Annotated in this window: 54 protein-coding genes (1 of these 54 cut by a window edge); 9 read left to right on the forward strand and 45 right to left on the reverse strand. The window is 42.5% G+C overall.

Features of this window, described 5'->3' with window-relative positions; translation table 11 throughout:
* Window positions 1-312: 312 nt before the first annotated feature.
* The 8 genes from BU202_RS02570 to BU202_RS02605 form a co-directional block, all read right to left on the reverse strand.
* Window positions 313-1266, reverse strand: a complete 954-nt coding sequence (locus tag BU202_RS02570; RefSeq protein ID WP_075104242.1) for an ABC transporter permease — start codon at window positions 1264-1266, stop codon at window positions 313-315.
* Window position 1267: 1 nt separating this feature from the next.
* Window positions 1268-2329, reverse strand: coding sequence for an ABC transporter permease (locus BU202_RS02575; protein ID WP_075104243.1), 1062 nt, complete (start codon window positions 2327-2329; stop codon window positions 1268-1270).
* The gene (locus tag BU202_RS02580) at window positions 2322-3857 is read right to left on the reverse strand and encodes an ABC transporter ATP-binding protein (protein WP_075104244.1); all 1536 of its coding nucleotides are present in this window, start codon (window positions 3855-3857) and stop codon (window positions 2322-2324) included. Before BU202_RS02580 ends, BU202_RS02575 begins: the two co-directional genes overlap by 8 nt.
* A gap of 152 nt (window positions 3858-4009) precedes the next feature.
* Window positions 4010-5077 carry a BMP family lipoprotein gene (locus tag BU202_RS02585; protein ID WP_075104245.1) on the reverse strand — a complete coding sequence of 356 codons (1068 nt, stop codon included), beginning with the start codon at window positions 5075-5077 and terminating at the stop codon, window positions 4010-4012.
* 80 nt (window positions 5078-5157) lie between these two features.
* A complete protein-coding gene (locus tag BU202_RS02590) occupies window positions 5158-5547 on the reverse strand; it encodes a cytidine deaminase (protein WP_075104246.1) in 390 nt (129 codons plus the stop codon).
* Window positions 5534-6196 carry a deoxyribose-phosphate aldolase gene (deoC, locus tag BU202_RS02595; RefSeq protein ID WP_075104247.1) on the reverse strand — a complete coding sequence of 221 codons (663 nt, stop codon included), beginning with the start codon at window positions 6194-6196 and terminating at the stop codon, window positions 5534-5536. The genes BU202_RS02590 and deoC overlap by 14 nt, the downstream gene beginning before the upstream one ends.
* Before the next feature lie 15 nt (window positions 6197-6211).
* Complete coding sequence (locus BU202_RS02600) at window positions 6212-7489, reverse strand: pyrimidine-nucleoside phosphorylase (protein ID WP_075104248.1); 1278 nt, start codon at window positions 7487-7489, stop codon at window positions 6212-6214.
* Window positions 7486-8076, reverse strand: coding sequence for a class I SAM-dependent methyltransferase (locus BU202_RS02605; RefSeq protein WP_075104249.1), 591 nt, complete (start codon window positions 8074-8076; stop codon window positions 7486-7488). The genes BU202_RS02600 and BU202_RS02605 overlap by 4 nt, the downstream gene beginning before the upstream one ends.
* Before the next feature lie 96 nt (window positions 8077-8172).
* On the opposite strand from BU202_RS02605, the gene coaA reads away from it, so the two are divergent.
* From coaA to BU202_RS02620, 3 genes are read left to right on the forward strand one after another with little or no spacing between them, the layout of a single operon-like run.
* Window positions 8173-9093, forward strand: coding sequence for a type I pantothenate kinase (coaA, locus tag BU202_RS02610; RefSeq protein WP_075104250.1), 921 nt, complete (start codon window positions 8173-8175; stop codon window positions 9091-9093).
* Between the two features lie 57 nt (window positions 9094-9150).
* A complete protein-coding gene (rpsT, locus tag BU202_RS02615) occupies window positions 9151-9399 on the forward strand; it encodes a 30S ribosomal protein S20 (RefSeq protein WP_012027069.1) in 249 nt (82 codons plus the stop codon).
* Window positions 9400-9453: 54 nt separating this feature from the next.
* Entirely contained in the window at window positions 9454-9969 is a 516-nt protein-coding gene (locus BU202_RS02620) for a DNA topology modulation protein (RefSeq protein ID WP_075104251.1), read from the forward strand.
* Between the two features lie 298 nt (window positions 9970-10267).
* On the opposite strand, the gene BU202_RS02625 is transcribed toward BU202_RS02620, so the two are convergent.
* The 20 genes from BU202_RS02625 to BU202_RS02720 form a co-directional block, all read right to left on the reverse strand.
* A complete protein-coding gene (locus BU202_RS02625) occupies window positions 10268-12034 on the reverse strand; it encodes a flavocytochrome c (RefSeq protein WP_075104252.1) in 1767 nt (588 codons plus the stop codon).
* 214 nt (window positions 12035-12248) lie between these two features.
* Complete coding sequence (locus tag BU202_RS02630) at window positions 12249-13649, reverse strand: sensor histidine kinase (protein WP_075104253.1); 1401 nt, start codon at window positions 13647-13649, stop codon at window positions 12249-12251.
* Window positions 13639-14313, reverse strand: coding sequence for a response regulator transcription factor (locus BU202_RS02635; RefSeq protein WP_075104254.1), 675 nt, complete (start codon window positions 14311-14313; stop codon window positions 13639-13641). Before BU202_RS02635 ends, BU202_RS02630 begins: the two co-directional genes overlap by 11 nt.
* Window positions 14314-14444: 131 nt before the next feature.
* Window positions 14445-15101, reverse strand: a complete 657-nt coding sequence (gene phoU / locus BU202_RS02640) for a phosphate signaling complex protein PhoU (RefSeq protein WP_075104255.1) — start codon at window positions 15099-15101, stop codon at window positions 14445-14447.
* A gap of 18 nt (window positions 15102-15119) precedes the next feature.
* Window positions 15120-15878 (reverse strand): phosphate ABC transporter ATP-binding protein PstB, encoded by a 759-nt coding sequence (gene pstB, locus BU202_RS02645; protein WP_075104256.1) that lies wholly within the window; start codon window positions 15876-15878, stop codon window positions 15120-15122.
* A gap of 12 nt (window positions 15879-15890) precedes the next feature.
* Entirely contained in the window at window positions 15891-16694 is an 804-nt protein-coding gene (pstB, locus tag BU202_RS02650; protein ID WP_075104257.1) for a phosphate ABC transporter ATP-binding protein PstB, read from the reverse strand.
* A 15-nt stretch (window positions 16695-16709) separates the two neighbouring features.
* On the reverse strand, window positions 16710-17597 hold the full coding sequence (gene pstA, locus BU202_RS02655; RefSeq protein ID WP_075104258.1) for a phosphate ABC transporter permease PstA: 888 nt from the start codon (window positions 17595-17597) through the stop codon (window positions 16710-16712).
* Window positions 17587-18504 carry a phosphate ABC transporter permease subunit PstC gene (gene pstC, locus BU202_RS02660; protein WP_075104259.1) on the reverse strand — a complete coding sequence of 306 codons (918 nt, stop codon included), beginning with the start codon at window positions 18502-18504 and terminating at the stop codon, window positions 17587-17589. Before pstC ends, pstA begins: the two co-directional genes overlap by 11 nt.
* A 1-nt stretch (window position 18505) precedes the next feature.
* Window positions 18506-19375 (reverse strand): phosphate ABC transporter substrate-binding protein PstS family protein, encoded by an 870-nt coding sequence (locus BU202_RS02665; protein WP_075104260.1) that lies wholly within the window; start codon window positions 19373-19375, stop codon window positions 18506-18508.
* A gap of 122 nt (window positions 19376-19497) precedes the next feature.
* A complete protein-coding gene (locus BU202_RS02670; RefSeq protein WP_075104261.1) occupies window positions 19498-20805 on the reverse strand; it encodes an RsmF rRNA methyltransferase first C-terminal domain-containing protein in 1308 nt (435 codons plus the stop codon).
* Entirely contained in the window at window positions 20805-21563 is a 759-nt protein-coding gene (locus BU202_RS02675; protein WP_075104262.1) for an inositol monophosphatase family protein, read from the reverse strand. Before BU202_RS02675 ends, BU202_RS02670 begins: the two co-directional genes overlap by 1 nt.
* A complete protein-coding gene (locus BU202_RS02680; protein ID WP_075104263.1) occupies window positions 21553-21831 on the reverse strand; it encodes a UPF0223 family protein in 279 nt (92 codons plus the stop codon). The genes BU202_RS02675 and BU202_RS02680 overlap by 11 nt, the downstream gene beginning before the upstream one ends.
* A 2-nt stretch (window positions 21832-21833) precedes the next feature.
* A complete protein-coding gene (locus BU202_RS02685; protein WP_075104264.1) occupies window positions 21834-22241 on the reverse strand; it encodes a Spx/MgsR family RNA polymerase-binding regulatory protein in 408 nt (135 codons plus the stop codon).
* Between the two features lie 85 nt (window positions 22242-22326).
* Entirely contained in the window at window positions 22327-23061 is a 735-nt protein-coding gene (locus BU202_RS02690; protein ID WP_075104265.1) for a potassium channel family protein, read from the reverse strand.
* Window positions 23054-23977 (reverse strand): bifunctional riboflavin kinase/FAD synthetase, encoded by a 924-nt coding sequence (locus BU202_RS02695; RefSeq protein ID WP_075104391.1) that lies wholly within the window; start codon window positions 23975-23977, stop codon window positions 23054-23056. The genes BU202_RS02690 and BU202_RS02695 overlap by 8 nt, the downstream gene beginning before the upstream one ends.
* A 35-nt stretch (window positions 23978-24012) precedes the next feature.
* Window positions 24013-24894, reverse strand: a complete 882-nt coding sequence (gene truB, locus BU202_RS02700; RefSeq protein WP_075104266.1) for a tRNA pseudouridine(55) synthase TruB — start codon at window positions 24892-24894, stop codon at window positions 24013-24015.
* Between the two features lie 45 nt (window positions 24895-24939).
* The gene (locus BU202_RS02705; protein WP_075104267.1) at window positions 24940-25665 is read right to left on the reverse strand and encodes an AAA family ATPase; all 726 of its coding nucleotides are present in this window, start codon (window positions 25663-25665) and stop codon (window positions 24940-24942) included.
* Between the two features lie 67 nt (window positions 25666-25732).
* Entirely contained in the window at window positions 25733-26509 is a 777-nt protein-coding gene (locus BU202_RS02710; RefSeq protein WP_083605745.1) for a nucleotidyltransferase domain-containing protein, read from the reverse strand.
* On the reverse strand, window positions 26506-26940 hold the full coding sequence (locus BU202_RS02715) for a GNAT family N-acetyltransferase (RefSeq protein WP_075104269.1): 435 nt from the start codon (window positions 26938-26940) through the stop codon (window positions 26506-26508). The genes BU202_RS02710 and BU202_RS02715 overlap by 4 nt, the downstream gene beginning before the upstream one ends.
* Window positions 26937-28193 carry a DUF2130 domain-containing protein gene (locus BU202_RS02720; RefSeq protein WP_075104270.1) on the reverse strand — a complete coding sequence of 419 codons (1257 nt, stop codon included), beginning with the start codon at window positions 28191-28193 and terminating at the stop codon, window positions 26937-26939. The genes BU202_RS02715 and BU202_RS02720 overlap by 4 nt, the downstream gene beginning before the upstream one ends.
* 241 nt (window positions 28194-28434) lie before the next feature.
* On the opposite strand from BU202_RS02720, the gene BU202_RS02725 reads away from it, so the two are divergent.
* From BU202_RS02725 to cydC, 6 genes are all read left to right on the forward strand, one after another.
* Complete coding sequence (locus tag BU202_RS02725; RefSeq protein ID WP_075104271.1) at window positions 28435-29337, forward strand: prenyltransferase; 903 nt, start codon at window positions 28435-28437, stop codon at window positions 29335-29337.
* A gap of 17 nt (window positions 29338-29354) precedes the next feature.
* Window positions 29355-30563 carry an NAD(P)/FAD-dependent oxidoreductase gene (locus BU202_RS02730; RefSeq protein ID WP_075104272.1) on the forward strand — a complete coding sequence of 403 codons (1209 nt, stop codon included), beginning with the start codon at window positions 29355-29357 and terminating at the stop codon, window positions 30561-30563.
* Between the two features lie 84 nt (window positions 30564-30647).
* Window positions 30648-32075 carry a cytochrome ubiquinol oxidase subunit I gene (locus BU202_RS02735; protein ID WP_075104273.1) on the forward strand — a complete coding sequence of 476 codons (1428 nt, stop codon included), beginning with the start codon at window positions 30648-30650 and terminating at the stop codon, window positions 32073-32075.
* Window positions 32076-33104, forward strand: coding sequence for a cytochrome d ubiquinol oxidase subunit II (gene cydB / locus BU202_RS02740; RefSeq protein WP_075104274.1), 1029 nt, complete (start codon window positions 32076-32078; stop codon window positions 33102-33104).
* Complete coding sequence (gene cydD / locus BU202_RS02745; RefSeq protein WP_075104275.1) at window positions 33094-34812, forward strand: thiol reductant ABC exporter subunit CydD; 1719 nt, start codon at window positions 33094-33096, stop codon at window positions 34810-34812. The genes cydB and cydD overlap by 11 nt, the downstream gene beginning before the upstream one ends.
* Complete coding sequence (gene cydC / locus BU202_RS02750; protein ID WP_075104276.1) at window positions 34805-36553, forward strand: thiol reductant ABC exporter subunit CydC; 1749 nt, start codon at window positions 34805-34807, stop codon at window positions 36551-36553. The genes cydD and cydC overlap by 8 nt, the downstream gene beginning before the upstream one ends.
* A gap of 126 nt (window positions 36554-36679) precedes the next feature.
* Here the strand turns inward: cydC and BU202_RS02755 are convergent, their stop codons facing one another.
* The 17 genes from BU202_RS02755 to esaA all read right to left on the reverse strand — a co-directional run.
* Window positions 36680-37873: a MalY/PatB family protein gene (locus BU202_RS02755; RefSeq protein ID WP_075104277.1), complete on the reverse strand. Its 1194-nt coding sequence runs from the start codon at window positions 37871-37873 to the stop codon at window positions 36680-36682.
* Window position 37874: 1 nt separating this feature from the next.
* Window positions 37875-38930, reverse strand: a complete 1056-nt coding sequence (locus BU202_RS02760; RefSeq protein ID WP_244149009.1) for a M24 family metallopeptidase — start codon at window positions 38928-38930, stop codon at window positions 37875-37877.
* A gap of 13 nt (window positions 38931-38943) precedes the next feature.
* Window positions 38944-40269 (reverse strand): PTS sugar transporter subunit IIC, encoded by a 1326-nt coding sequence (locus BU202_RS02765; protein WP_075104279.1) that lies wholly within the window; start codon window positions 40267-40269, stop codon window positions 38944-38946.
* A 22-nt stretch (window positions 40270-40291) separates the two neighbouring features.
* Window positions 40292-40624 (reverse strand): PTS sugar transporter subunit IIB, encoded by a 333-nt coding sequence (locus tag BU202_RS02770; protein WP_075104280.1) that lies wholly within the window; start codon window positions 40622-40624, stop codon window positions 40292-40294.
* 14 nt (window positions 40625-40638) lie between these two features.
* The gene (locus BU202_RS02775; RefSeq protein WP_075104281.1) at window positions 40639-40941 is read right to left on the reverse strand and encodes a PTS lactose/cellobiose transporter subunit IIA; all 303 of its coding nucleotides are present in this window, start codon (window positions 40939-40941) and stop codon (window positions 40639-40641) included.
* Window positions 40942-40945: 4 nt separating this feature from the next.
* Entirely contained in the window at window positions 40946-41989 is a 1044-nt protein-coding gene (ypdE, locus tag BU202_RS02780) for an aminopeptidase (protein ID WP_075104282.1), read from the reverse strand.
* A 1-nt stretch (window position 41990) separates the two neighbouring features.
* On the reverse strand, window positions 41991-43820 hold the full coding sequence (locus tag BU202_RS02785) for a BglG family transcription antiterminator (RefSeq protein ID WP_075104283.1): 1830 nt from the start codon (window positions 43818-43820) through the stop codon (window positions 41991-41993).
* 752 nt (window positions 43821-44572) lie between these two features.
* Window positions 44573-44872, reverse strand: coding sequence for an Imm53 family immunity protein (locus BU202_RS02790; protein ID WP_075104284.1), 300 nt, complete (start codon window positions 44870-44872; stop codon window positions 44573-44575).
* A gap of 258 nt (window positions 44873-45130) precedes the next feature.
* Entirely contained in the window at window positions 45131-46111 is a 981-nt protein-coding gene (locus BU202_RS02795) for a polyprenyl synthetase family protein (protein WP_075104285.1), read from the reverse strand.
* Window positions 46112-46320: 209 nt separating this feature from the next.
* Window positions 46321-47463: an ATP-grasp domain-containing protein gene (locus BU202_RS02800; RefSeq protein ID WP_208604242.1), complete on the reverse strand. Its 1143-nt coding sequence runs from the start codon at window positions 47461-47463 to the stop codon at window positions 46321-46323.
* Window positions 47464-47564: 101 nt separating this feature from the next.
* Entirely contained in the window at window positions 47565-47903 is a 339-nt protein-coding gene (locus BU202_RS02805; protein WP_075104286.1) for a type II toxin-antitoxin system RelE/ParE family toxin, read from the reverse strand.
* Complete coding sequence (locus tag BU202_RS02810) at window positions 47896-48189, reverse strand: antitoxin (RefSeq protein ID WP_075104287.1); 294 nt, start codon at window positions 48187-48189, stop codon at window positions 47896-47898. Before BU202_RS02810 ends, BU202_RS02805 begins: the two co-directional genes overlap by 8 nt.
* A 206-nt stretch (window positions 48190-48395) precedes the next feature.
* Window positions 48396-52766: a type VII secretion protein EssC gene (gene essC / locus BU202_RS02815; protein WP_075104288.1), complete on the reverse strand. Its 4371-nt coding sequence runs from the start codon at window positions 52764-52766 to the stop codon at window positions 48396-48398.
* 11 nt (window positions 52767-52777) lie between these two features.
* Window positions 52778-53986 (reverse strand): type VII secretion protein EssB, encoded by a 1209-nt coding sequence (essB, locus tag BU202_RS02820; protein ID WP_075104289.1) that lies wholly within the window; start codon window positions 53984-53986, stop codon window positions 52778-52780.
* 18 nt (window positions 53987-54004) lie between these two features.
* Window positions 54005-54169, reverse strand: a complete 165-nt coding sequence (locus BU202_RS02825) for a hypothetical protein (protein WP_244149011.1) — start codon at window positions 54167-54169, stop codon at window positions 54005-54007.
* A gap of 81 nt (window positions 54170-54250) precedes the next feature.
* Window positions 54251-54712, reverse strand: a complete 462-nt coding sequence (locus BU202_RS02830; protein WP_075104291.1) for a hypothetical protein — start codon at window positions 54710-54712, stop codon at window positions 54251-54253.
* Between the two features lie 9 nt (window positions 54713-54721).
* Window positions 54722-57671 carry the 3' portion of a type VII secretion protein EsaA gene (esaA, locus tag BU202_RS02835; protein WP_075104292.1) on the reverse strand. The gene runs 128 nt beyond the window's last position, so the window shows 2950 of its 3078 coding nt (coding positions 129-3078); the start codon falls outside the window, past its right edge — the gene reads right to left on this strand; the stop codon is at window positions 54722-54724.

Below are 57671 nucleotides of genomic sequence, written 5' to 3' on the forward strand. Positions count from 1 at the left end.
GAAGTGACTGTCAATACCCGAGCCTAAAAACTAGAGAGCGAGGACAGTCAGGGAAGTGACTGTCAATACCCGAGCCTAAAAACTAGAGAGCGAGGACAGTCAGGGGAGTGACTGTCAATACCCGAGCCTAAAAACTAGAGAGCGAGGACTACAAAATCGATTTCTTCGAAATCACGATTTTTGTCCCACTCCCTATTTCCAACCTGTAACAGTCTCCCAGACTGTTACAGCAAGGTGAGTTAACGACGTCAGACTCTGATTTTTGACGAGTATAAAATATGGAGTTGAGCACAAGGCTCAACTCCATTTTGATTATTTAGATTTGATATAGTTGACACCATCCGCTTTTGGTGCGACTGCTTTTCCGAAGAAGGCTGCTAAGGCAATAACTGGCAACAAGTAAGGGGCAATTTGGAGATAGACATTCGGTACGTGCGAAAGACCTGGAAGCTGTCCACCAATAACGGCCAAACTTTGTGACAAGCCAAAGAATAGACTGGCAAGCATTGCACCGATTGGATTCCATTTACCAAAGATAACGGCTGCTAAGGCGATAAAGCCAGAACCGACAATGGTCGTTGCTGAAAAGTTAATATTAACTGTTTGGGCACTAACCGCACCCCCAACTCCTCCGAGGAAGCCTGCGATGAGGACACCTGCGTAGCGCATGGCATAGACGTTGATTCCCAAAGTATCAGCTGCTTGTGGGTGTTCACCAACTGAACGCAAGCGCAAGCCGAATTTTGTTTTATAAAGAATAAACCAAGATAGGAAGGCCATTGCAATGGCTACATAGCCCATAAGACTGGTATTTTTAAAGAATAAATCACCGATAACTGGAATTTTTTCAAGCATTGGGAAAGAGAATTTTCCGAATGACTGCGGAATACTATCTGTCTGGCCTTTATTGTACATCACTTTGACCAAAAAGACTGAAAATGCAGGCGCCAAAAGGTTTAAAACAGTTCCTGAAACCACATGGTCGGCACGGAAATTGATGGTCGCTGCTGCGTGAATAATCGAGAAGAGCAATCCTGCAATCCCACCGACTAAAACAGCCAAAAGTGGCGTTACTTTTCCAAAGGTACTTGCAAACTCAAGGTTGAAAACGACACCTGCAAAGGCACCGATGACCATGATTCCTTCAAGTCCCACGTTGACGATTCCTGCGCGCTCTGAAAATACTCCTCCAAGACTGGTAAAAATCAGCGGAGCAGAGTAAATCAACATTTGCGAAATTAGCAGTGTTAATATTGTCAGATTCATATTAGTTAGCTCCTTTCGCTTTGTTTTTACGTTTCAGTAATTGTTCAAAGATAAATTTGACACCGACAAAGAAGATGATAGATGCTGTTACAACGTTGATTAATTCTGGTGGAATCTGTGCTTTGACCATACCTGGTGCTCCGATTGATAGCATACCAAACAAGAAGGCTGCAAATGGAATACCAAGTGGCGAATTAGACGCTAGCAAGGCAACAGACATCCCGTTAAATCCAATATCCAAATTTCCACCTTGGGTATAGACATTTTGGAAGGTACCAAGACCTTGCACTGCTCCACCAAGACCTGCCAAGGCACCTGAAATAATCATGGAAAGAATAATCGTTTGCTTAGCAGACATTCCAGCATAATCAGATGCTGTTGGGTTAAGACCAACGGAACGAATTTCAAATCCAAGCGTTGTCTTGGTCAATAAGAACCAGATGACAATCACTGCAATAATAGCAAAGAAGATTCCGATATTCATCCGCGAATTATCCGTTAAAGCTCGTAACCACTCTGTCTGGTAAGAAGCATTGGCAGAGATGTTGATACTTGAGTCCTTGTTTTTCATCAAATCTGCTGCAAAGACATTACGGATGATATAGTTACTAGAATAGAGCAAGATATAGTTCATCATAATGGTCACGATAACCTCACTCGTTCCGAGATAGGCCCGTAAAATCCCTGGAATCGCGCCTGCAATCCCTCCAGCAATCATGGCAATCACAATCGTTGCAAGAATGAGAACTGGCCGTGGTAAATCTGGATTTTCCAAGGCGAACCAGCCAGCAGCTACCCAGCCTACAAGGGCTTGACCTGATAGACCAACGTTGAAAAATCCGGCACGGCTCGCTACCGCAAAGCCTAGTGCTGTAAAGATGAGCGGAGCCATGGCACGGAAGATTTCACCGATTGATTTCACCGAACCAAAGGCAGAGTAAAATAATTCTTCATATCCCCAGATCGGATCATAGCCAAAAATCAGCATGATGACCGCTCCTAGTAGCAAGCCAGATACGACTGCTAGTAAGGGGAGGGTGATATTTTGTAACTTCTTAGGCATTTGCTTCCTCCTTTTCCAGTTTTCCACCAGCCATTAAGAATCCTAGTTCTTGTTTATTGGTCTTGGCAGGATCAACAATACCATGAATCACACCATCGTGAATAACTGCGATACGGTCGGACACGTCTAAAATCTCGTCCAATTCAAAGCTGACAACCAGTACCGCTTTTCCTTTATCACGCTCTGCAATGAGACGTTTACGGATATATTCAATCGCTCCGACATCAAGACCGCGGGTCGGTTGACTGACAATCAAGAGGTCAGGATTGCGGTCGATTTCACGAGCAATGATAGCTTTTTGCTGGTTTCCTCCTGAAAGCGCCTTGGCAGGCACGAGCTCACTCGCACCACGAACATCAAATTCTGCCATCAGTTCACGAGCTTTTTTGTTAATCGTATCGTAGTTCAAAATGCCATTTTTAGAAATGGGTTCTTTGTAATAAGTCTGTAAGGCAATATTTTCAGCAACTGTCATCTGCAAGACCAAGCCGTCACGGTGACGGTCCTCTGGCACATGGCTGACGTTCATCTCTGTAATCTTACGGGGTGTTTTACCGACAACGTCTTCACCCTTGATGAGGATTTGCCCAGACTTGACCTTACGAAGCCCTGTAATCGCCTGAATCAGCTCACTTTGACCATTTCCATCAATTCCCGCAATTCCGACCACTTCTCCAGCTCGCACGTCGAGCGACAAACCTTTAACTGCTGGAATGCCACGGTTTTCATTGACTTCTAAATCCTTAATCGAAAGAATCACTTCTTTTGGATTGGCGGCGATTTTCTCTGTCTTAAAGGATACGGAACGTCCAACCATCCATTCTGCCAAATCTTCGTTACTTGCGCCAGCAACTTCGACTGTTTCGATTGATTTCCCGCGGCGAATAACCGTTACGCTATCTGCTACCGCACGAATCTCATCCAGTTTGTGCGTAATGAGGATGATTGATTTTCCTTCTTGAACTAGCGTCTTCATAATTTTTAGAAGCTCTGTGATTTCTGCAGGAGTCAGTACCGCTGTCGGCTCGTCAAAAATCAGCAAGTCCGCACCGCGATAGAGAGTTTTGAGGATTTCCACCCGCTGTTGTGCACCAACTGAGATGTCCGCAACTTTAGCAGTTGGGTCAACATCCAATCCATATTTGGCAGAAAGGTCTTTAATCTCTTGGATAGCCTTTTTAATATCGATTACACCAGCCTTGGTTGTTTCACTGCCTAAAATAATATTTTCGGCAACCGTAAAGGCATCCACAAGCATAAAATGCTGGTGAACCATTCCAATCCCTAAATGGGCTGCCTTAGAAGGAGAATCAATTGTCACCACTTTCCCATTGATAGCAATTTCTCCGCTCGTTGGCTCTAGGAGTCCAGCTAGCATATTCATCAAGGTGGACTTTCCGGCACCATTTTCTCCTAAAAGGGCATGAATTTCTCCACGTCTGACATTCAAATTGATGTGATCATTGGCCACAAAATCTCCAAAGATTTTTGTGATGTCTCGCATCTCAATGACATAATCTTTTGTCATAATCTTCTATCCTTTCAGACTATTATTTTTTGTCAGCAAAACCTATCAAGCTAGGGCGTGATAAGCTTTGCTGAAAGCAAATAATTCTTCCTCTCAACTCCTAAAACGGCGACCGAGTCAGGTCGCCGTTTCGGATTACATACTATTTATGATTATTTTTTAGGTGCTTCTGGAACTTCAACTTTCTTGTCCAAGATGTCTTTCTTAGCAGCAGCTACTGCTTCTGACGCTTCTTTTGAAAGGTTTGTTTCAGCCAAGTCTACCCCTTTATCAGCAAGTGAGAATGTGATGATTTCACCACCAGGGAATTCACCTTTAAGTGCTTTGTTGGCAAGGTCTTTTACAGAAGTACCAACTTGTTTCAATGTTGATGCCAATACAAAGTTTGATTCTTTACCGTCTTTAGAAGTGTATTTACCTTCTGCTGATTGGTCACGGTCTACACCGATTACCCAAACTTTATCTGCTTCGTTACGAGTTTCATTTTCTGCTTTTGCAGCAGCGAATACACCGTGACCTGTACCACCTGATGCGTGGAAGATGACGTCTGCACCTGCAGCGTATTGGGCAGCAGCCAAGGTTTGACCTTTTGCTGCATCCGCAAATGACGCAGCATAATCAACAGTGATTTTGATGTCTTTGTTTACAGATTTCGCACCAGCAACAAATCCAGCTTCGAAACGGTCGATGATAACCCCTTCGACACCACCGATGAATCCAACGTGGTTAGTCTTAGTAGCTTTTGCAGCCGCTACACCTGCAAGGTAAGAAGCTTCATGGTCAGCAAATCCAACGCTTGCTACGTTCTTTTGATCTTTTACAACGCTGTCTACGATAACATAATTTGTGTCAGGGTTGTTTGGCGCTACTTCAGCAATCGCATTTTCCAAGGCAAAACCGATACCAAATACAAGGTTGTAACCACCTGAAACAGCTGAATCAAGGTTTGTCACGTAGTCAGATTCGCTACCTGATTGGAAGTAAGTGTAACCAGCGTCTTTCTTGAGACCATTTTCTTCACCCCAAGCTTGCAATCCTTCCCAAGCTGATTGGTTAAATGAACCGTCATCAACACCACCAACGTCAGTAACAACAGCCGCTTTTACTGCTGATGAAGCATCGCTTGATGCTGAATCGTTCTTAGCTGCGCGGTTACCACAGGCAGCAAGTGCTACAGTTGCAAGAGTTGCAACACCCAAACCAATAAGTTTTTTGTTCATTTCTGAACCCTCCTAAAAATTCTTTGTGCAACTTTCGTTGCAAAATGGAAATGATACAGCCAAACGGCTGCCTTACAAACTTACGATAAGTCTGTAAAAGAATACGGAAGTAACTCCCCGACTGTCATCTCGACTGTCGATTTATCTTTGGCAACTAATGTTACTTTTAAATCCTGATTAAAAAATTCTGCCATGACTTGGCGACATGCACCACATGGGGAAACTGGTTTCTCTGTTTCACCGTAGACGATGAGTTCCGAAAATTCCAAGACACCTTCTGAAACAGCCTTGAAAATTGCTGTCCGCTCACCACAGTTGGTCAAACCAAAACTAGCATTTTCAATATTAACGCCTGTGAAAATCTGACCGTCTTTTGCTACTAAGACCGCACCAATCGGAAAGTGCGAATAAGGAACGTAGGCTTTTTTACTAACTTCAATAGATAAATCAATTAAATCAGTAGTCGCCATCCGCCTTTTCTCCCTTCATAATCGCTACACCAGAAGAAGCGCCGATACGAGTTGCTCCCGCCTCAATAAAGGCTTTGGCATCTTCGTAAGAACGAGCGCCACCAGATGCTTTTACTCCCATATCTGGTCCAACTGTTTTTCTCATCAAGGCTACATCTTCGACAGTAGCTCCACCTGTTGAAAATCCAGTAGAGGTCTTCACAAAGTCAGCACCTGCTTCTTGCGACAATTGACAGGCTTTGACTTTTTCTTCGTCTGTCAACAGACAGGTCTCGATAATCACCTTGACCAATTTGTCGCCACTCGCTTCGACAACTGCTTGAATGTCTTTCAAGACAGTATCGTAATCTTGCGATTTGAGGGCGCCAACGTTAATCACCATGTCAATTTCATCTGCACCATTTGCAATCGCATCTTTGGTTTCAAATGCTTTAACTGCTGGTGTATTTGCCCCTAGAGGAAAGCCGATAACGGTACAAACTTTGACATCTGTATCTTTCAACTCCTGTGCTGAAAGAGCTACCCAAGTTGGGTTGACGCAGACGCTTGCAAAGTCATATTCTTTTGCTTCTGCGATAATCGCCAAGATCTGTTCTTTGGTAGCATTTGGTTTGAGTAGTGTATGATCGATGTATTTATTTAATTTCATGTTTTTCTCCGTACATTATGAAACAATTTCTATAATTTCTTTCGTCTTTACACTTACATTTCCTATTTTAACATTTTTTTGGAAATTTGTAAGCATATTTTCCGAAATATTTTCATTTGCGTAAATCGTGGCGATTTTTTGACCAGCTTCGACGGCTTCTCCAACTTTTTTATGGAAGACAATACCTGTCTCATAATCGAGCGAGTCGGTCTTCACAGCCCGTCCTGCACCTAGTTTCATGGCAAATAAGCCAAATTCCAAGGCTGGAAGAGCTTCGATATAGCCACTTGCTTGTGCCAATACGGGCACTTGGTGTGAAACGCGAACAGCTCGGTACAAATCTTCCAAGTCTCCACCTTGTGCTGCCACCATTTCTTCAAACTTTTGAAGAGCGGAGCCATCGAGCAAGTGAGCGCGGACTTCGTCCACTGTCTTTTCGACATCGGCAAGCCCTAGCATAATCTGTGCCAATTCGCAGATAAACTCGGTCACATCCTCACGTCCCTTTCCTTGTAAAATCTCCAAGGCTTCGAGAATCTCCAGACGATTTCCGATGCTGGTTCCGACAGGTTGCGACATATCGGTAATCACGGCAATGGTCTTCCGGCCGACTGCTTTTCCGAGTTCAACCATGGTCTGTGCCAATTGACGGGCATCCTCAATGTTTTTCATGAAGGCACCTTCACCAACCGTCACATCTAGTAAAATCGCATCCGCTCCCGCCGCAATTTTCTTGGACATGACAGAGCTTGCAATCAAGGGGATAATATCCACCGTTGCGGTCACATCACGAAGGGCATAGAGCAATTTATCTGCCTTGACCATATTGTCTGACTGACCGATGACAGATACACCAATATCTTGTACCTGCTTGATAAACTGGTCTTGCGTTACTTCAATCTGGTAGCCCTTGATGGATTCTAGCTTGTCCAAGGTTCCACCTGTATGACCCAAGCCACGCCCGCTCATCTTCGCCACGGGTATTCCAAAACTGGCAACCAGCGGCGCCAAAATCAAGGTCACCTTATCTCCGACACCCCCTGTGGAGTGCTTATCTACTTTAATACCTGAAATAGCTGACAGATCAATTTCTTCACCGCTTGCCACCATCGCCATGGTCAAATCAGAGATTTCTCGAGTAGACATGCCTCGGAAATAAATCGCCATCGCAAATGCAGCCATCTGATAATCAGGAACACTGCCTTCAGCGTATCCGCTGATGAGCCAGTTGATTTCGTCTGTGGTGAGTTCATGACCGTCCCGCTTTTTCTGAATTAAGTCGACTGTCCTCATTCTTTCACACTTTCTAAAATATAATATCCCTTATCTTTTTTCAAGATAATACAGTTACCAAAAACCTCCTCCATCTTGGCTTTGGCGCTTGGAGCGCCCTGCTTTTTCTGAATCACGATGGTCAATCGTCCAGAAGCTACCAAATGGTCATACGCCCCTTCAATAATCTCGTGGACAACTGCCTTACCAGCTCGAATCGGGGGATTTGAAATCACGTAGTCAAAAGTTCCAGCTACTTCTTCATAGATATTGGATTGGAAAATAGAGGCTTGAACCTTATTTTTTTCAGCATTTTGGACAGCCAATTCAATTGCTCGGCTGTTAATATCGACCATGGTCGGCAAAACACCAAAAACTTTCCCTAAAGTCAAACCAAGTGGACCATATCCACAGCCCACATCCAATAATGTCTTTCCTTTTTCCAATTCTAGGGTATTGAGTAGCACTTGACTACCATAATCCACCATCTTCTTACTGAACACTCCTGCATCTGTTAGGAAGAACATTTCTTCACCAAGCAGAGTGACACGAAGCTCATGAAAATCATGAGCCACACTAGGATTTTTCTCGTAATACATATTTGCCATAAATTTATTATACCATTTAATAAAAACGTTTACAAGAGTTTACCTTATCCCTCCCAATCATTTTACACCTGTAAAAAATCATGCTACAATGGTGCTATGAAGAATGAATTGATCAATTTTGAAAAAATTAGCCGCCAAACTTGGCAACAATTACACCGGAATACTACAGTTCCTTTGACACAGGAAGAATTAAATTCTATCAAAAGTTTCAATGATAAGATTAGCCTCCAAGATGTGCTTGATGTCTATCTTCCGCTTATCAATCTGATTCGGATTTATAAGAAGGCAAGCGAGGATTTGTCTTTTTCCAAAAGTCTTTTTTTACAGAAGAAAATCAAAAACCAACCCTTTATCATTGGCATTTCAGGTAGTGTGGCTGTTGGAAAGTCGACAACCAGCAGGCTTTTACAGATTCTACTGACTAGAACTTTTAAGCATGCCAAGGTCGAAATGGTCACAACAGACGGCTTTCTCTATCCTAATGCTGTTTTAAAAGAAAAAAATCTCCTCGACCGCAAGGGCTTCCCTGAGTCCTACAATATGGAGTTACTGCTTGACTTTTTAAACACCATTGAAAATGGGCATGATTTCCAGATTCCAGTCTATTCCCACGAGGTCTACGATATTGTCCCAAACCAGTGTCAGACCATTTCTGCTCCTGATTTCCTCATCGTGGAAGGAATCAATGTCTTCCAAAATCCGCAAAATCAGCATCTCTATGTCAGCGATTATTTTGATTTGGCTATTTATGTTGATGCGGCAGTGGAAAATATCGAAAGCTGGTACTTGGAGCGCTTTAAGAAATTGTTGAAACTGGCAGAAAGCAATCCAAGCAATTATTACCACCGCTTTTTGGACATGTCTGAAGACGAGATTAGCGCATTTGCCCACAGCATTTGGGAGACCATCAATCTGGTCAATCTAAAAGATTATATTGAGCCGACCCGACATCGGGCAGATATCATTCTTCATAAGGCAAAAAATCATGAGATTGATGAAATTTATTTGAAAAAATAATTTCCTCTTGTCAAAATCTCTTTTTTCAGATATAATAGTATAGTTAGTATAGAAAAGGTGGAGGTGAAACCATTGGCAAACATTAAGTCAGCTATCAAACGTGCTGAATTGAACGTAAAACAAAACGAAAAAAACTCAGCTCAAAAATCAGCTATGCGTACTGCAATCAAAGCATTTGAAGCAAATCCTTCTGAGGAGCTTTTCCGCGCTGCTAGTTCAGCTATCGATAAAGCAGAAACTAAAGGTTTGATTCATAAAAACAAAGCAAGCCGCGACAAAGCACGTCTTGCATCAAAACTTGCTTAATAAAAAGAGCCTTTCGGCTTCTTTTTTTATCCCAATTTCTAGAAAGGTTCTGACATGAAAATTGCAATCATCGGCTATAGCGCTTCTGGCAAATCAACCTTAGCTAGCTATCTCAGTAAACATTATGGGATTTCCTGTCTACATTTAGACAAGTTACGATTTCTTCCTAACTGGCAGGAACGACCAGATGAAGACATGCGCAGCCAGCTTCAGACTTTTTTAGAGAATGATTCATGGGTCATTGAAGGAAATTACAGTGACTTCTACTACCAAGAGCGCATGGAAGATGCGGACCAGATTATCCTGATGGCATTTTCACGCTGGAGTTGTTTATACCGTGCTGTTAAACGCTATATCACCTATGCTGGACGAGTCCGTGAGAGTAGCGCGGAGGGCTGCATCGAAAAACTGGACTGGGAATTTATCCGCTGGATTTTAAAAGATGGACGATCTCCCAAAACCCAAAAACGCTACCAGACAATCTGCCAGACCTACGCTGACAAGGTCACCATTCTCCATAGCCAGAAAGAACTAGATGAATTTGTGAGTACTGTAAAAATTCCTTTGTGATACTTTTCTTAGGTGGTGCGGACGGTAGCGACTTCCTACGGAGTAAAATAATCCAGTGGATTATTTTAGCCCGAGCCCAGAAACAAAGGAGCGAGGATAATCGATTTCTACGAAATCACGATCTTTGCCCCACTCCCTACCTTTACCACAGCGAAAAGTATCTGATGGGGCTCGCTCCGCTCGCGAAAATCGGAAATCGAATGTTCAGTTAGCAGAGCTTTTGAACTTGTTTAAATAAAAAATTGTTTATCTACGTTCTAAGAGGCTGAACTCAAGTTCAGCCTCTTTTTATATATTCTTATTTCATTGCGCCAACTTGTTGACCAGCAATTCGACCGTAGGTAATAATATCGGTAATCGCATTACCACCGAGACGGTTTTTACCTTGAATCACACCTGTCAATTCGCCTGCTGCGTAAAGTCCAGGAATCGCTTTTCCACTTTCATCTAATACTTCTGTCTTTTCGTTAATGACAAGTCCACCCATGGTGTGGTGTACAGATGGTGCAGCTTTTTCAATATAGTATGGACCTTTTTCAAGGGATACAAGACCTGCACGGTGGTGGAAATCCTTATCTTCACCAGCTTTGGCATAAGCGTTGACCTTGGTCAATGTTTCTTTCAAGCTATCAACATCGATATCGAAGAACTTAGCTGCTTCTTCAATCGTATCTGCTTTGACCAATAGTTTTTCACGAATCAATTCGTCGTATTCAGCCTTGTGGGCTTCTTTGGTCTTAGAAATTGCGTCGATATCATCGTTCCAGATTTGGTAGCAGTAACCACCTGTTTGCGCAAGGATTGCTTTAGAAATCACGTCACGGCGTTCCAACTCTTCCACGAAGCGTTTTCCTTCTTGGTTGACCAAGATTGCACCGTCAAAGCGGGTATCTGCCAACAAGGAAATCATACCTGTTTTTGGATTAGCAATTGGGTAGGTTTGGATGCTTTCCATATTGGTAAGGGCAGCGCCTACTTCTTGTGCCATCACAATTCCGTCTCCTGTTGTACCAACAGAGTCAGTAGAATGGTAGCGCTCGTCGTATTCTTTGTTGTATTGTTTGCGCATTTCAACATTTGATCCAAAGCCACCTGTTGTCAAAATCACGGCATCTTTGGCATTGAATGTCAATTCACGTTTCTCTCTATCTGTCGCTGTAACACCAACGATTTTTCCGCTGTCATCTTTGATCAACTTTTCAGCTTTGACATTTAGGAAGACGGGAATTTTCAACTCGTCAGCTTTCATCTTCAACTTAGAAATCAATTCAGCACCCGTATGTCCAACTGGGATGAGGGCACGTTTGAAGCTGTGGCCACCAAATTGGAACAATTGGTCTGGTAGGAATTCAACCTTGATGTCATCGCGAAGCCATTCAGCTGATTCCAAGGCTTTTTCAGCCATCAAGCGAACCATCTTCGGATCACCGACATTGTCGCCACCTTTCATGGTATCTTGGTAATAGATGTCGACTGAGTCGCCTTCAATTCCTAATTTCTTTTGAACCCAGTTACCTGGTGCGTTCATTTCACCACCAGAAAGGAGGGTGTTTCCTCCGATTGCAGGAAGTTTTTCAAGAATGGCAACCTTCTTACCAGCTTCTGCTGCTTCAATCGCTGCACTAAATCCTGCTCCTCCAGAACCGACAACGACGACATCAAAGTCTTGTTCTGCTGGGATTTGTTCTTTTTCTTTGGCTTGTTTTGATTTCTTAGCTGCTACGAGGGTGATGCCTGATTTTTCAACAGCATCTTTAACCGCATTGATATAGCCTTCACTCGTTGCAGATGCACCAGATACTGCTTCAACGTCAGCTGAATTTTGCGCGATAATCATATCTTGCAACTCTTCGTACACAGGTTCAGACAAGACCTTGTTTTCGTCTTGTTCTAAGACATCAATCTTGGTGATAGCACCATCTGTGATGGTAACCGCAACCTTGATGTCCCCGTGCTTACCGCTACCGACACCTTCAAAGGTTCCACCTTTTTTCGCAGCGGAACAGCCAATCATCAGCAATACTGCTACAAAGCTAAGCAGTATAACCTTCAAACTTCTTTTCATTTTTATCTCCTTTTCTTCTATTGCTTGCACAATAGATATGAAATAATGTGTGCGTTAAATCACACCCCTATTCTAGCACAAAAATGAAATAATGCAACCGTTATCATGATTTTTTCATGATTATGAGGAAAGTCAGAAAATTGTTGTTTTTTAATCTTTTCAAGCAAAAAGGAGCCGAGACTTTCGCTCAACTCCTACTCTTTTTATTTTAGGGCTATTTTCGGTATTCTTTGGGCAATTTGACCTCAAAAATGGTGCCTTTAGGTTGATTATCTTGCACGGTTATGGTCCCATGAAGAGTTTCAATAATTTGCTTGGCGAGAGATAAGCCAAGCCCAAAGCCACCCTTTTGACGGGTTCTGGCCTTGTCGACACGATAGAAACGGTCGAAAATTTTCTTTTTATTTTCAGAGCTAATACCAAGCCCGTTATCCGCTACCCTGATGAGGAGGAAACGGTCTTTGGTATGAATATCTATCCAGATATGCCCATCTTCTTCTGAATACTTCATGGCATTATCCACTAAAATAGTCATCAACTGCTTGAGCAAGGTCTTATCGGTGCGAATCACTTCCGTGACATCTTGGTGGACTTCGATTGTTTTCCCATTTTCTTCCGCCATAATGATATAGTTGACCAAGGTGTCATCAAAGAAGGAGGGCTGAACATCCACGATTTCTGGTTTTAAACCATCATCTCGTCTGGCAAGATTTAGTAAATTGGTCGTTAACAACCGCATGTTGCGCACTTCTGCAAGGCTTGACGCAATATTTTCGCTACTGTCCATAATGGTTGCTTCAGGATGTCTAAAGAGGCTTTCCAGACGATTCTGCAAGACCGTTAGGGGTGTCCGCAACTCATGACTGGCATTTTCGACAAACTCCTTCTGCTTTTGGAAGCTCGCGAGGATTGGGCGCATGCTGACATTTGAAAGATAGATGCTGGCTACAATCGAAATCAGCCAGAACCCAATCATGACAATCATGACGGTTGATTCATACGAAGCAATCGATGACTTAATTTGACTAGTGTTAAAGAGGATGGTCGCGTACTTGATGTCTAGACCTGTGTAGGCAGAAACAGCATCATTTGACAGGACTATGGTCATACAGCGATAGTATTCCGTCTCACCAAATGGTGTCGTCACCGCACACTCGGTAATGGCATCTAAGGGCTGCTTCTCAACCTTTAGACTGGCTAAGCCTGAGAAATAGTCTACCTGGTTGAGACGATTTCCCTTGCTATCATAGAGGACTACGTGGTAATTGGCATTGAGGCGCATCTTTGAAGTTGGATAAAAGAGCTTGTCTTTTTTTTCATCTTCTTCGTCATCGTCATCATCATCTGTCTTATTTGCCTTATCTGTATGGGTATTTTTTTCCCAGACGATTTCGGCTTCAGGGGATAATCCGCGAGCCCGTGCAAATTCCATAATCATCTCTGGATTGCTAGCAATTTCCTTGAAATTCTCATCTGATGTCTGATACATGGTGGAGCGCATTAGCTGGAAAATAATCACGGTCATCAGGCTGAAAATGAGGGTAAAGACAGCAAAATAACGGATAAAATAAGAAAAATTATCCGTGTGATAGAGTTTGCGAAATTTAATCAGCATTTTTCAAGATGTACCCGACACTTCTAAGGGTTTGCAGCTGCTCACCAAAGGTCGTCCCTTTCAATTTTTTTCTAATTTTGGAGACATAGACCTCTACAACTGAAATGGTCGTGTCGCTGTCAAAGCCCCAAATCCGGTCAAAAATCTGCGTCTTGGGTAAAATGACATTTTGATTCTGCAAGAAGTAAATCAGAAGATCAAATTCTTTGCCCAATAATTCCACTTCTTCACCGTTGACAGTTGTCGTATTGGTTGATAAATCAACAGTTAGGTCACCAAATGTCAGTATATTTTCGTTGAATTTACCAGAACGTTTCAAAAGGGCTTGAATCCGCATCTTCAACTCTTCTAAGTAAAAAGGTTTGGTCAAATAGTCATCTGCCCCCAATTCAAATCCATGCCCCTTATCGTCCAGACTTTCCTTGGCGGTTGTAATTAAGACGGGTGTTGTAATGCCCTTAGCCCGCAATTCTTTGAGGACTTGGAAACCATCTTTTTCTGGCAACATCAAATCTAGCAAAATAAGGTCGTAGACCCCTGATTCGGCTTCATACAAGCCCTCATCACCGTCAAATACCTGCATGACATCTGCAAAATCATCTAAAAAGTCAAATACGGAATTTGATAAACTCAAGTCGTCTTCTATCAATAGTATCTTAATCACTTTCGTCTCTCCTATCTTATCCCATTATACCATGAACGGTCCCACATCATGGTAACTTTTACTAGCTATTGGTACAGTCTACTCTCTAAAACTTAAAAGAAACTAAAAATCTGGACGCATGTCCAGATTTTTTATAATTCTGTAATATTTCCTGTGCGAAGGTAGACCACCCATTCACAGATATTTTTAGCGTAGTCTCCGATACGCTCAAGGTAGGAGATAACTTGGAAGTAATCGCGTCCAGCAATCAAGGCGTCTGGATTTTTCTTGATTTCTTCTGTCGCCAACTCTTGAATCGTATTGTAGTATTGGTTGATGATTTCGTCATGAGCTGCTAATTCATAGGCCTGCTCTGTATCGCCTCCGTTGAGGTATAATTCCAAGGCAGATTCGACCAACTTGCGGACTTCACGGCCCATTTTCTTGATTTCTGCTTCAACTACCTGGATGCGGACTTCTCCTTTCATACGGATAGCCGCTTCTGCAATCGATACCGCGTGGTCACCCATGCGCTCCAAGTCGTTAGTGGCTTTCAAGACTGTAATAACGGTACGTAAATCCGTTGAGACAGGTTGCTGAAGTGCGATGATTTCAAGTGATTTTTTCTCAAGTTTGATTTCAAAGGCATTGATTTTAGCATCTGATTCGATGACTTCTTTGGCCAATTCGCGGTCATGCGTGATGAAGGCTTGGACAGTATTGTTGATTTGTCCAAGAACCTCATTTCCCATAGCGTAAAACTGGTTGTGCAATTTGTCTAGTTCTTCTTCAAATTGTGTTCTTAGCATTGTGATTGTTCCTTTTTATTATCCAAATTTTCCTGTGATATAGTCCTCGGTTTCCTTATGGCGAGGATTTAAGAAGACTTGCTTGGTCTTATCGTACTCAATCAAATCTCCGTCTAAGAAGAAGCCTGTTCTGTCTGAAATCCGTGAGGCTTGCTGCATGGAGCGTGTCACCAAGACCATGGTGTACTTCTCTTTTAAGCCATACAAGGTATCTTCGATTTTCCCTGCTGAAATCGGGTCGAGCGCTGATGTCGGCTCATCTAGGAGGATAATTTTAGGACTGGTCGCAAGAACCCGAGCCACACAAACCCGCTGCTGCTGTCCACCTGATAACCCAATCGCTGAATCATGCAAACGATCCTTAACTTCATCCCAAATCGACGCACTAATCAAGGATTTCTCCACCGCTTCATCTAGGACCTGCTTGTCCTTGATGCCATTGATTCGCAAGCCGTAGACAACATTTTCATAAATGGTCATCGGGAAAGGATTGGGCTGTTGGAAAACCATACCAATTTCTTTGCGCAAATCAACCGTGTCAGTCCGCGGACTATAGATGTTTCGACCATTGTAGTCAATCGCTCCTGTCAAGGTCACCTCTGGATTCAAATCCCCCATGCGGTTAATCGAACGCAAAAGAGTCGATTTTCCAGAACCTGACGGACCAATCAGAGCCGTGATTTCATTCGGATAAAAATCAATGGAAACATTGTTCAAGGCCTTTTTCTTATTGTAATAAACAGACAAGTCTTTGACTTGTAAAATCGGTGCTGTCATCAAAGTTCCTTTCTATCCAAAGTGTCCCGACACGTAGTCGTTGGTTGATTGTAGTTTGGCATTTTGGAAGATATTGGCGGTCTTGTCATACTCGATTAAATCTCCCAAGTAGAAGAAGGCTGTATAATCACTCGCACGGGCTGCTTGTTGCATATTGTGGGTTACAATGATAATGGTATAGTTCTTCTTCAGTTCAAACATGGTTTCTTCCAGTTGCATGGTCGCAATCGGATCAAGCGCTGAAGCTGGCTCGTCCATGAGCAAGATTTCAGGCTTGACAGAAATCGCCCGCGCGATACACAAGCGTTGCTGCTGTCCACCTGATAAGGTAAGAGCAGACTTGTGCAAATCGTCTTTGACCTGATCCCAGAGAGCTGCTTGCTTGAGCGAAGTCTCTACAATCTCGTCCAAGACTTTTTTATCTTTGATACCCGCACGCTCATGGGCAAAGGTGATATTGTGGTAAATGGATTTCGCAAAGGGATTGGGACGTTGAAAGACCATACCAATGTGCTTGCGCATTTCATAGACATTGATTTCAGGACGATTGACATCCACTCCCTCATAGAGAATTTCCCCTGTAACCTTGGCAATGTCAATGGTATCATTCATGCGATTCAAGCTCCGTAGATAGGTTGACTTACCAGATCCTGACGGCCCAATCAAGGCTGTAATTTTATTTTTTTCAAACTGCATATCAACGCCCTTAATGGATTCCTTAGCGCCATAGTAGACATGTAAATCCTTGGTTTCTAGGGCAATCTTCTCCTGTGGAAAGGTAATGATATGCTTTTCATTCCAATTATATTCTGCCATTTTTTCTCCTCTAGTTTAGGCTGCAGATGTTAATTTCGCATGCAATTTCTTACCGATATAGCGCGCAGACACATTGAAAATCAAGATGAAAATCAAAAGAATCGCTGCACTACCAGCAGAAACTTGGGTCGCATCAGGAATGGTTCCTTCGCTGTTGACCTTCCAGATATGAACTGCAAGAGTTTCTGACTGACGGAAAATCGAAATCGGACTCGTCACACTAAGCGGATTCCAGTTGGACCAGTCAAGAGCTGGCGCTGATTGACCTGCTGTATAGATAAGCGCTGCTGCTTCTCCGAAGATACGACCAGACGCAAGGACAATCCCTGTGACAATCCCTGGAAGAGCTTCTGGAATGACCACGTGAAAAACCGTTTCCCAACGAGAAATTCCCAGAGCAAGACCTGCTTCACGTTGAGTATGGTGAACATGACGAAGACTATCTTCAACATTGCGTGTCATTTGTGGCAGATTAAAGACGGTTAGTGCCAAGGCTCCTGATAAAATCGAAAAGCCATATTGGAACTGAACAACGAAAATCAAATACCCAAACAAACCAACAACGACAGACGGCAAGGAAGACAAAATCTCAATACAGGTACGGATAAAGTTGGTCAAACGACCTTTTTTGGCATATTCTGCCAGATAAATCCCTGCCCCCATTGACAGCGGGACAGAAATCAAGAGCGTAATCACGAGGAGGAAAAAGGAATTATAAAGCTGAATCCCAATCCCTCCGCCTGCTTGATAGGAAGAAGATTTTCCAGTCAAGAAAGACCAACTGACGTGAGGTAAGCCTCGTAACAAAATATAGAGAATGAGGGAGGCCAAGATAGCCACGATAATGCCTGCAATGGAATACAAAATCCCAGTCGCCAATTTATCCACTTTTTTAGCGTGCATAGTTTTTCTTCCTCTCTCTAGTAATAAATTTCATAATCAAGTTAAAGACTAGGCTCATCAATAATAGGACAAGAGCCAGTGACCAAAGGACATTGTTTTGAACCGTTCCCATAACGGTATTTCCGATTCCCATGGTCAAGACCGAAGTTAGGGTCGCAGCTGGCGTCGTCAAAGAGGTTGGCACAACGGCTGAATTTCCCACGACCATCTGAATGGCAAGGGCTTCACCGAAGGCACGCGCCATTCCAAAGACTACCGCCGTGAAAATCCCAGACTTGGCTGCGTGTAAGGTCACCCGCCAAATGGTTTGCCAGCGAGTAGCTCCCATGGCAAGGCTTGCTTCACGGTAATGACGCGGAACAGCCCGCAAGCTATCCACCGTCATAAAGGTGACAGTCGGCAAAATCATGACAAAGAGGACAAAGACCCCTGATAAAATCCCAAACCCTGTTCCACCAAAGAGAGAGCGAACAAAGGGAACCACGACCTGCAAACCGATAAATCCATAGACAACAGAAGGAATGCCGACCAAGAGCTCAATAACGGGTTGCAAGATTTTCGCACCATACTTAGGCGATACTTCTGTCATAAAGACCGCTGCCCCAATCGCAAACGGTGTTGCAATAATAGCCGATAAAATAGTCACGATGAAAGAGCCTGCAATCATCGGAAAGGCTCCAAAGGACTTAATAGCTGGCTTCCAAGTGCTGCCAAATAAAAATTCAAAAATGTTAACACCATTCACAAAGAAGGTCGATAATCCACGTTGTGCCACAAAGAGCAAAATCATGGCCACGATAAAGACAATCAAGGCCAAGCAGAGAAAGGTGATGCTCTTTCCAAATTTCTCTAAGCGAGAATTTTTGGAAGGAGACAGCAATTCTTTGGCAAGTTGTTCATTTTTCATGCTACTTCTTCTCCTTCACTGTACCGTCTGCACTCTTTGTGACCTTCATGTCATTGACTGAAATGTAGCCCATATCGACGACAATTCCTTTTTGAACCTTGTCAGACATGACATAGTCTAAGAATTCTTTTTCAAGACCAGTTGCCTCACCCATGGTGTACATGTGTTCATAGGACCAAATGGGCCAGTCATTGGTCACAACATTGTCCATGGTTGGCTTAAATCCATTCAATTTAATGGTTTTGACCGAATCATCAACGTAAGAAAAGGCCAGATAGGAAATCGCACCCGGGGTTTGAGAGACAATGGATTTGACCATGCCATTTGAGTCCTGCTCCAAACTCTGAGCAGCTTCTTCCCCCTTCATCACGACCGTATCAAAGGTTGCTCGTGAGCCAGAACCTACCGCACGGTTGATGATGGAAATCTCCAAATCTTTTCCGCCCAATTCTTTCCAGTTGGTGATTTCACCGGTGAAAATCTTTTTCAACTGTTCAAGGGTAATGTCTTTTACATTGACTTCTTTATTGACAATGACTGCAATCCCTGCAACAGCCACTTGGTAGTCGACCAATTTATCCGCGTCAATCCCAGATTTTTCTTCGGCAAAGACATCGCTATTGCCAATCTGAACGGCTCCTGACTGAACCTGCGATAGGCCCGTACCAGATCCTCCTCCTTGGACATTAATCGTCTTGCCCTTGTTTTCAACACCAAACTCATCTGCGGCAGCTTCTACCAAGGGTTGAAGGGCTGTTGAGCCAACTGCTGTGATAGACTCTCCACGGTCAATCCATGAAGCACAGGCAGACAAACTAAGGCTCGCTGAAAGGCATAAAGCCAGTAGGCCAAGCGTACGCTTTTGTTTCATTTTCCTTTTTCCTTTACATTTTTACGTGGTTCTTATCTATTTACATCTTATTTACAAGAATTTTCCACATTTCCACTATATCATATAACATCTCAAGTTGCAAAGTATTTCTAGCCGATTTTCTAGGAAAATCTGAGCCCTTTTGGAAAGGCATTTTTGAGGGTTCCAGAGACAATCTTTGCAAAGCCAAGGCCGTTCCCAGCTACTGCAACCTGGTACCAACCGTTTGGCAAATCGCTTGAAACAGCTACTGTCTGTCCAGCAGCATATCGAATGAAATCTTCGTTTGAAATCTCCACTCGCTGCTTGACTTCCTCACTCCGCAAAGCTAATCCCAAGGCAAAACTCGGCTCAAAGCGTTTCTTCTTAAAGGTTCCCAAATGCAATCCGTTGCGGGCAATTTTTAGCTTTGAAATGTCAGGTAGGTCGTGGGGCAAGAGATACAACTCATCCCCAAAGGCCTGCAAAATGCCCTCTGCCTGAAAAGACAGATTCGCTTTGGCAAAATCCTGCCATAGTTGAACCTGCTCTCGGTTGAGGTTGGAAGTATTGCCTTTTTTCTTCTTGCTTGGACGTGCCTCTCCACGGTAGCGGAATTTCGCAACAAATTGTCCCTCTCCCTTAAACTGATGCGGATACATGCGGGCCGTTTGTGGCAGATCAATCCCTGCCACCATGCCATTGATTTTGGGAATATCTAGCAATTCAACATCGTAATTCTCCATCAACCAGTGGACGATGTCTTCGTTTTCCTCTGGTGCCCAGGTACAGGTCGAATAGATCAACTGCCCATTGGGAGCCAGCATCTCCATCGCTGATTGTAAAATCTCCCTTTGCACAACCGCGCATTCGCTAGGGTAATCTTTTGACCAATACTCCATGGCCGCTGGGTCCTTACGAAACATACCCTCACCCGAGCACGGTGCGTCTAAGACAATCATATCAAAATAGCCTGCAAAAACCCTTGCCAAACGTTCAGCCGACTCATTGGTCACAAGGACATTGCGCGCTCCAAAGCGCTCGATGTTTTCAACCAAGATTTTCGAGCGTTTCTTGGAAATTTCATTGCTGACCAGCAGGCCTGTATTCTCAAGGTAGGAAAGCAGGTGGGTCGATTTGCCACCGGGTGCCGCAGCCAAATCTAGCACTTTCATACCGGGCTTGGGTGAAGCAGCCTGTCCGACAATCTGCGCTGCAGGTTCTTGGGAATAGACCAACCCTGTGACATGTGCTGCTGACTTACCAGAGACTTTTCCGTAGTAAGACCAGGGCATATTCTCAATCTTTTCTTCAAACGATTGTTGATTTTCCTTTAAAGGATTGGTGCGAAAACCTGCGACTGCCGGCTCTTGAAAGCTCTCAAAAAAGGCTGGTGCTTCCGCACCCAGCAGTTGTTCGTATTTTTCGATAAAATCTGTTGGTAATGACATCACTGTAAGTACCCTTTTATTTCTCTTATTTTTTCAGTCGGAGCAAGCATCACACATTCACGACCATAAAAGGCTGGTTGTTCTCCCTTGGTCGTCACCAGGGTGTAGCCCAGTTTTTCACCTAAGATACTGGCTGCGGCATAATCCCAAGGATAGACATAAGAAGCCTGGGCGAGCAAACGCCCTGTCAAGACATGGGCAAAGCTGATGCCTGCACTACCGATGGAGCGTGTTCCCAAGGTTTGATCTGCAAAATCTGCTAAACCATCGTAATTTTGGGCGTAGAGACCTGCATTGAGACCAATCAAACTTTCTTTCAAAGACTTAGGCTCGACTGGTGGTAACAACTGTTCATTCTCATAGACAGGAAAATCACCGCCCCCATGATAGAGCTTGTCCGCTATCACATCATAAATCAGGCCAAATTTTCCCACACCATTTTCAAAATAGGCGAGCAAAACCGCAAAATCAGCCTTTTGTACAATAAAATTGGTCGTCCCGTCAATGGGATCAATGACCCAGACATTCCCCTGACCAAGCGGGAGATGCTCGGGACTTTCTTCTCCTAAAATACGGTCTTTGGGATAGCGCTCCAAAATGCTCTTTGTCAAGCACTCCTGCACCGTCTTATCCAGCTGGGTCACTAAATCGGTAAAATGCCCCTTTTCTTCAATTTCAAGATCATCGTGCAAATGCTGCCTGAGAAACTCTCCAGCTTCCAGAACAATCTTTTGGGCGAATTGGTACTTATCTTCCAAGAGAAACCACTCCTTTCCCTTGCTCTTTTGCCTGCTTCACAGCACGATAGGTCGAATAACCCGAGACCGCTTCAAATTCGCGATCGATTCTCCGTTCTTCTCCCTTACTTTTTACGACCGCCTTAAACTGGTCATAGGATGCTAAAAGGGCATTTGCTGTCACACCGCCTTCATAGGCTTTTTCCACCTGATTCAAAAAAGAAAGCACGGAGGAAAGCTCCTCTGTGCTCCACGAAAAATCAAGTGGATATGAATAATTCTTTTCCATATCTATCCTTGTCCTATCTCCGCTTTTAATGTTGCATTTTTTAATTCTTGCTTGCGATATTTCCGTGGTAAAAAGGCCCGGATTTCATCCTCATTAAATCCAATTTGCATCCGTTTTTCGTCTAGGATAATCGGACGACGAAGCAAACTTGGATAGGTAGCAATCAATTCAATCAACTCTGAAATCGAGAGTTCGTCAACATCGACATTGAGCTTTTGAAAGACCTTTGATCGGGTCGAAATCAAATCATCTGTCCCATTTTCGGTTAAAGCCAGAATATTTCTCAATTCCTCCGTTGTCAAGGGACTCGTCATGATATTATGCTCTGAAAAAGGTACCTGATGATTGGTTAGCCACGCTCTAGCCTTACGACAGCTCGTACAGCTAGGTGATAAAAATAGTGTAATCATAAGCATACCTTTCTATATTATTTTCTCACCCTCTATTATACACTAGATAAAAGCGTTTTACAAGATAAAATCAGATTTAGCCTTGCTATTGCCGAGATAAATCATCAATTTTTGCTTCCAAGCGCTCTAGCAGGAGATTCTGTGCTTCGATTTTCAAGGTCAGCTCATCAATTTTGGCATCGCGTTCGCTATCGACAAAAAAGCGGGTAATGATGGCCGTTACCATCCCGAAGGTCAGAATACCAATCAGCATGAGCACAATCGCAATAGCCTTTGCAATAGCTGTCTGCGGCACAATATCGCCGTACCCAACGGTCGTCATGGTCACAATTGACCACCATAAGGAGTTCAAGAGAGACTGCTTTTCAACTACAGAGAGAACACCACTGGCAATCATTACCGCAACAAAGTTGAGTACCAAAATCTTATACAGACCACTGGTATTCATCAGCTTGCGGAGAATATCCCAGAGCTTACTAGAGACCGCAACAAGACGGGTAAATTTTAAGAGCCCAAACAATTTTGCAAAGCGTGCAATTCGTCCAATTCTGAAAAAGGCTGCCAGTTGGACAAAAGGCAAAATCGCAATCAAGTCAAGGAGATTGTTGCGGATATATCTCCCTTTATTGTCGGCATAATACAGATTACTACTATAATCAAACACAAAAATAGCCCAAAGCATGGTATCAAAAATGTGATAAAAGAGACTTTGAGCAGAAACAAGTGCCAGCATTTCACTAACAATCAGTAAAACGTAGAGCACAGCCATCACAATCATCGCTACTTCATAGCGCGAATCGTTTATGATTTTCTTAATCATGATCCTTCCAAGTGAGCGCTAGTTGCTCATCTTCTTTCATTTGTGTCATTAAGGCATCAATGCCATCAAATTTAATCATGTCACGAATTTTCTCAAGCCAGTAAATCGTGATTGTTTCACCGTAGATATAGCGTTCAAAGCCAAAGATATGGGCTTCTAAGCGCAGTTCTGTGCCATCAAAGGTCACATTTTTCCCAACGCTTGCCATAGCGCGATAGCGTTTTCCAGCGATTGCCACATCAGCGACGTAAACACCGTCTGCTGGTAAGTGTACGGCATCAAGCGGGGCTAGATTGGCTGTCGGATAGCCGATGGTTCGTCCTCTGGCATCTCCATGTACGACAATCCCTCGGGTCTCAAAAGGGTAGCCCAATAATTGATTGGCTTCATGAACTCGTCCATCTTGAATGGCCTTGCGAATCCGAGTAGACGATACTTTTTCCCCCTGCAGCTGCACTTCCCCGACGACTTCCACCTCTCCATCAAAGAGCTCCTTGAAATCCGCAACCGTCGCTCTGCTATTTCCAAAATGATAGTCAAACCCAACGACGACGACACTAGCCTTTAAGGCTTTGACATACTGGTTGATAAATTCTTGAGGGGTCGTTGCTGCAAATTGACTGGTAAAATCCATCAGGTAGAGCTGGTCTACCCCATACTCTTCAAAGAGTTGATAGCGACGTTCAGCGCTCGTCAAATGGCGGAGCAAGTCTGGACTAAAGCGGGCAAAGGCAAGGCGTGGTGATTCGGGAAAGGTCAGAACGCTCACCGTTAGACCACGCTGATTAGCCATCTCACGCGCCCTGTCTAGCAGGGCCTTATGCCCTAGATGAATCCCATCAAAATACCCCAAAACCAATACGGTTTCTGCTTGGGGCTGAATGTCTTTATAATCGTTTATCGTTATCCGTTTCATCATTGTATTATTGTATCATAAAGCGCTCAAAAGACCTAGATAAAAACCTTCCGAGGCTTATAGAAATCTTCTCTTTTTTCTAAAATAGCAATCAGTCTGTCGTCTTTAAAACCTGCAAGCAAATCAACTGCTTCATCTAAGATTACAAAACGTCCGTGTATCACATCTGCTAGCTGTTCTTCACTAAGCACCACTTTTTTCAAATCACCGATCCCATGCTCAATCGGCTGAAGGAAGGAATCATCGTCTGCTTCAAGCAAATCTGCAATTTCTTCAATGGTCAGCGCATCATCAAGCACCATGCCAGCAGAACCTGTTCGCACGAGCTGAGACATGTGGCTGGCAAAACCCAACTGCGCTCCCAAATCCACCGACAAGGTTCGCACGTAGGTCCCTTTACCACAGCGCACACGGAAAGAAAAGCGGGCACATTCGTCCACAAAAACGAGAGGACTGGTCCGTTCAAATTGGTAGATGTCCACCTGACGTTCTGGTCGCTCAACTGTCTCACCCGCCCGCGCGTATTCGTAGAGCTTGCGTCCATTGACCTTGACTGCTGAATACATGGGAGGAATTTGCGTGATGGTGCCGACAAAACGCTGCATGGCTTGGTCGATTTCTTCCTCCGTCACACTCCTTGGAATCGGAGTACGCTCCACCACCTCGCCAGACGCATCTTCTGTTGTCGTGGAATATCCAAGAGTGATTTCACCCTCGTAGATTTTCCCTTCTTCTTGCATGTATTCGATGAGGCGGGTCGCCTTTCCAACGGCAATGGGCAAGACCCCTGTCACATCTGGGTCAAGGGTTCCACCGTGACCAATCTTCTTGGTCTGCAAGATTTTGCGGAGTTTAAACACCACATCATGCGAGGTCATCCCCGCTTCTTTTTTTACATTGATAATTCCTGAAAGCATAGAACTATTATAGCATAGAAATGGAATTGGACAAGTAGAAGATTCTTACTCTTTTAATAGATAATGGAGGACATGATCAGGGTCTTCCAGCATCATCTTGGTCAGCCTATAGTTTTCTGATTCCCTGTAATCAATCTCCTTGATTTCCTTATCGAAATGATACAACCGTGAGTGAGGAAGGGTTGTCAAAATGGAGGAATGGGTTGCAATGATAAATTGAGAGCCTTGCTGGGCTAATTCATATATCCGCCGTATCATGGCCAGCTGATTCTGCGGAGAAAGTGCCGCTTCTGGTTCATCTAATAGATAGAGACTATTAGGCTTAAAATGATGTAAGAGCAAGCCCATAAAGGCCTGACCATGAGATTTTTGATGAGGAATTCCCCCATAGTGGTCCAATTGATAGCCAGCTTGAATTTCTCCCTCCCACACTTCTTCCAGATAGCTGGCTACATTATAAAAACTTTCTGCTCGGAGGAAAAAACCTGATTTGGGTCGCCTAGCACTCTTAGAAAGAATGAGGGAGTCGCAAAGGGACGAGTGGGTATCTTTGGTCGCAAAATAGGCTTGGAGACTTCCCCCTTCTGGATTGAAGCCCCAAGAAACAGCAATCGCCTCTAATAAGGTTGATTTGCCACTCCCATTTTCTCCCGTAAAAAAGGTAATGGGCAAAGATAAATCAAGCGTTCTTAGCTCACGGATAGCAGGAATGTGGAAATAATACTCTTCTTCTGCCAAGTCCTTTACTTCAAGTTTGGTGATAAAATTCATTGCTTCCTCCTAGTTCTCAATGGATATGCCCCTATCACATCTGGAGCAGAGCCACCGATTTAAGACGTTAGACTATATCCCCAGCCAATTCAGCCAAGCATTCCTCTACAAATTGTGCCATCAAGCTAGTAGGAACTAAGGCAACACCAGTTCGATAGGCGCTAAGAACACTCTCCAACATCTGATAGTATCGTTGAGACAAGTGTTCCTGTCCCCATTCTCCACCTTCTTTCTTGGATAAAATCATCTCTTCTTTCACATAGGCCAGTGTCCGACAGAGATTCAGAATAGTGGATACTGGGTCTTGTATTACCATTGTTAGACTATCTTCAATATCATACCAGACACTGCCTAAATAGTCTTTTCGAGTAGGCTCCTGAAAAACTTTCGGAATCGCCTCCCCATATAAGACAATGCCCTTTTGACAAATGACCATGATATGCGCAGTCAAATCCATATCCTCTCCCTGCATGTTTGCACAGTACAAGGAGATATTTTCTCCGGCTGCTTTTCGGTGTTGCATAGAATAATGCAACTGATAGGGCATGGGAAAACATGGAGGTTTGAGGTCTTTTTTACAGACAACACTCATCTCAATCCCTTTTTGGGGAGCAAGTCGCTCTATTTCAAGTATGGAACAAATGAGTTTTTCTTTTTCTGCTTGCTGCAAGGATTCCTTGACGACCATTAAAACATCAATATCACTTTGTTCCCAAGAAAAACAGCCATAGGCAAGCGAGCCATGCACATATATGCCCACTAGATTAGAGCCTATTTGAGCAACCCATTCATGCTTAATACGATTCAATACTTGGATGATTCTGCTATCCATTTCCATCATCATTTCTCCTCAAAATGATATGCAAACCCGACAGAGGCTTGCTCAAAGCCGTAGCGTTCGTAAAAATGGTGGGCGGTCTTGCGTTCTGACGCCATGCCACTATTTAAGGCGAGCGCCAGACACCCTGATTTTTGAGCGACATGCTTTACCTTATCGAGTAAAGCCGTCGCAATCCCTTTTTGGCGGTGACGACTATCAACAACCAAGGCTAAGATTCGCAAGTAAGCGCCCTTTCTTTCAAAGAAGTACATCTTGGCATAGCCAATCAAGCCAAGCACCTGCCCGTCTTCTTCATAGACCAGCAATTCATAATCAGGCTGATCCAAAAGCTGGGACAAGCGCTCATTCAACTCCTCAAGCTGACTGGGATAGCCCAACTCGAGCAGTAAATGCTGGCAGGATAGCACATCTTTCTCTTGATAGTGACGAATCATAGTTCCTCCTTTAAGGCATCAAACTTAGCCTTCATGGTCGGGTTTTTGCGGGTTAATTTTTTGACGGAGACATCTTCTAGTTTGTTATTGGCTAGACGCAGTTGATTTTCACTGGTCGTGAGCGCCGCCTTGACCGCCTCCATCCGCTTAATAGCCTTGTCAATCTCATCAATCGCCTTTTGGAAATTGCTGCTAGCAGATTGGTAGTTTTTGGCAAAGGCATTTTTGAAAGTCTCCAAATCCTCTTCAAAATGGGTAATATCGATATTTTGCTCCCTGACAAGCGCGAGTTCCTGCTTGTACTTGAGAGCATTCATGGCCGCATTGCGCAAGATGCCAATCAACTGAATGAAAAACTGGGGACGGACCACATACATCTTTTCATATTTGTGGCTGACGTCAACAATCCCTGTGTTGTAGTAGTCATTGTCCGCTTCTAGCATGGTGACCAGCACCGCATATTCACAATTTTTTTCCTTGCGGTCTTTGTCCAACTCCTTGAGAAAATCCTCATTTTTGTGCTTTTTCACCGTATCGTCTGCTTCATTTTTCATCTCGAACATAATGGAGAGAATTTCCACCCCATTCTCATCTAACTCACGGTAAATATAATCGCCTTTTGAACCTCGGCTAGAAATCAGATTGTCCTTTTCAAAGTAGGCATTTGGAAAGGCCAGATGACGAACCTTGTTAAACTCTGCTTCTGCGTACAATTCTAAGCTCTCCCCAATCGCCTTGGTCGACTGTTGAGCCTTGAAATTTTTGTAAAATTCCACCTGCTCGTTGGCGGCTTTTAATTGGATTTCAAATTCCTGCTTGGTCGTTGCAAGGGCCAGCTCCTGCTTTTGTTCCTGCAAGAGCAACTCTGTTTTGACCGCGTCACGCTCTTTTTCCATGGCAGAAATAGCCAGTTGCAATTCGTGCTCTTTTTCCAAGCGAACCTTGTCCATCTGCGCTTCCAAGGCTAGGATTTCTTGCTCCTTTTGGGACAGAGCCGAGCGGATTTCCAGTTCGGTCTGGTTTGCGGTCTGTTCTAGCTTGGCTGAAAGCTCCACAATTTCTTGATCTCGCTTGGCCAACTGGCGTTGCAACTCACTTTTCGCCTTTTCTTCGACCAATTCAGTCTCACGCGCCAAGCGCTCATGCAATTCTTTCTCAAATTCTACCCCACGGACCTGGGACAATAGCTGGCTGTACTCTGTTTCATTGACCTGAAAGGCCACCCCGCAGTGCGGGCATGTTAGTGTCTGCATGTCTTCTCCTTGCTTCTCTCATCTTGTTATGTCTAGTATAGCAAAAAATACCAGAAAATTCTGATGTTTTCCCTCTCTTTTCAACAAAGAAAAACAGCTTTTTAGCAGGCGACAAGCCCTCAAACACGACTTTTTCGACATTTTTCGCATTTTGTCTATTTTCCAGTTCCAATTATTTCCATTTTCAAGTCTTTTCCTATATAATAATAGGGTTAAGAGATGGAATAGAAAGGTGGAGATAATGACCTTACCAATTTTTTTGGAATTGGTGGAAATAAAAGCAAAAACAGCGAGTATATTGCCTTTTTTAATCGGGATGTGCTTTAGCTACTATGCCTACGGAAGTGTGCAACCTCTCTATGTCGGCCTGTACTTTATCGCCATGCTCTTGTTCAACATGTTTGTCGATGTCTGGGACAATTACAATGACTATCGGCGTGCCTTGGATCAAGATTATCAAACAAAGACCAATATCATAGGACGGGAGAATCTGTCGCTAGCTGCAGTAGAGAGACTCATGCTGATGCTCTTTACCCTCTCTCTCATCATTGGGCTTACATTGGCATGGTTTGTCGGCTGGCCCTTACTCATCATGGGAGGATTTTGCTACGCTGTTGGAATCTTTTATTCATCAGGACCAAAACCCTTATCTAGTCTGCCTTTAGGAGAGGTATTTTCAGGCTTTACCATGGGATTTATGATCAGTCTCATCTGCGTCTACCTCAATACTGCTCCTCACTTTAGCTGGACCCTCACGGCAGTAGCAGAAATTTTTCTCATTGCTCTTCCAAATACCCTCTGGATTGCCAATCTCATGTTGGCCAATAACCTTTGCGACAAGGAAGAAGATGAGCGGAATCATCGCTATACTCTGGTTCACTATATCGGTATCAAAGGCGGGCTTTATCTGTTTGCTACTGCAAATGGAATGGCACTACTTGCGATTGTCTGTCAAGTCTGGCTAGGAATTGCTCCGATGACGAGTTTATTGAGTGTACTCTTACTCCCTTTTATCATGCAACAAACTAGGCTTTTATGGCAAAAGCAAGTCAAATCAGACACTTTTCCATGTGCGATTAAGATTTTAGCCTTGGGCTCTACCGTCCAAGTGTTAACCTATGCCCTTGGAATCATTCTACATTAGAAAGAAGTGTATCTACGATGAAAGAAATTCTCGTATTAGGTGCGGGCTATGCTGGTCTGAAAACAGTCCGCGCGTTACAAAAAGAATCGGGTGACTTTCATATCACCTTAGTCGATCGTAATCCCTATCACTATGAAGCGACTGAACTGCATGAGGTCGCAGCAGGTTCTCAGCCCAAGGAAAAGATTTCCTTCCCTATTCAAGAAGTCGTAAATAGCAATCGGGTAACCTTTATTCAAGACCAAGTCTTCTCTGTCAATCGAATAGAGCAAACCGTTAGCCTAAAAACAAAGGGACTGCTCCACTATGATTATCTAGTCGTTGCTCTTGGTTTTACTTCAGAAACCTCCGGTATCAAAGGAGCTATGGAAAATGCTCTTCAAATGGTGGATATTGAGACTGCTGAAGCCATTCATCAGCATATTATTCAACAAATGGCTGCCTATCGTGCGACCAAAGATGAACGTCATCTCCGCCTCTTGATTTGCGGTGCTGGTTTTACAGGGATTGAACTAGCGGGGGCTTTCGTTGATGAACGTAAGCGCTACGCAGATTTAGCAGGTGTCAGCCCAAGGCAGATTGAGATTGTCTGTGTGGAAGCTGCAACAAGCATTTTACCAATGTTTGATGACGACTTGCGCAACTACGCTTTGAACTTGATTGACAGCTTGGGTATTCGCCTTATGACGGGCTGCATGATTAAGGAGATTGCGCCAGGTCAAGTGCTCTATGCGACAGAGCAGACTGGTGAAGAGTTGCAAGCGATTGAGGCTTCTACGATTGTCTGGACAACAGGTGTCAGCGGTAGCCCTGTAATGGCTGAATCAGGCTTTGACCAACGTCGCGGTCGTGTCGTTATCCAACATGACTTACGTGACCCTGACTATGACAATGTCTACATTGTCGGTGACGTATCTGCCTTTATGGATCCTGATTCCAACCGCCCTTATCCAACGACAGCTCAAATTGCCACTCAAATGGGCAAACACGTCGCAACCAACCTGCTCCACCAATTAAAAGGTGAAGCCCTTGAACCTTTTGTCTATCATTCACAAGGAACGGTCGCTTCTGTCGGCAACACCCACGCCCTTGGTCTTGCCTTTAACAAAAAAGTCAAAGGCTACCCTGCTTCAGTGATTAAAAAGGCGATTATGAACAAATCTCTCCTTGATATGGGAGGCTTGAAAGAATTGATGGCCCACGGTCGCTTTGACCTCTACCATTAAGTCGTCAAACGTACTATTATAGTAAGAAAAGAAATTTTAGGACAGAAATGAGCTTGCACTCTCGTTTCTGAATCGGAGGATATTATGACGATAGAAACCTTGGCTCGTCTGCAATTTGCGATAACCACTATCTTTCACTTCTTCTTTGTACCCTTTACGATTGGTACAGCCTTGGTCGTAGCTATTATGGAAACCTGCTACGTGGTAACCAACAAAGAAGAATATAAAAAATTAACCAAATTCTGGGGCAACATCATGCTGCTTAGTTTCGCAGTCGGTGTGGTAACAGGGATTATCCAAGAATTCCAATTCGGAATGAACTGGTCTGATTACTCCCGCTTCGTTGGAGATATTTTCGGAGCCCCTCTGGCTGTCGAAGCCCTCTTTGCTTTCTTTATGGAGTCCACTTTCTTGGGACTTTGGATGTTCACTTGGGAAAATAAAAAAATCAGCAAGAAACTCCATGCAGCTTTTATCTGGTTGGTCGTATTTGGTTCCTTAATGTCTGCCATGTGGATTTTGATTGCCAACAGCTTCATGCAACACCCAGTCGGCTATGAAGTAGTCAATGGCCGTGCCCAGATGACAGACTTTGGGGCTTTGATTACCAACCCACAATTCATCTACGAATACAGCCACGTGATTACAGGTGCCATTACCATGGGTGGTATTCTTGTAGCTGGTATGTCTGCCTTCCGTCTCTTGAAAAAGGATAGTCTGACTGAAACCACGCAAGCCCTCTATAAAAAATCAATCCGCATCGGCTTGATTGTATCGCTCATCGGCTCTATCTCTGTTCTTGGAGCTGGAGATGCGCAAATGCAGGCCCTCATCGAAGATCAGCCCATGAAATTTGCAGCTATGGAAGGGGACTATGAAGACTCTGGCGACCCTGCTGCCTGGACTGTCCTTGCTTGGGCTGACGAAGCTAAGCACAAACAAGTCTTCGGTGTCAAGATTCCGTATATGCTCAGTATCCTGTCCTACCATAAGCTGTCAGGTTCTGTCAAAGGAATGGACACCGCTAATGAAGAATTGATTGCCCAATACGGCGACCGCAACTACTTCCCAATGGTCAACCTGCTCTTTTACGGCTTCCGTATCATGGCTGGTTTTGGTACCTTGATGCTCCTTGTTTCAGCCCTAGGACTCTTTTGGACCAGAAAGAAAAATCCTGTCCTCTATGAAAAGAAATGGATGCTCTGGCTGGTTGCTCTCACAACCTTTGCCCCATTTTTAGCCAATACCTTCGGTTGGGTTGTGGCAGAACAAGGTCGCTACCCTTGGACCGTTTACGGACTCTTCACCATTGAACAAAGTGTGTCACCAAACGTGTCTGTTGCGTCCTTGACGATATCAAACATCGTCTACTTCATCTTGTTCACCGGTCTTGCAACGACCATGGTCAAACTCGTTATCCGTGAATTACAACACGGACCTGACTACCAACATGAAGGACTTCACATCGGTGGCTATTCTTCTGTTGACGCATTTAACAAGGAGGCATTCTAAATGAGTAACTTACAATTATTATGGTTCTTTCTCATTGGCCTACTCTTTTCTGGCTTCTTCTTCCTTGAAGGATTTGACTTCGGGGTAGGAATGGCTGTTCAAGCCCTTGCCAAAAATGAGTTGGAAAAAGATCAGATTGTCGAAACCATCGGTCCTGTTTGGGACGGAAATGAAGTCTGGCTCTTGACCGCAGGCGGTGCCATGTTTGCCTCTTTCCCTTATTGGTACGCATCACTGTTTAGTGGCTACTACCTCATCTTGTTGATTATCTTGGTCGGCTTGATTATCCGTGGTGTTTCTTTTGAATTCCGCCACAAAGTGCCTAGTCATGAAAAGCAACGCTGGAACTGGACCTTGTCAATCGGATCCTTCATCGTGCCATTCTTCTTCGGTATCATGTTTATCAGCTTGGTGCAGGGCATGCCAATCGATGAAAATGGGAATATGGCTGCCCACTTTGGCGACTACTTCAACCTCTTTTCACTCGTTGGTGGAGTAGCCATGGTACTCTTGACCTATCTACATGGTTTGAACTACATCAGCCTGAAAACAGACGGTCCTATTCGCATGCGTGCCCGTCAATACGCCCAAAAACTCTACCTTGTCCTTTATCTTGGTTTGGTAGCCTTTGCAGCCTTGCTCTTTTTCAAAACAGACTTCTTTAAACTACACCTTGTGCCAACCTTGGTCTTGGTGGTTGCGATTGTCGTCCTTACAGTTGTCGCTCATCTGTCTGTTATCAAGAAAGCGGAAATGACAGCCTTTCTTGCAAGTGGCTTGTCACTTGTCACAGTTGTTGTTCTCTTATTCCAAGGACTTTTCCCACGTGTGATGATTAGCTCTATCAGCTCCAAATACGACTTGCTGATTGAATCAGCTTCCTCATCACCTTACACCCTTGGCATCATGTCTATGGTGGCTCTTACCCTGGTACCGTTTGTCTTAGCTTATACTGCTTGGACCTACTACATCTTTAGAAAACGGATTACCTTACCTGTCATCGGAACGGAGGAGCACCATGCTGGATAAAGCTGTCATGCGCTTGTCCGGTGTTCATAAACTATTAGGATTGCTTGCAGGATTAGACCTCCTTCAGGCAATCTTTATTATCGGACAGGCCACAGGACTCAGTCAGGCCATTACCGGTGTCTGGGAGGGACAGGCTTTAGAGAGCCAACTGCTACCGGCTGCTTGTTTTTTCATCTGCTATCTGGGACGGCACCTCATCAACTATCTCAAAGATGAACGGTTGGATCGTTTCTCAAGCCAGCAGGCTAGTCTCCTGCGAGGGCAATTGCTTCGCAAACTCTTTGAACTTGGCCCCCATATTGTCCAAAAAGAGGGATCTGGAAATGTCATCACCATGACCTTGGACGGTATTTCCTTGGTGGAAAACTACCTGCACCTGATTTTAAACAAGATGATGAACATGAGTGTGATTCCTTGGGTGATTCTGGCCTTTATCTTTTATCTGGACTGGGAATCTGGCCTGGTTCTGCTCATCGTCTTTCCGATTATTATCATTTTTATGATTATCTTGGGATATGCCGCGCAAGCGCGGGCGGATCGCCAGTACGCTCAATATCAACTCCTTTCCAATCACTTTTTGGATACGCTCCGAGGCCTTGATACCTTGAAATTCTTCGGCCGCAGCAAGCCCTATGCCAAAAATATTTACCAGACCAGCGAAAATTTTCGTAAGGCGACCATGAGTGCCTTGAGAATTGGAATTTTATCCACCTTCGCGCTAGACTTCTTTACAACGCTGTCGATTGCGGTGGTCGCTGTGCTCCTTGGACTACGGCTCATCAACGGACAAATGCTCCTCTTTCCTGCTCTTACCATTCTCATTTTAGCGCCTGAATATTTCCTACCTGTCCGTGATTTTTCAAGCGATTATCACGCTACCTTGGACGGGAAAAATGCCATGCAGAGTATTCAGCACATCTTACAGACGCCAAGTATCAAGGCAGAACAGATTGCGATTGCACCATGGACTGCTGAAAGCTGCTTAGAGTTGGACAAGATTGCCATGGCCTACGAAGATAAAACACTCTTTGAAGGCACTTCGCTCGCCATCACTGGCTATCAAAAAATCGGGATTATCGGCATGAGTGGCTCTGGAAAATCCAGCCTCATCAATCTTTTGAGTGGCTTTTTAGCGCCAAAAGAAGGGCAGATTCGCGTTAACGGACAGACAATCGCCAACCTTGACCAAGAAGATTGGAAGCAACAATTACTCTACATTCCTCAAAATCCCTATGTCTTTGAAATGAGCCTGCGGGAGAATATCACCTTCTATACGCCATCTGCAACCGATGAGGAAGTGCGGGAGGCGATTTCAGTCGTTGGCTTGGATGAGCTAGTCGCAAGTTTACCAGAGGGTCTTGACACCCGTATCGGAAATGGAGCTCGCCCGCTTAGTGGCGGTCAGGCGCAACGGATTGCCCTTGCACGTGCCTTTCTCGATAAGAAACGCCGCATTCTCCTCCTTGACGAGCCGACTGCCCACCTCGATATTGAAACCGAGTTAGAACTCAAGGAAAAAATGCTGCCGCTGATGGACAATCGTCTGGTCTTGCTTGCCACCCACCGCCTCCACTGGCTCCACCAGATGGACTATATCTTGGTGCTAGATAAGGGGCAAATCGTTGAAATGGGGAGCTATGAAGAGCTCTTAGCCCAAAAGGGCACTTTCTATCATCTAAAAACTGCAATGGGAGGAAACCATGACTAATATTCCTTTATTTCGGGTCATGAGAGAAGACTACTGGGTCAAACCATTCTTTAAACAGTACAAAGTGGCCTTAGCGGCCGCCTTGTTTCTAGGCTTCTTGACCTTCTTTAGTGCAGGCGCCCTGATGTTTATCTCTGGTTTTCTCATCAGTAAATCCGCCTCCCTACCGACCAATATTCTCTTGGTTTATATTCCCATCGTCCTCACTCGGACTTTTGGGATTACTCGCCCTGTCTTTCGCTATTTGGAGCGGTTAACCAGCCACAACTGGGTGCTCAAAATGACCTCCCAACTCCGCCTCAAGCTCTATCAGACCCTAGAGCAAGATGCCATCTTTATCAAGCGTGATTTTCGCTTGGGAGATGTCATCGGACTGTTGGCAGAAGACATCAACCACCTGCAAAATCTCTATCTCCGCACGATTTTTCCGACAGTTATCGCTTGGTTGCTCTATGTCTTTATCGTGGTTGCTATCGGCTTCTTTTCTTGGTGGTTTGCCCTCTTTATGTTGCTTTATTTAGCCATTCTCGTCTTTCTTTTCCCCTTGGTATCTGTTCTAGTCAATGGTGCCAGACAGCAAAAAGAAAAGAGCCTAAAAAATAGTCTCTATACTGAATTGACAGATAATGTCTTGGGAATCTCTGATTGGATTTTCAGTCAGCGGGGGCAAGAATACGTGGCCCTTCACGAACATTCACAAGACCAACTCATGGCCGTTCAAGCCAAGATGAAGACCTTTCAAAACAAGCGCGCCCTTGTCTTTGAAGTTGCCTATGGACTGCTGATTCTGACAACCTTCATTTGGGCTAGTGGGCGGTTTACCGGCAATCATGGCGGAGAAGCCAACTGGGTCGCAGCCTTTGTCCTTTCACTCCTTCCGATTATCGATGCCTTTGCAGGCTTGTCCACTGCTAGTCAAGAGACCAACAGTTATGCGGATTCGATTGAACGGCTCAATGCCCTACCGAGTTTACGAGCCGAAACTCAAGCAGATAAAGAACCGCAAGCTCCCTACGATTTTCAGATTGAAGACCTCTGCTTTCGCTATCCAAATGAGGAAAAACAGGTGCTGGATCAGCTTGATTTGACCATTCCACAGGGTCAAAAATTAGCAATTCTAGGCCGTAGCGGTTCAGGAAAAAGCACTCTGGCTACCTTGTTGCGGGGAGACTTAGCGCCTAGCGCAGGAAGGATTTCCCTCGGAGGGATTCCGGTCACCAGTATCGGAGAAGCCATTTCCTCTTACATCGGTGTCATCCAACAGGCTCCCTACCTCTTTCGGACCAGCCTGCTCAATAATATCCGCCTCGGAAACGACAAGGCTAGTCTCGAGCAAGTCTGGCAGGTGCTCGAACGGGTAGGCCTAAAAGAAATGGTCGAAAAATTACCGCAGGGACTTGATACCATGGTAGATGAAGCTGGACTACGTTTTTCAGGGGGAGAACGGCATCGGATTGCCCTCGCCCGCATTCTTCTAAAAGATACCCCTGTCGTGATTCTGGATGAGCCGACCGTCGGACTTGACCCGATTACAGAAAAACAAGTCTTAACCACTTTCATGGAAGAATTAAAAGGGAAAACTGTCATCTGGATTACCCACCATTTGAAAGGGATTGAATACGCGGACCGTGTTATCTTCCTTGAAAATGGTAAGCTCGAAATGGCAGGCAGCCCCGCATTCCTAGCCGAAACCAGCCCACGCTTCCGCCACCTCAAGGCGGTTGATGATGGGGAAGCATAAGAAAAGGAGCAACTAGCTCCTTTTTATAATGTGTCTTCCTTTTTGTAACCAAAGATCCATGTGAGAACAAAGGCGGTCGCAAATGTCTTCCATCATCAAACATCTTTCGGATATTGTGATAAATTCTTATAAGCCCCTTTCTTTATATGTTACATACGTATTTTTCAATCTCGCCAGTACCGTCAGCCACAAATCTCTCGGCAGAGCAACACACAGACGGACAAATCCCTCACCGTCTTTCACAAAATAACTACCAGGGACCATGGTTAAGTTGGCTTCCTTAAAAAAGGCGGTCATTTCTGCTTCATTCTGAAAAAGTTGTCTTACATCAATCCAAGCTAAAAAGGACGATTCTGCTGGCATAATTACTGCCTCTGGAATCTCTTCAAAACACTCATGAAGTAAGCGCATATTTTCCTGAATATAGTCTATCAGCTGATCCAACCAATCTTCGCACTGGGTATAGGCAGCAATTATGGCTGGTACTGCAAAAACGTGTGGCGACGTAATTGAATTTGCTTCTAGCTGTTGGTAAAAGCGCTGGCGAATAACGGGATTTTGAATGACAACATAGGAAGTTTTCAATCCACCAAGATTAAAGGCCTTATTTGGAGACAGACAGAGAATACAATGCTCCATAATGTCAGGATGCGCATTAGCAATAGTCGTAAAAGATGTAGAATCAAACAGAATATCTCGGTGAATCTCATCACAGACCAGTAAAACATTGTATCTGATACAGAGTTCTGCCACTTGATACAGTTCTTCCCTTGTCCACACACGTCCAGAAGGATTTTGAGGACTGCATAAGATATATAATTTTACATCTTCTGTCTGGAACTTGCGTTCCATATCCTCCAAATCAAAATAATAGCGATTCTCCTTGTTTACCAGAGAACTCATCAGCAATTTTCGATCATTATGGATAACAGCTTCTGCAAAGGGAGCATAGGCTGGCGTATTGATCATGACGGCTTCACCTTCCCTGCTAAAAGCCTGTACAAGATAATGAAGCGTTGAGACTGTCCCAAAAGTCAGCTTAATCCAATCCTTTTCAATAGTATGTTGAAACCGTCTCTGATTCCAATCAATAACAGCCCTGTAAAATTCATCTGGCACAAAGGTGTAACTGTAGTCTGCAACCATAGCTCGCTCGACCAAGGCCTGACGAATTGGTTCAGCAACAGCAACATCCATATCTGCTAAATCAAGCGGAATGACTCCTTCTCCTAGGCCAAACTTCATGGCAATTTGTTGGGGATTCCATTTCCTAGAATTTCCCAAACGACGATCTATTCGTTTATCAAAGTCATATACCATATCAACCCACTTCTATTAACTCTTTTTCAGAAAGTGTTAGCTGCTTCCCAACTCCTCCTTGAATCATGACCACATCTTCAATTCGAACACCACCGATATCAGGTATATAGATGCCAGGCTCACAGGTCATCACCATTCCTTCTTCAAGAATCATTTGGCTTCTCGGACTTAAAATCGGAACATCATGACCAATTCCAATTCCATGGCCTAAACCATGAGTAAAATATTCACTATACCCCGCTTCGTCAATTACCTCACGTGCTATTCGGTCTATAGCACTCCCGCTCAGCCCGCTTCGAATCTCTGACACCGCTTTTGTCTGGGCTGACAATACAGTCTGGTAAAGATCACGCAGTCTGCTATCAATGGTCCCAACAGCTAGAGTCCGTGTCATATCAGATTGATAATGATCTAAAATCAAGCCAAAATCAATCGTCAGTAATTCACCGTGTTCAATCCTTTTAGTGGTCGGCCGACCGTGCGGGTAAGCTCCTCGAAAACCAGAGGCAATAATTGGCTCAAAAGCCATGGCACTAGCACCTCGTTTGAAAGCCTCATAATGAATGATGCCACTCAATTCCAACTCCGTCATGCCAATTGTGATTTGTGGGAGAACACTTGTAAACACTTCATCCGTCAATTGACAAACCGCTTGAATCTTCTGGCACTCTGCCTTCGTTTTTATCGAACGGATGCGTTCTAATTCATCTTGTAACAGACAGACATCAAAAGTAGCAGTTAGGAAACGATATTCTTGAATCGATAGTCCAGTAGACTCAATACCAAGTCTCTTTACAGCTATTTTTTTGAGATAAGCCGTGATTTCCTCTATATATCGCCCTTTCGGAACCTCATATTGTTTATAATGACGATCCGTTTGTTCCTTGATTTCTTGCCGATAACGACCATCAAAAAATTGTGCGACCTCTGACTTGCTGATAACAAGGTAAACACCGCTACCTTTTAAGGACTGAAAATATATTTTATTGGGAACAGATTTCACAATCAATGCATCAAGCTGCTTTTCTTCTAATAGCTGGAACACTTTATCATTCACTGCTGTCTCTCCTTTAAAAATCCAAGCCCAATTCATCTAGAATATCTGCATCTGATTCTGTAAAGATTTCATGTTCTGCTTGCACTCGTTGCTCAGCCTCTAACTCTTGTTTTTCCATTACCTTAAAGAATGGCCAATAAAGTGCGACGGTTAATACGAGTTGGATGACATTGGCCACAATTGAGCGCCAATCTCCATTTGTCAAAAATCCTTCCAAAAAGACACCCACATATGGAGGATCGAAAATTGGCTTGTCCACCAATCCCCAATGCATCAAAAACATTGGTAAGGTCCCAATAATAGCTCCTCCAAATACATGCGGTATAAACATGACAGGATTCAAAATAATCGGTGCCCCAAACAAGATTGGCTCGTTAATTCCGAATAAGGCTGGAAAGAGCGATACGCGACCAATTTGACGATAACGCTGACTTTTTGATAGCATACAAGCAATGACACATCCGATGGAAATACCGCAACCTGTAAACCCAAAGAAAGCACTAGAGGCTCCTGCCGTATAGAAATGAGGCAAAGGCTGACCTGCTTGGTAGGCTGCAATATTTTCAGCGATAAACACTACCATAATCGGGCGCGTAATAGGGCTGAATACAGATGAGTGAATACCAAAGAAGAAAATAGTACAAATACAGAAATTCAGTGCTAAAACAGACCATGGATTGTCCATTGAACCAACTAAAGGTTGAAGGAAACGGGTTAAAATGGTCGGCGGAAGTTCACCAACGGTTGATAATAATGCAAAACGTGTCAGAATAAAGGTACCACCAACAATCAGGGTAACTGGAATTAACTCAAATGATCTAGACACAAAATCAGGAACGCCCTCTGGCATGCGAATAGTCAAATTTCTCTTCTTGCAGAACTGGTAGAGCTCAACAGTTACTATAGAAGCAATCATCGAAGTAAACAACCCCTTCGCTCCTAAATTTGATAGACTAACGCCACCATCTTCTGTAAACTGAATGGTTAAAAAGAGGAAAGCAAAGACAGCCTGAGTGACCGCTCCAGGAATATAGAGCTTGTAGTAATTTGCCAAATTAAAGGAAATGGCCATGCTAGAATAGAGCCCGATTAACCCGATTGAAAGCGTAACAGGTAAATCAAACAATTCTGCATTTCCTAGTATAAATTGACTAACAACGTTTTCTTCTCCTAGCATATTGGGTAAGGCAGGCAATATAGCAAAGAAACTTCCTAGAATGGTAAAGGGAGTCATAGCAACCATTCCTGCCTTAATCGCACTCAAATGCCGCTGGTTATCTACCTTGCGTGCTAGGGGGAGAAAAAAGCGATTCATAAACGCTTCAAATTTTTCAAACATAACGACGGATCCTTTCCCTCTTTTATGACTTCAATGTGTGTTTCCGATGTGTGACAAGTGCCAATTTTAAAACAGTTGCTCCATCCATTTGACCATAGACGTCTTTGTCAATGACAGCGTAAGGAAGGCTCCTTGGTTCTAGTATAGATTTGATATAATCAATTTTATGGGCAATTTGTGGTCCGACCAAGACAATATCCCAGCCATCAATTTCTTGTTCCAAGGCATCTGCGGGAATGGCTGTAAAGTCAAAGTCCTCATCGTTCAATACCTCACTCTTTTGCACAACTTTTCGCATATTTTGCATCAGCATATTGGTTGAAAAACCGCCTGCACAACATAGTAAAATTTTCATCTTCGTACTCCTTTTTATTCGTAAATAGCAATCATTGCTTCAATCAAATCTCTGGCGAGCTGGCTAGTCATGTAATGATCTTGTGCGTGGACCATTAATAACGTCACCTTTGTATCCTCCTCTCCCATTAACGCCTTGCTAATTAGATTTGTTTGAAGATTATGTGCTTCTAAATCTAGTTGCCTAGATTCTTTAATCAACTCTTTTGCCCGTGCAATATCCTTATCTTTAAGGCATTTCAAGGCTTCAAATGCCTTGGCTTTACTATCACCTGAGATGGCAATCATCTTTACAATATCCATTTCTTCCATTTTCATACTCCTATTTAAACGACTTAAATTGCTCACAAACTGCTGCTGAACAGCCCATCATCATACTCCGATATAAATCAATCATCTGGCAAATATCTTTGCTACTTACCAAGGAATACGGACAGTGCCCATGCCGAACAGGAACAATCGTCACTACTGTCGGCTTTCCTTCATGAACAAGATGGGCCTGGCCACCGTCTGTGCCCCCAGATGAAAACATATCTAACTGCAAGGGAATCTGATACTGACTCGCAATTTCTTTCACAAATCGAATCATCTGTATATTTGGAGCCAAGGTGCGATCAAAATGTGTTAAAATAGGTCCCTTGCCTACCTGTCGCTGATTCAAATGATTTCTGGTTGTCGAATCACTATAAGTCGCTACATCGATGACAAAAACACTGTCTGGATTGACCAGTTGGGCACTCGTCTTAGCCCCCCTGATTCCAACTTCTTCACTACTGGTAAAGGCAAAATGAATCGTGATTGGTAGGTCCTTATCTGCAATATCTTTCATCAATTCAGCCATAATATAGCAGGCCAAACGGTTATCCAAGGCTTTTCCCATATACATGGACTGAGGAGCTAGATGCTCAAAGGCACTATCAAAACAGACCATATTGCCTACCTCAATGCCTAAATCCGCTACTTCTTCATCAGAAGAGGCACCGATATCACATATCAATTCCTCTGTTACACCGTCACGGTAGCGCCCCGAAATAAAACCTACAATCTTTCGGCCATCAAAAGTCGTAATCCGTACCTTTTGAAAATGCTGAGCTAAGGGTTTCACACCTCCTACCACCATCAAGGAAATAAGGCCGGTCTCGCTAATGGTTCGTACCATGAAGCCTACTTCATCTAAGTGCCCACAAATCATAATACTCTTGCTCGGATCCTGACCTACTTTGGTGAAAATCAGACTTCCTAGACCATCATAGCATTTTGAAAAAGGCAACGAGTCCAATTCCTGACACAACACTTGCCGCACTTCTGTTTCGTTACTAGCAATACCATCTGCATTCGATAAAGCCTCCAACAATTCAATACTCATGTTATTTTCCCTCCAATATATGTTTTAACTGATAACGAAATTCTTGATAATTTTCCGTCTTGAGCAGGGCCTCAATGCCCAATGGCTTCTCCATTAACTTACTAAGTACCTGCGAAATGATTTGATGTTTTTCAACTTCTCCCTCTTTCAGTGACACCATAAAGATAATTTTAGGATGAATGCCTTCTGTCTGCACACCACGTGGTAACAAGCAAACCGAAATAATATTCTCCTTCCCCCTCATCTCCATAGGATGCGGTATCGCTACTCCGTGAGCATAGATGGTAGATAGATAATCTTCTCTCTCTAAGAGAGAGCGCACATAGCCTATCTGCTGATTATCGACTTCTAGCTGACTCGCTAAATCAGCTAAAATCTCTCGATACTCCTCTTTTCCTCTTATTGTAAAAAAGGTTGGTGAGAGCCACTCAAGAAACAAATCTTCCATAGAACGAGACCTAGACCCTTGAAAGGAATCAATGTAGCTGGCCATCGACATATCATCTAAATTCTCCTGAATTTCATCTAAGTGAATCACTGGACATGGTAAGGCGCAATCTATATCTGTTATGGAAAAGACCAAATCCGGCTGAAACTGCTGAATTGCTTGTTTTTCAAGTAAAGAGAAAGTCTGAATCATCGCATTTGGAAAAATACGTCTCAGTTTCAAATGAACTAGTTGGGCAATGCCACCGCCCGAAGAGCAAATAACACCTATCCGATACTGCTGCTCCAAACGCTTTTGCCTACTTTTCTGATAAGGGACCAGCATGTGTGTTGCTAGATAGGCAATCTCATCAGATGTAATGGTAATCTGATAGACTTCTTCCAGCCACCTAGAAAATTTCAAAGCCGCATTATAGATAACAGGATAGTTCTTACTAATATGACTGGCGTACGGATTAACACTGACAATTCCCTTCCGCGATCGTTCAATCAACGCTGCAATATGCAAACACACCACATTTAGAAACTCATCATCACTTGAACATTCGGTCTGATGGACTGTATCAAAAGTTTGAAAATACTCGCCAATCCTCTTTTTCAAGGACAGGGATCTAGTGTCTTGTTGTTGTCTGGTCCGAATAGATAAACTATTTTCCAAAAACTGACGCTTATCTTTAGAAAATAAGTGCTTAATAGTCTCTAAATCCTTGTCTAAAACCGAGTCCAGCTCTTCTAAGCCCAGGGAGCCTGCTACCATCTCCATGCATAATAACAGAGCCAATTCCTGCTCTGCAATATGAATCTCTGCAATATCTGGGATATACGCGCAGGATTGAAACCAATCTGATAACAGGCCACTGATTTGGGATTGTTGGCTGTCTGTGATATACTCTGTGATAAATCCTCGATAGCTGGCATGCTGCAATAACCAAGCAATTTTTTCTGCTAAAGATGCCTTGACCCGAATGCCATAATGAGCTTTTCTCTCTAGAACAAGTCCTTGTTCCTTGAATAGCTGCTCTAGTTTTTTTAGATCCTTTTTAATCTGACTGCTACTACTACACAGTTCATTTGCCAAAAATTGAATCGTAATGTAATCTGGATAGACTAGCAACAAAAAGCCGATTTTATCCAAACGCATCTCCTGACTGTCCACCACATCAAATTGCAGGCTTTCAAAATATTGTTGAAATAATGCAGAATCCGTAATCGAAAGACGATAGCCTGATTTATACTTTTCAATGATAAATCCAGAATCAAGCTCATTTAATTGCTTAATATCATTTTGGATGGTTCGCCTAGAAACCTTGAGAGATTCGGCAAGGGTCTGCTCAGGAGTATAGTCATTGTCCAATAAAGTAGATAAAACCAAGTCACTTCTCATATCCCTCTCCTTTTAAAACGCTTACATCTTCTATCATTATTATATTCTTATTTTTCCAAATACAAAAGATGTAAATTTTCCTTTTGACCTGGAAAAAAGTAACTGATTCTTATAAAAAACAGCGCAAGAAAAGAACTCGCTTTTATTGTTCCATGTCGTATCGCTGAAAAGATGATTGAAAATTGTATACTATATTTTGCACAGATGAACAAGGAAAAAACCGATTATTTTTTATTGAAGCACTCACTTGCATTATCCATGTAAAATGGTATAATGATAATAGAAAAGGAGTTGAGCGCCAACTCAACTCCCATGTAGAACCGTTTAAGACGGTGGCTCATAACAGAATGAGTAATCCGTTAACTTGCCAAAGCTAAAGACGGATTACTTTTTTGTTGCTTTCACAAATTATACCTATAGAACATTAAAATCCCAGCTTGCCAAGTAAGACAAGCTGGGATTTTGGGCTATCAATCTGATAAGTTAACATAAATATCTCTAATGATTCATCCAACTATCAAGAAAAGAGAGATACTAAATCATCAGTCGTCAATGCAGAAATTACAACCAAATCATCAGTTTCTTTTTGAATCTTACTGGATAGTTTTTTTAGACCATCCCTAAAGTCTATATCTGCAATCACTAAGTCTTAATTTATCACGCGTCATTTATTGTTCTCCTCTTATAATGTTTTGGCATTGATAATACCACCAGACATTCCCCTAACAAGCAACTTATCCTATAGACTGATGTTATTTTAGCGGCTTGAAGGACTTCTGCATGGCATATCCACACCTTTCTAGTATAAAAATCAGTAAGTCTCTCTTAATATATTCTACGATTAACTCAATGAGTTGAGATAACTTATGCTGATCTCCAGCTGTATCAAGATGATTTCCTTCAATAAATTGGATAATCCAATCAGTTTTAGATACATTTCTTGATAGTAACTTCATTCGCTCACTTGAAATAACTTTATCATAGTATACTTCTATACCCCATCCAGTATTATCTGCCGTTGTAATAGCTAGTTGTTCAATAGTTTCAAACATATTAATTACCTCCTACATTCTTGGGGATTTCCCAATCTTTGTCTGGTTCCTCCTACAGAATTTTCTACATAGCTATGTTGATGAGGATTATGAAACTATTATATCTCACTTCCCACATCTTCTCAACCGTATATCTTCTGTCGAAGCTGATGATGTCAAGCCTCAATTACACTGGACACTATGGCATTCTGCCACTTCGTCCACCAACCCTATACGCTGACATTCAAAAAAAAGGAGCAACTAGCTCCTTTTCTTATCCTAACAACTTCTTTTGAGCAAGCGCTCCGTTATCTCCAGCAAGATTGCTTTTGATGGATGGGCAGGTAATTGCTGAATGGCGGCTACAGCTTTCTGGGTGAAGCGAGTGGCTAACTGCCTCGCCTCTTCTAGCCCACTTTCTTTTTTCATCAAGGCCACCACAACTTGGACATCTGCTGCTGTCATCGCCTGCTTTTTATCAAGATAGGGACGAAAGGCTACAGGATTTTTTTGCAGGGCACAGATGAGTGGTAAATTATAAATCCCTTGCCCAATATCTTCTAAAACGGGCTTATTTAACATCTCACTATCTTCAGTATAGTCCAACAGGTCATCAATCATCTGAAAGGCCATCCCGATATAAAAGCCGATATGACCTGCCAGTCGAATCGTTTCTGGGTCTGCTCCGCCAAAATACGCCCCCTCCCGACTAGCTAATTTAAACAAGGCAGCTGTTTTTCCTGCGGCAGCCCGTAAATAAGCACGAACCGTCTGGTCTTGTCTGTAATAGGCTGACATCTGATCCAACTCGCCCAGCAAAATCTTCTTCATCGTCTTGGCATTTACATTCATATAAGGAGAGCCAGGCATGGACTCTAGGAGCAATTCAAAAAAGATGGTAAACAGTAAATCTCCTGTGTAGACCGCAACATCCTTGCCAAAACGGCTTTGAACAGTCACCTGCCCTCGCCGTAGCGGCGAATCATCAATGACATCATCGTGGACCAAGGTTGCCAAATGCAAGACCTCTAACGAAGCGGCCGCTGTCACCAACTGTTCCTTGTCCAACCTTGCTGCGTCGCCAAAGGCTTCAAATAAAAAGAAAAAAGCTGGACGCAAATACTTTCCACCTGCGCTATTTAAGGCCACGACTGCCTGCTCGATGCTCTTGTTGCGGATATGCAGTTTCCGCTCAATTAAAGCCCTTACACCATCAAGCTGTTCTCCCAACAATGGATAGCGACTCCAATACGATGCCATTTCGAATCTCCTTGCTTCCTAACTGCTCTCTATTTTACATTATTTAGGCTGCAATAGCTAGTATGGCATGCTGGATTTTAGTAATAAGCAATGAAAAAGCCGAAACGTCTAGCGACCAAGATTCAGTTGCTGGAACGTTTCAGCTACTACTCCCACATAGAACCATTCACTCTTATCTTCTTTGAAATCATAATCAATGACTGTTAATTCTATATGGATAGCAATGGTGCAAATGCAGCATAAAACTCTTTTTCTCCTAATTCTTGAAGTCCAGATACTTGCCCATCACCGAACTCCATTAGAATTAAGCTTCCGTCTTCTTTCCGTGCTACATCTATTGTAACGAAATTACTATTGACCTTCTGAACGATGGATCTAATCCATGCTGTCTCGCTACTAGACAAATACCCATCCGTATTACCATTCCAATAATCACCAATTATCAGTATTTCCCCTGCATAAACAAAAATTCTATATTCTTCCGCTATCGGCATGCCACTTTTGTCATGAAACCCAATATAATTTAACTTTTCATATTTCCGAAGAACAATCCCTCCAACGAATTGACTACCTTGTCTTTTAACGAAATTCGTAACAATTTCTCTAAAGTTTACTTGATTTGCTATATTATCAATATAACAAGCATCATACCATTCATGTTTCCTACTTTTCACATAATCCTTTACAATGAAAGCTCCTTGTTTGTCTCCCACCTTTTTTTCAATATCTTCTAACTTATCGCTAGTTGACCAAAACGATTCAAATGTCTCGCCTTCAAAAGATTGATACCAGTTTGGTAAATGATGATAGCGTTCATATTCTTCTGGAGTATTGATCAAATAAATTCCTTTGGATAGTAACTCAACATAAAGTCTACGATACTCATCAACCGACAGCATCCAGCCTCTATAGATTGTTATCCCTTGTATACTATCTCCAAAAATGAATGACTTTCCTTCTTCGAATCTCTCTAAACTAAATAAAGCACAATCATAATTCTTACTCGCATACGTGTACTCTTCTAAATAGTCACTATCAACTTTCCTAAAGTTTAGTGGGTCACTGCTAAATAAAAAATGAATCGTTGGCTTCTTCTTTAGTAAAATACTACCCATTGCCTGTTTTCCGCTTTTTGATTGAATGAAAAAGCCTTGCTGATTCACACTACCATTGTCAGCTTGGTTAGGAGCTCGACGAATCATCTCGACCCCAGATACTTGAAATTCATTACCCTGCAAATCATATACAATATCGTTAAGCTTCAAAGATTGGACTGCCTTAGTTTCAAAACTATATACAAATCCTTTATCTGTAATCGTAAATCTATCTATTATTCTATACACTTCAATCATGTAAATTTCTCCAACTGTTTTCACATGGATATTGTTATTATCAATTATAAGATGATTAGAAAAAGTTATCTATTAAATCCACCTTTATAGCTACTAAATACCTACTTATTGAATAGTTTTGCCCAATCTTGTCGCGAATTCAAAATACGTGCTACATAGACATCATAATTTTCAATATAGTAAAAAGCTAGATAGTTTTCAATAGGCATATACCGATAGACCTTGCCATCATCTGTCAATTGACCGTACCCTCGGCTAGACACGAGAGGACATGCTTCTGGAAAGGTCTCTAAGATCTCCAGCGCTGTCAAGATAAGTTCTAATTTTGCATCAGCAGATTGTCGACTGTAAAAATTAACTAAGATGTAGTCATGAATCTCTCGCAAGTCTTGTTTAGCCCTATCTGCTAATGAAACCTTGTAGCATTTAAAATTAGTCAAGACCAAATTCCTTTCTGACATCAGCTAATGGGGTTACTTTTCCTTGAGCAATCTGTTCATGACCTAATAAAATTTCCTTTTTCAAATCTTCAAAAGCAATCTGAAATTGAGAATCTGGAATGTCGCTCGAAACAAATTCGCGTGCATCAACTGCACCCGTTGCAATCTTTCTGAGAGTTGCGTTAAAAACATCAGAAAGTGTCACTCTTTCATCTGCTAGAATAGCTTTTGTTTTTTGATAAAAGACAGTTTCTGCCCTGAAATTGACTGGTTGTGTTTTTGCCATACAGTATACCTCTGTTGTAAAGATGTTTCGTATATACATTTTACCATTGTTCTTTACTATTTTGCAACTAAAAACTCAACATCTCTCTCGTTATAGATGCTCCCCTCTTACACTTGAAAGCAGATATAGCAGTAAAGTAAGAAGCTTCCTTCTCAAAAAAGACCTTTATGTGGTATGTAAAACCATTGTCTTTATTAGAATCCTTTCTACACCTCCAGTAACTGCACAAACTCATATCCTTCTGGATAGAGGATATAGCCTTGATTTGGTTTCAGAGATGGTTCATTATTCAAATATGGATAACGGGTATGATTCTGAGCACTAATCCGAACACCCAAGAAGACTTGTTCGACTAGCTGAAGCATCAGTTTAACATAACTATCATAACTGTTATTGACCAGATCTTGATAACTTCCCACAAAGAGAAGGGTAACCCCATGCTTGGCTCCTTCAAGCAAGAGCAGTTTCATATCCGCTTCACTCAAACCAACACTCATTCCTGTCGAAGCAAGATCCGGAATAATGACTAGCCAATTTGGGTAGGCGACTTGCGGATTGGCGACTCTATCTTTTAAGTCTCCCACAATTGTCCGAAGGACATCCCCTACTTCTGAACTGCTAGTAAAGCGATTCGCTCCTTCAAAGAATTGATTTGGTATTTTCTCATTATTATCAAGCACAACGACATTGTAGCGGTCTTTTAGTCTATGAATGTGGTAATCCAATATCTTGTAATAATGGTTAATGAAGGACGGTCCTTCTGCTGCCATCAAAATCGGCGCATCAAAGCTAAAACCAGCTGGTTGTACCCACTCCCTATCTAAACCAAAGACAAATTCTTTAGCAGATTGTACAAGATGGTCCACCGTTACCTTTTCAGGTAACATAGGGATACCATCTGGCAATTCACCTGTATAGGCAGCCTTCATAGCAGATACTTCTTGTGCTACTTCCGCAATGTAGTCAGCATATTGCTCGCTAACATATGGTAAGGCTACTTGGAACTGCGTAATCTCCTCCAACTTCGTTACTGCACGACCCTTCATCTCATCCAGTTCAATATTAGAACGTCCTACAATCCCCGATAAATCACTCGTATCAAACAGGAAGAGGGAAATTTTCGTTTTGAAATTAGACTGGAGCTGCAATCGCATCGCATTCAGACGAGACATGGTCGTCACAAGATACATTCCTAATGAGGCTCCATCACGGGCAATGACATTCAGTACATCATAGAAAGAATCCGCAAATGGTGCGTCCATCACGCTATCAAAACCATCAATCAGGATAAAGAGGCTTGGGAAACGAGATTCAGACAATTGGTTATACTGGCGTAAATTGGTTGCTTTCAATTTCGACAAAGCCTTTTTACGTTCCTTAACCATCTGATGGAGGCGACGCATGGACTTGAGAATTTTTTCTGTCTCATCTAAGGCAAAATAATCTGCTACATGAGGGAAATCAGAGAGAGAAATCAACCCACTTGTCCCAAAATCATAGAGGTAGAAGTGCAAATCAGCTGGTGTATGTTTTCTCATCGTATCTACTGCCAGACTTTGGAGGAAGGTAGACTTCCCGAATCCTGGACTAGATACCAAAAGAATATGACCTGCTTGTTCCATATTGAAATAGAGCGGAGATTGCTCCTGTCTTTCTGGAATATCTTGATAACCTACTAAAATCTCCATAGGCCCTTGATGCTGATTCCAATAGTCTTTAAAATTCACTGATTGTAACTCTTTAGCGTATATTTTTTCTTCTAAAGGAGGTAACCAAGGACTGGCCACTTTGGGAATCCGTAACCCTTCAAACAATTCATGGGCTTTTTCGACAATCGCATCTAGTTCCGTTGGAATCGCTTTGATTTCTTTTTGGTTTGCTAGGGCACTCAAATCTTTGTTAATCGGTGAGTATTGACCACTATCTGTAATCTCATAAATCGTGGTCTCCCGCTGAACTTGATTTTTCCCATCTGGGTTATAATCTGCTCCTGACCAAGCACTTTGGAATAGTTCATAAATTTCATTATTCCCAACCTGTAAGTAAGCCCGTCCCGTTTGAGTGATTTCTGCTGCATCTGGGGTCTTAATCACTTCTCGTGAATCCGCAACATCTTGAACTTTTAGGGCGATTTTAAATTTCGAGTTAGACCAAATTTGGTCATTAACGACACCGCTTGGCTTTTGGGTAGCTAGAATCAATTTCACACCTAATGAACGACCAATACGGGCAGTCGAAATCAACTCATCCATAAAGTCTGGTTGATTGGCTTTTAACTCCGCAAACTCATCACTGATAATCAGAAGTTGAGGAAGCGGTTCACTAACCTTGCCTTCTTTGAAAAGTTTTGTATATTGATTAATGTGGTTGACATCATTTTCTAAGAAGATTCGCTGACGTTTTTTCAACTCTGCCTTAATGGACACAAGGGCACGGTTTGCTTGGTTCCCGTCCAAGTTGGTGATGGTTCCTACAACGTGCGGGAGATTCACAAATAGGTTAGCCATTCCTCCCCCTTTGTAGTCAATCAAGAGAAAGGCAACTTCATAGGGATGATAATTAACCGCCAATGATAAGATATAAGATTGAATCAGCTCGGATTTACCTGATCCTGTGGTTCCCGCAATCAAGCCGTGTGGCCCGTGAGCTTTTTCGTGTAAATTCAAATAGAGAATATCGTCACGTCCACGAACTCCTAGTGGAACTGCCATAGTTTGATAGGTTTCATTTTCAGACCAACGGGTCAATAAATCCAACTCTTCTACACGAGTCACTCCATACATCTCTAAGAAGGTAATGCTATTTGGTATCGAATTCCGCAGGGTTTGAACATGATGAATCCCCGCCATATTCCGCGCAAAGCCTTCTTTAGACTGCACATCAATCATAGGTAAGGGTACAAACGGCTTGTTCACATAGGTCCCATTTTGAAGTAGGAGAGTCGCTTTCTTATCTCCTCGGTAATCCACAACGGTCTGTACATGTTCTGGTAAGCTCTCAATCACTTCTTCTACAAAAATATAATGAATTCCTAAATGCGATAGGTCTTCATTGATATACTCCATAATGTTATGGTCTAAGAGTAGACTGAGGTCTGTAATCAATAAAATATAGCGAGGCGTATACTGCTTCTCAGTATTCTTATCTTGCTCACTATCTAGCTTTCTCTCCTTAATAATCTGATAAAGAGAGGTCAATAACTGATCGCGTGTCCGTTGGCTATAGACAAATCCACGACTATTAAAGGCTTGAATCTTGATATGAGGCAACCAACGACTCCAATTCCACAATGGTAGTTCTTCTTCACGGAAGATTGGAATAAATTGCACATCATGATAACTTTGGAAGGTCGCTACCTGCATCATCAATTGCTGAACCTGCTCAATCACCACTTTTCGATTGCCAATATAACCGATAGGGCTAGCAATATCATTTTGAATTGGAACTGGGCTTATCATTCTATAGTAGGACAACAGTTCCTGTACCTTTTGCCCCGCCTCTTCATGATACTTGGTCAACTCAGAGTTGCTATAATCAATTTGAAAGCTAGCTGGTACTTCTCCTAGTCCTAAGCGGTAAGTTAGGAAATCAAAATGATAAGGCGTCTTCTCATAGATTCGTCTATCAGTTGTTTCTGCCATTTCAAGAATGGTCTGCGTATCTGGATAGTGATAAAGGAGCGCCTCTATCTGCTCCTCTTTATAAGCTGAAAGGTCTTTGTATTTCGTATCTAAATACGACATATAATCCTTTAGCTTTTGTGCTTGTTTTTCTTTGTGATTTTTCTTATCCGAGAAGTAGGTATGAATAGAAGTCCCAATGGTAATGACGGACATCCCCATCATCATGAAGACCATACCACCACTCCGAGAAAATAGATAGGTTAATCCTGTAAAGACAATCATCGCAAGAGGCGTAATCAAGAGCTTCAGTAATGATTGCTTCGTAATATCTTCATCTGTCGGGGCAGAAGCAATGGTAATTTGCCCTTCCGGTTCCCGTAAAATAATGCGAGGTGAGCGATGAAACTCTTTTGCACGATCTTCTACTACTGTCTCGACAAAGTTCAACAAGGCAGTTTCAATATCAAAAATGGTTGCTATCGAAAGAACCTGCTTCTGAAGAGACAGTACAATCCCTTTTTCGAAAACGAGAACATCGTTTTCACGAATAACCTGCTTCCCTGACCGCTTCTGACCATTTAAAAAATAAGCATCACTACTGATAAAATCAATCTCACTATTCTCATGAAAAGTGTAGACAATTTCTCCATCGTAATCTTCTAAGCGAATCGTCGCATCTTCCTCGCCTGATAGGTAGAGAGAATCCTTGGGAAGAAGAAAATATTGAGGTTCAGGAAGAATCATGAGCGTGATGGTCACAGTCTCTGATAAGGATATCGTATGAATCCCTACCCTATAATTCTTTTCTGATAACAGCACTGTTTCTTTATCCACTTGTAAAGACAGAGAATCCTCAAGTGGTAGCAGAATATCAGAACTCACTTCTCGGCCTAACACATAATTTCTTTCTGGATAGAGAGGATAGGCATTTGCTTGATAAATAAGATACATCATCTCTTATCCTCCTACTTCTTCGAACTTGATGAAGAACTGCTTGATGAGGAACTTGTAGCAGCCGATGACGAAGCCTCTACCTTCGTAGCTTCTTCTGTCGCGCTATTATCAGAAGGAGTCAGATATTGCTTTTTCAGCTCTTCTAATTTCGACTTGTAGCCATTCATCTTCTCCGTCCGTTCTTCAGAAGTCATGTCTGGATTACGCTGAATCTCATCAATTTTCTTTGTCATTCCATACATCAATAATTGTGGATCGTCTAAGAAACTAGCAATATCAATCGCTTCATCAATCTTGGCTTGACCAATCAATACCCAGTAACGAAGGTAGTCTTCATTAGACTGACTAGAGATCTTACTTAATTCTGTTTTTTGCTCATCAGTCAAATGTTCCGTCATGATTACGGAATAAGCCACAATATATTTATCTTCTTGGCTTAGTGATTTGCTATCTGTATTTTTCAAGGTGGAGATGACTTGTGAATAATCTTCCTGAATGAAGGCTAGTCGAATAGACGAAATCATTTCTTGTCTTGGCAAAGCAAAGAAGAAAAGATAGCCAATCCCAATCAACGAACACACGGCCACAATGGAGGAAATAATGGCAGAAATCTTTAATCGTGTAACGAATGTATTACTCATTCTTGAGTAGTTCTGTTCATTCAGCTGCTTCTCTTCTACGTATTTTTCTTGAAGCAGATGCAAAATATCTGAAATACTCTCTGATTGTAGCACAGTCTCGCAGAAAAGATTCCCTTTGTAAAAAGGTAGTTTCCCATCCATCAAAGAAAGATAGTCTGTCTTGTCATCTAAAAGAGACAGAATCATTGCTTTGTATCGTTGAAGAAATTCGTCCTCTGTTATCGAATCATAAGGCGGAATCTGTCCCTTGATTCCCTTATGGATAAATTGAGGACTAGCATTCATTGTAAAAGCAATGGACTCTGGTTCAAATGAGTAGGTGTATTTCGAAAACTCTAATTCCTTATACAAGCGACCAATATTCAAGAGATGGCGCAAGCGTTCTTCCACCGTTAACTCACTCAATCGTTCCCAGCCGTACATTCCTTCTTCAAGGTAGCTTTCCAACAACAATACTTCATCTTGGACACTAATATCTGTTGTAAGAAAAAGAGGATGTGCAGCCTCTAATAAGGTATAAGCTACCTCACGATTTCCTTTAACATCCTCTACTAATAATTCCATTTTTAATTCTTTCATCATTCTCTCCATCACATCCTAAATGGTTTCTAATTGTACTAATACCCCGTCCTTCAAGTTCTCTAATGTTCCTGTACTTGCAATCATCTGTCCTGTTTGCACAACTCGTACAGTTGGATTGACGATGGTTAAGGAGAGACCATAAGAATCAGATACAACCTGCAATAATTCTTTTAAGGTCATAGAGGAAGGTATTCTTAAATCAAACTGCCGATTGATCAATAAAGTAAAATCAAGACTAATGTTGATATATCCATCCATAAACTATTTCTTTCCTTTTCTTTGGATAAAAACACGAATAATTGAATATCCCATCACACAGAATCCTAAACCCAGCATCCCTAACACTTGCCATGAAAGGGCAGGAGACTTCGCACTTAATGAAAAATGATAGTCTCCTGTATTTGAAATCATGGTTTTTGACGTAAACAACAAGGGTTGATAGGCTTCTACAATATCTTCGCTCGATAGGCTTGATAAGAAAAGATGATTCCTGTCCGTTTTCTCCGTTTCCTTTACCTGATCTTGCGCTTTTTGAATTGCTTCAGTTGTTTCTACATGAAATAACTTGGCAAGTTCGCTTTCCTGCTCAATATAATGGAGCTCTTTGGATTCTTGGTTTGAATGAATGTTCGTATCGATTTTCAATGAACCACTGTCTGCCGAGACTGATGTCAGCAGACAAGAAGTGAATAAGATAATTCCCAAACCAATATTCTTTTTCATATCAACTCCTTAGCTTTCCTTTACCTTTCTATAAACAAGTACATTCGTACTTCCTAAAGCAATCGTCATAAAGAACACTAGAACAGCAGATAGGCCCCAGCCATTGGTATGGTTAATATACTTCGTGACTAGATTTTCTAAATGTGATAAGGGAGAAAGCGCATCTAAGAAATTAGCAGAGCTAACATAATGTGCATCTAACAATTGACTAGCGGTTACAATATACAAAAGCAAGAGCACAATCCCAAGTAAAAATCCTAGACTATGTAACTTCTCTAACATCAAATTGAGGCCATAGGTAAGGAATAGAGTAATCGTCACTAACAGGAGCACAAAGGCTACAATTTGACCAAGATTCATTTCCAATTTAACCCCTGATACAAAGGCGATGAAGATTCCTGCGATAGCTCCCATTGTTGTTAAGAAGGTCAGGGGTGCTGTCGCATTTTTCCAATGAATCCGATTGGTAATCTTCAGCTGTTGTTGTAGGCCTGAAATATCCGCATGTTGTAACAAGTAAGCAATCCCTAAAGCTACCAAATAACAAATTAAAATAATCAGTAAACCGGAGCGTTCATCCTGACGTGCTGTTGTTACTTTAGTAGCCGCAGAGGTTTCTAATACATTTTGAATCTTGGAAGCATCAACTGGATTTGATAAATAGTCATAGACAGCTTCATTTTTATTATTTCCTGTCTTGGTGTTGCTCAAAACAGTTGAAAAGGCTTGAAGAAACTCTTTATTCGAGGTATATGTATCATCCATCACATTTTTCAATTCTGCAACACGACCTGATAGAGACTCACCTTCCTTTTCAAGGTTAGAAACGTCTGAAGACAATTTTTCGACATCTGCTTCGATTGTTTTAGAAACAGATTGATTTGATTTCGTATTGTTCATCAGCGTTTGACTTGCGGCCATCAGCTGAGTCAGATCTTTGTTCATGTCCAGCGTGACCGTCACTAGACTTGTATTCTCACGTTTTTCTGTTTCGGTAAATACTGGTTTATTCTGAATGGTTGTATGAGTTTTTTCAGTCTCCTCGATGACAGAGTTCAATTGAGCAAGTAAATCAGAAGTGCTTGTTCTCAACCCATCAATATTCGCAATTAAACCTTCCGCATCTGCAACTTTAGCTTCAAACTTCTCTAAATCTTCATCAGGAACTTTTAATTGATCTTTTAAGGTCGAAATAGTGGCATCTTTGATTAACTGAACAATGATTGCCTTGAGGTTCTTAGCATCTGTCTGGTTCAGTAATGCAGATGAGCCTGGTTTTACTTCGCCTGTTTGTAAATCCATATCATAAAATGCATTTGCAAGAGAAGCAACCTCTAAATAACCTTTCACATCATTATAAACAGACTGTAAGCCTTTATTTACTGTATAAAGAGGGGCGTTAGAAATAACATCAGTATCTGAATAGGTTCTTGTAATCGTCTTCCTTTCTGCTTTCGGCATACGAACAACCATTTCTCCCTCAACTTCTTGAGATGTTTTCACTACTGCTCGTACCTGTACATCTTGGAAGATATCCACTTGCTCTGGATTGACTGCTCCAAGAGTATAGGGAATCTCAAATGAAGTACCACTTAAACCAGTAAGCTCATATTCCGTATCGCTTATTTTTTTAGTAGGATAGTTTACATTTAACACATAATTCGCAGGAACAAACACCTGTACACTAGTCACATTTCCCTCAATATTATGAAAAGAGAGGAATCTTGGCGCTTGTAAATTTTGCAAAACAGCTTGTTTCACTTCCGCTACATGATTTTGTTGCATCGTAGAAGTCTGTCTTGTTGGTAGAGTTTTTTCGTTTTCAGTTGAATACCACTCCACAAAACGATTGATAGTTTTCAAGTAATTCCGATCCGCATCAGATAAGCCCATGCTATCAATGGTATCATCACTATAGTAAGGCATTGTCGCAATGGCACCATCGATTTTTGAAAGCATGGTATCATGGAGCTTCTTGAAGTATAGCCCCAGCGTTTGCTTTATTTCATCAGTCTTATCTGTTTCCTCACTCGTATCTGCCAGTGACTCATCAACCGCTGCCGCAATCGCTTTTTCATATCCTTTTAAGGCTGTATCAACATCAATGTTTAGCTTTTTTAAGCGCTCCACAAAACTTTTTAATTCACTATTAAAGCCATTCACTTTGTCTGTTGTATCTTTCCACACAGCAGGTTCGCTCAAATGTTCTAAAATGTATGAATTGAGTTCCTTCATCTGCGTCAACTGTTGTTCAACTGTTAACTTTGAAAATTCTTCGTCATAATTTTTTAAAATGGTTTCTCTCGTATCAATCGATGACTGCCAAACTTCCTGCAAGGATTTAATCTTTTCAATTTCTTCTTCATAGGTTTTATCTACGCTAGCAATCGATGTAAACGCATCATTTGTATTATTAAGATCCTTACTAAATGAAGAATACGTGTTTACTAAATCATTTGGTGTTGAGCTTAATCCTGCAAATAGCTGAAAGTAGGATGTCAAAGGGTTAAATAATTTCGTACTATAAGCATCCAAAGCCTCGCCTTCATTTGTCACAACGTCTGACACTTGAGATTGCGCAGTCTGAAGGTTTCCAATGATACTAAGAAAGTAGATATTGACTAGATTTTTATTGAAAAGACTCTTAAAATCAACTACGGCTTGTTCAGCCTGCTTTACAACTAGTTGCTTATCAGATTTGATTTCATACTGAAACACAGCCCGCGACGGATTCGCAGATTCAATGGCCAAACTATTCTCTGAAAATTTACTTGGGAAGATAATCATTAACTGGTAAGTGTTGTTTTCTAAACCTTTCGCTGCAATCGAGCGAGATACCGTTTCAATATCATAATCAGTAGAAGTTGAGAATGATTTCAATAAGGTATCTGCAATGTTTACATTTTCTCCATTATAATTCGTTCCCTTATCTTCGTTGACAACCGCAATTTTAAGGGGA

This window comes from Streptococcus cuniculi (genome assembly GCF_001921845.1).
GTDB classification, from domain to species: domain Bacteria; phylum Bacillota; class Bacilli; order Lactobacillales; family Streptococcaceae; genus Streptococcus; species Streptococcus cuniculi.

Coding starts and splice junctions, on each gene's coding strand:
- BU202_RS02680 (WP_075104263.1), bottom strand. CDS start 21,831: ATGGAAAAGAATTATTCATATCCACTTGATTTTTCGTGGAGCACAGAG.
- BU202_RS02630 (WP_075104253.1), bottom strand. CDS start 13,649: ATGCTGATTAAATTTCGCAAACTCTATCACACGGATAATTTTTCTTAT.
- BU202_RS02570 (WP_075104242.1), bottom strand. CDS start 1,266: ATGAATCTGACAATATTAACACTGCTAATTTCGCAAATGTTGATTTAC.
- BU202_RS02825 (WP_244149011.1), bottom strand. CDS start 54,169: ATGACCTTAAAAGAATTATTGCAGGTTGTATCTGATTCTTATGGTCTC.
- BU202_RS02830 (WP_075104291.1), bottom strand. CDS start 54,712: ATGAAAAAGAATATTGGTTTGGGAATTATCTTATTCACTTCTTGTCTG.
- BU202_RS02625 (WP_075104252.1), bottom strand. CDS start 12,034: ATGAAAAGAAGTTTGAAGGTTATACTGCTTAGCTTTGTAGCAGTATTG.
- BU202_RS02755 (WP_075104277.1), bottom strand. CDS start 37,873: ATGGTATATGACTTTGATAAACGAATAGATCGTCGTTTGGGAAATTCT.
- BU202_RS02590 (WP_075104246.1), bottom strand. CDS start 5,547: ATGGCGACTACTGATTTAATTGATTTATCTATTGAAGTTAGTAAAAAA.
- BU202_RS02725 (WP_075104271.1), top strand. CDS start 28,435: ATGACCTTACCAATTTTTTTGGAATTGGTGGAAATAAAAGCAAAAACA.
- BU202_RS02765 (WP_075104279.1), bottom strand. CDS start 40,269: ATGTTTGAAAAATTTGAAGCGTTTATGAATCGCTTTTTTCTCCCCCTA.
- BU202_RS02715 (WP_075104269.1), bottom strand. CDS start 26,940: ATGATTCGTCACTATCAAGAGAAAGATGTGCTATCCTGCCAGCATTTA.
- BU202_RS02770 (WP_075104280.1), bottom strand. CDS start 40,624: ATGAAAATTTTACTATGTTGTGCAGGCGGTTTTTCAACCAATATGCTG.
- BU202_RS02785 (WP_075104283.1), bottom strand. CDS start 43,820: ATGAGAAGTGACTTGGTTTTATCTACTTTATTGGACAATGACTATACT.
- BU202_RS02775 (WP_075104281.1), bottom strand. CDS start 40,941: ATGAAAATGGAAGAAATGGATATTGTAAAGATGATTGCCATCTCAGGT.
- cydD (WP_075104275.1), top strand. CDS start 33,094: ATGCTGGATAAAGCTGTCATGCGCTTGTCCGGTGTTCATAAACTATTA.
- BU202_RS02605 (WP_075104249.1), bottom strand. CDS start 8,076: ATGGCAAATATGTATTACGAGAAAAATCCTAGTGTGGCTCATGATTTT.
- BU202_RS02705 (WP_075104267.1), bottom strand. CDS start 25,665: ATGAATTTTATCACCAAACTTGAAGTAAAGGACTTGGCAGAAGAAGAG.
- cydC (WP_075104276.1), top strand. CDS start 34,805: ATGACTAATATTCCTTTATTTCGGGTCATGAGAGAAGACTACTGGGTC.
- BU202_RS02810 (WP_075104287.1), bottom strand. CDS start 48,189: ATGGCAAAAACACAACCAGTCAATTTCAGGGCAGAAACTGTCTTTTAT.
- truB (WP_075104266.1), bottom strand. CDS start 24,894: ATGCTTTCAGGAATTATCAATGTAAAAAAAGAAGCGGGGATGACCTCG.
- BU202_RS02685 (WP_075104264.1), bottom strand. CDS start 22,241: ATGATTACACTATTTTTATCACCTAGCTGTACGAGCTGTCGTAAGGCT.
- essB (WP_075104289.1), bottom strand. CDS start 53,986: ATGAAAGAATTAAAAATGGAATTATTAGTAGAGGATGTTAAAGGAAAT.
- pstC (WP_075104259.1), bottom strand. CDS start 18,504: ATGAAAAATGAACAACTTGCCAAAGAATTGCTGTCTCCTTCCAAAAAT.
- BU202_RS02730 (WP_075104272.1), top strand. CDS start 29,355: ATGAAAGAAATTCTCGTATTAGGTGCGGGCTATGCTGGTCTGAAAACA.
- BU202_RS02600 (WP_075104248.1), bottom strand. CDS start 7,489: ATGAGGACAGTCGACTTAATTCAGAAAAAGCGGGACGGTCATGAACTC.
- BU202_RS02670 (WP_075104261.1), bottom strand. CDS start 20,805: ATGTCATTACCAACAGATTTTATCGAAAAATACGAACAACTGCTGGGT.
- BU202_RS02620 (WP_075104251.1), top strand. CDS start 9,454: ATGAAAATTGCAATCATCGGCTATAGCGCTTCTGGCAAATCAACCTTA.
- BU202_RS02710 (WP_083605745.1), bottom strand. CDS start 26,509: ATGATGATGGAAATGGATAGCAGAATCATCCAAGTATTGAATCGTATT.
- pstB (WP_075104256.1), bottom strand. CDS start 15,878: ATGACAGCACCGATTTTACAAGTCAAAGACTTGTCTGTTTATTACAAT.
- deoC (WP_075104247.1), bottom strand. CDS start 6,196: ATGAAATTAAATAAATACATCGATCATACACTACTCAAACCAAATGCT.
- essC (WP_075104288.1), bottom strand. CDS start 52,766: ATGATGTATCTTATTTATCAAGCAAATGCCTATCCTCTCTATCCAGAA.
- coaA (WP_075104250.1), top strand. CDS start 8,173: ATGAAGAATGAATTGATCAATTTTGAAAAAATTAGCCGCCAAACTTGG.
- cydB (WP_075104274.1), top strand. CDS start 32,076: ATGAGTAACTTACAATTATTATGGTTCTTTCTCATTGGCCTACTCTTT.
- BU202_RS02575 (WP_075104243.1), bottom strand. CDS start 2,329: ATGCCTAAGAAGTTACAAAATATCACCCTCCCCTTACTAGCAGTCGTA.
- BU202_RS02585 (WP_075104245.1), bottom strand. CDS start 5,077: ATGAACAAAAAACTTATTGGTTTGGGTGTTGCAACTCTTGCAACTGTA.
- BU202_RS02665 (WP_075104260.1), bottom strand. CDS start 19,375: ATGAAACAAAAGCGTACGCTTGGCCTACTGGCTTTATGCCTTTCAGCG.
- pstA (WP_075104258.1), bottom strand. CDS start 17,597: ATGCACGCTAAAAAAGTGGATAAATTGGCGACTGGGATTTTGTATTCC.
- BU202_RS02735 (WP_075104273.1), top strand. CDS start 30,648: ATGACGATAGAAACCTTGGCTCGTCTGCAATTTGCGATAACCACTATC.
- BU202_RS02795 (WP_075104285.1), bottom strand. CDS start 46,111: ATGGCATCGTATTGGAGTCGCTATCCATTGTTGGGAGAACAGCTTGAT.
- ypdE (WP_075104282.1), bottom strand. CDS start 41,989: ATGAGTATTGAATTGTTGGAGGCTTTATCGAATGCAGATGGTATTGCT.
- BU202_RS02580 (WP_075104244.1), bottom strand. CDS start 3,857: ATGACAAAAGATTATGTCATTGAGATGCGAGACATCACAAAAATCTTT.
- pstB (WP_075104257.1), bottom strand. CDS start 16,694: ATGGCAGAATATAATTGGAATGAAAAGCATATCATTACCTTTCCACAG.
- BU202_RS02690 (WP_075104265.1), bottom strand. CDS start 23,061: ATGATTAAGAAAATCATAAACGATTCGCGCTATGAAGTAGCGATGATT.
- BU202_RS02800 (WP_208604242.1), bottom strand. CDS start 47,463: ATGATTGAAGTGTATAGAATAATAGATAGATTTACGATTACAGATAAA.
- BU202_RS02695 (WP_075104391.1), bottom strand. CDS start 23,977: ATGAAACGGATAACGATAAACGATTATAAAGACATTCAGCCCCAAGCA.
- BU202_RS02720 (WP_075104270.1), bottom strand. CDS start 28,193: ATGCAGACACTAACATGCCCGCACTGCGGGGTGGCCTTTCAGGTCAAT.
- BU202_RS02790 (WP_075104284.1), bottom strand. CDS start 44,872: ATGTTTGAAACTATTGAACAACTAGCTATTACAACGGCAGATAATACT.
- phoU (WP_075104255.1), bottom strand. CDS start 15,101: ATGCTAAGAACACAATTTGAAGAAGAACTAGACAAATTGCACAACCAG.